Below are 44,633 nucleotides of genomic sequence, written 5' to 3' on the forward strand. Positions count from 1 at the left end.
GCCTTTAGCTTGAAAATCCAGGCTGGGGTTTTCGTCGTGTAGCACGCCCCGGCCGGCCTTCATCCACTGCGCGCCGCCGGCCACTACCACGCCGTGGTGGCCGGCGCTATCGTAGTGCTCCAGGGCGCCGCTCAGCACGTAGGTGAAAGTGGCAATGCCCCGGTGCGGGTGGGCCGTTTCGCCGGTGGGCGCCTTGGGCACCTGGGGCTCGAACCGGGTGGGGTACACGTGGTCAAGGAAAACGAATGGGCCTACGGCTGCCACCATGCGGCTGGGCAGCAGCCGGTTGACGAGTAGCTTGCCCACTTTAGCATTGGTGCCCCCAACCTGCGCAATGATGGATTTGGCCATGGCGTGCGTGCTAGTTTGCAGGGCCTATACTGGAGCGCTGCTGTTGCAAAGGTGGTCAGTTGGGTGAGGGCGTTTCGTTGACTTATATCAAGAAAGCACCTCGGCGAGTGGGGTTTTTACCGCCAGCTGCCGCATGCGAATGCGGCTCAGGGTTTCGGGCAAAATGCCGAGGTACGACGCAATCAGGTGTTGGCAAAAGCGGTGCTCGTAGTTAGGGTGCTGCGCCCGAAACGCGACGTAGCGCTCCTCGGCCGTTCTGGAGATGGTGGCCTCCAAGCGCTTCTGGGTGGCAATGCTTTGGCGCCGGTTTACGCCCCGCATCAGCTCGGCCCAGGCGGGCACGGTTCTGAGCAACTCTTGCATTTGGGCGTGCGTTATCAGCAGCAAGCTGCTATCTTCCACTGCCTCCAAGTAATAGCGCGATGGCGTGAGCAAAACCCAGCTTTCCCGGTCGCCTACCCAGCAGTTTTCGACCCCTAGGCTGAGCACGTGCTCGCTGCCTTTATCGCCCACGCTGTATAGGCGCAGCGCGCCCGTCAGCACAAAGACCAGGTGCTTGCAAATTTCACCCGCTCGCACCAAAAAGGCCTTTTTCTTCAGATTTTTGGGCATAAACGCGGCGCAGATACGCGCAAAATCTGCGTCGGAAACGGGGGTAGTACTACCAGCGTCGAGGTACGTGCGGAAGGAGGTATGCATCGGTATCACTATAAGGGTTAGAAGCAGACCTAGGCGCTTTGCAAGCGGCGTCCAGGTCAGAAATCGTCCCTTTCAGCCGTAGCCGGGGCGAGTGGTAGCTTGGCCCGAATGCGGCTCAGGGTTTCGGGTGAAATGCCGAGGTAAGAGGCAATCATGAGCTGCGAAAACCGTTGCACATAAGTAGGATGCTGGGCAATGAAGGCAGCGTAGCGCTCCTCGGCCGAGCACGAAATGGCATCGTGCAGGCGCTTTTGCGTCGCAATGGCATTGCGCTCGTCTTGGATGCGCACCAGCTCGGCTACCAGCGGCACGGTGCGCACGAGGTGCTGGGCTTGAGGGCAATTGACGAGCAGGAGCTGCGAGTCTTCCAGAGCCTCGATATAGTAGGGCGACGGGGTGAGCTGCGACCAGCTTTCCCGGTCGCCTATCCACATGTTTTCTACCCCCAGTACGTGAATGTGCTTGTTGCCGCGCGCATCTACTGAGTAGAGTCGTAACGCGCCCTGCACCACAAACGCCTGATATTGACACACTTCGCCTGCCCGCAACAGAAATTGCTTCTTCTGAAGTTTATAGGGTAACAGCTCGGCCGTAACCAGGTCAAAATCAGCATTGGAAATAGTGGAGCAGGTTTGCTGGTCGATGTAGTCGCGGAGAACCTGCATAACATGAGCGAAAAAGGCGGAGAATCTATAGTCACTTGGCAGGTTGCCAAATGGGTGCCAATAGCCCAATCTAAATTGGTTGTTATCCTAAAAACCCTTAAAAAACAGCTACTTAACAATGACAAAATGCAAGTTTTAAGTACGTGGAAAATTCTCCATCGTGTTGGATTATCCAATATATTGGAGATTTTTTTGGATAAATGTTCTATGAAATTCAGCTTCGCAGCCTACCTTACATCAGCTAGGTGTCCTAGCCAACAAGTCCGGCTACCACGCCTTCTAAACTTCCCGGTCGCTTAGGCAGCCACTTGCTACCCCTGCCCAATCGCACATGCCCGCACCCGCCGAACCTGCCGCCCTCGCTCTCATTGTAGAAGACGAGTTTCTGATTGCCAATGACCTAGGTGACATCCTGGAAGCGGCGGGCTACCAAGTGCTGGGATTGGCTGAATCGGGTGCGGAGGCGCGGGCGATGGTGGCCGAAACGCGGCCTAGCGTGGTCTTGCTCGATATCTTTTTGAAAGGCGAAGAGACGGGTATTGAGCTGGCGCACTGGCTGAATGAGCAGCACATTCCCTTCGTGTTTCTGTCGGCTAACCTCACCGACGACGTGCTGGCGGCGGCAAAAGTGACCGAGCCGTACGGCTTCCTCAACAAGCCCTTTCGCGAGCGCGACGTGCTCGCGGCTCTTGAAATAGCCCGCTACCGCCACGCCCACAGCCAGGAGGCCAAGCTGCGCCAGCAGCAGCAAACCCAGATAGCTGTGAACGAGGCCATTGCCACGCTGCACGACCGTGAGCAGCTGTGCCGCGCCATCGCCACGCAGGTAAATCAGTCCGTGCCCATCAACGTGCTCAATCTGTGCCTGAGCCAGCCCGAAGAGCAGATTTTTTACTGGATGCTGCTGCGCCGCACGCCCCAGGGTACGTTTGAGCGGGTGCGCTTACCGGAGCTACTGGGTCCCGATACGCCTTCGGAACGGCTAAGTATGCTCGCTCACCCCACGGCCGCCGAGCTAGGCGAGCGGCGGGGCATTTTTAGCGGACCGGATTTTGAGGCTTTGAGCCAAGAGTTCAGCATGGCCCGGGCGGTGGGCGAGACCTTCGGGGTGCAATCCATGGCGTTTTTCCCGGTGGTGTTGCAGCAGCGCACGTTTACCAGCCTGCAATTTGGTACCACGGCCGCCGCTGGGTTTTCGACCGATGACTACGCCGCCATCAGTCTCATCATTCCGCAGATTGCGCTGGCGCTGGATAACTTGCTGGCCTACGAAGAGTTGGAAAGCCGGCGGCTGATTAAGGCCACCGAGCTAACCGTGGCCAGCGCCTTCCGCAACGGCCGCAACATTGCCGAAATAGCGCCTCATGTCGCGGCGGCCATCAGCGAGTTGCTGCCCATCAACCTGCTCAGCTTCTACCGGGTAGGGCGCGTGTTGCGCCACCCCAGCGCGATGGATGCCACCGTCGGCAACCAAGACGGCCATTTTCAACTCCTGCCCTTGGAAGCCATGCCCTTGCCCGACAGTACAGAAGAGGCAGCCCGACTTTTAGACGGTATGGATGCCTGGCTGCGACAGCCGCTGCTCAACGTAGGGGAGGCCGCCGCGCAAGCTCGCGACCTAAACCCCGTGACCCGCTACTACGGCAACCTGCTCCAGCTTAAGTCTTCTATGTCGGTGCCCATCCGGCTCAAAGACCAGCCCGCCATCCTGCTCATCGTGGCCAGTAAGGCGGCCTACGCGTTTACAACGAAAGACCTGCAACTCCTGCAAGAGTTGGCTGAGCAGCTCGCCGTGGCCCTAGACAATCTACTGGCCTACGAGCGCATCCGGCTGCTGAGCGAGCAGCTGGAGCAGGAAAATACCTACCTCAGCGAGGAACTGAAAACCAGCCACAACTTCGAAGAAATCATTGGCACGAGCCCCGCGCTGCTGGCCGTGCTGCGGGGGGTAGGGCAGGTGGCACCCACCGATGCCACCGTGCTGCTGCTGGGCGAAACTGGCACTGGCAAAGAGCTCATTGCCCGCGCCGTGCACGACCGTTCGCCGCGCAGCGCCCGCACGATGGTGAAGGTAAATTGCGCCGCTTTACCCCCGCAACTCATGGAATCGGAGCTATTTGGCCACGAAAAAGGCAGCTACACCGGCGCCACCGAGCGGCGCATCGGCAAGTTTGAGCTAGCGCACGGCAGTACCCTTTTTCTGGACGAAATCGGCGAGCTGCCCTTAGAGCTGCAAGCCAAACTGCTGCGAGCTCTCCAGGAAAAAGAGATTGAGCGCCTAGGTGGTAAAGGACCGCTCCGGGTAGATGTGCGCATTATCGCGGCTACCAACCGCGAGCTGGCCACAGAAGTGGCTACTGGCCGCTTCCGCGCTGACCTCTACTACCGGCTCAACGTGTTTCCGCTGGAGTTGCCGCCGCTCCGCACCCGCCCCGACGACCTGCTGCCCCTCGCCACCTATTTTCTGCGTAAGCTCAGCCAGAAGCTCGGCAAGCCCTTTACGAGCATTGCCAACGCTTCCCTACAGCAAATTCAGCACTACGCCTGGCCGGGCAACATCCGGGAACTGGAAAACGTGTTGGAGCGGGCCGCCATTCTGTCCGCCCCCCCGACGCTTGTACTCGCCGCGCCTCTGGTGTCCAGCGTCCCGCCCCGCCAGCAGGTGAAGCCCATGCAAGACACCATGCGCGAGACTATTATGGCCGCCCTCACCCAAACCAACTACCGTATCCGCGGGTCGCGCGGGGCCGCCGTGCTGCTAGGCGTGAAGGCCACTACACTGGAAGCCCGCATGAAAAAGCTCGGTATTCCCTCGCGCAAGGAAAGCCGCACCGATTAGCAATGACCTAGGCCACAGCTTCGGCATAAACAGGCTTTTTGCTCGTGTCAAATTGCAGGCTGAGGCACACACCGTCGGCCGTGCTCATGGTCAGTTGACCGTCAATCTGGCGGCTCAAACCCTTAATAATGACCATACCCAAGCTGCGGCTACGCTTCAAGTCAAAGCCCGGTGGCAAACCCACCCCATCGTCGGAGATGGTGAGCTGGTAGTGCTGCGGCGCCAGGCAAGCCAGGCCGACTGTGAGCGTGCCGCGTCGCGGCGGTGGAAAGGCATGCTTAAGTGCATTGGTCACGGCCTCGTTGATAATGAGCCCTAGGGGCGTTGCCACCGTGGTTTCCAGCTCAATAGGGGCCAGCTCTAGCTTCGTTTGTACTGACTGCTGGCGGTCAAAAGACTGTACTAGGTATGTCACGATTTCGCGACTGTACTCAGCCATGTTCACGCGGCCAATGTTGTCGGTTTGATAAAGCTTTTGGTGAAGCAGGGCCATCACCTGCACCCGGTTCTGGCTCTCGCGGATGGCGGCCATCGCCTGCGGGTCGAGCAAGTGGCGCGACTGAGTTGCCAGCAAGCTGCTCACCACTTGCAGGTTGTTCTTCACCCGGTGGTGGATTTCCTTGAGCATCCAATCCTTTTCTACCAGCAACTCCTGCCGCTCTCCTAGCAGTTGGTCCTTCTCCCTCAGCACCTGTTCCAGTTCCTCATTCTTGCGACTGGTTTGCGCCTGCTGAGCTTCCAGCGCATGTTGCTTTTGCTCCAGCAAGTGGGCGCTGCGCTGCTTGAGGCGGTAGCGGTTGTAGCCTAGCCCCAACACCAAAACCAGTAGGGCCGCCCCCCCCAGCATGGCGTTGCGCTGCAACTCGCGCTGCCCAATGGTTAGCTGCTGCACTTGGTTTTGCTTGGTCAGCAAGGCAATGCTCTGCTCACGCTTTTCAGTGTCGAATTGCACCTGCAAGGCGGCCATTTGCTTGCTGTTCTTCTCACTGAAAATGCTGTCGTTGATGGCTTTGTAGCGCTTGTAGTACGCAATGGCAGAAGGCAAATTTCCTTGGGCTGAATCGACTTTATACAGGAGTAAGCAAGCGTGCGCCAAGCTGTTGCGGGTAAGCACTACCTGGCCCGCCGCTAATGATTTGGTAAGGTAAGAGCGCGCTTTGGCGTACTGCTTGGTAGCCAAGTAGCAAGCCCCCAAGGTTAGGTAGGCCCCGTGCAGCACCCGGGTGTTATCAACAACATTCTTGCTCTTGAGGTAGGATTCTATTTGCTGGCAATGGGCAGTAGCCAAGTCATACTGTTTGGTACGCAGGTAGCAACTCACCAGCCCTTGGGCTACCGCTAAGCGAGCGTAATCATCCTGGGGTGGATATGCCTTGCTCTTGGCAAGAATCAGCGCCAGCGCCGCTTGAGGCTGGTTTTTGGCCAGCAAGATTCGGGCAATAGTAGAGGTCAGCCCCAGCGCCGTTTGGCTGTAGTGGTTGGCTTCCGCGCTACGCAACGCCAGCCGATAGTACTGAAGTATCTTTTCTCGCTCGTCGAACTGCTGGTATACAGCGCCCACCCGCATATAATAGGTGCACAGCAGCAGGGTGTCTTGGCTGCGCTTGGCACTCGCTACGGCCGCCAGCGCGTATTGGAGCGCGTCTTTGTAATTGCCCAGGGCATCGTTGGTGGCGGCTAGTAGGTCGAGAGAAGAATGCTGCTTACGGTAGCCGGCCGCTTTATAGAGGGCCAGGCTGCGCAGCAGTTCTTCTCGCGCCCGTGCGGGCTTACCCTGCATCAAGTAGGCATCCGCTAGTTCTCGCAGCACCCGGGCCTCCTGCACCTGGTCACGCACAGCCCCAAACAGCCGGATAGCCTGCTCGAAATATCGAATCCGCTGCGGGTGGAGCGCCATCGACTTCTCATAGGTTTCGCTGAGTAGGTACCAGCCAATGGCTTCCCGGCGCTGGTCGTGCTGCTGCTGGCTGCGCGCCAAGGCCCGTAATACAGCTTCCCGTCCTCCCGGGTCCTTGCGTAGCAGATACCCTAGCGCGTAGTCACTATCTATTTGGCCCCCAGCGTAGTGCAAAGTATTGCTCAGGGCCTGCGCCTGGCGAATGCACACCGCGATGGTGTCCGGCTTCTGCATGTAGTAGTAGCGCGACGACAAATCATTGCTAAGCTGTAGCAGTAGCTTTACTCGGTTGGTATCGGGCGCGCTTCGCCCTATCTGGCGGCGCAGGCCATCAACTTCGGTCTTGCTCAGGATAGGGTAGTAAGGCTCCGCCTGGCTGGTAAGGGCAACCAAAAACAAGAGGGCCAACAAGTATTTCACAGCGTGCTAATAAGGATATGCCGACAGGACAACTAAAGCAGGCGCGTTCAGTGGTCCGCGCCAAACGCGAGCTACTGAACGCGCCTACTTGCAGGCTCAAGATAAGCTAATTAGGTGTTCATGCCGCCATCAATGGTGAGGATGGCGCCCGTCATAAACCGGCTTTCTGGGCCCGCTACCCACGCCACCAGCGAGGCGATATCGGCCCCCTGACCGAATTCGGGAATGGCCATTTGGTTGCGTATCCAGTCGCTAAACGGGCCATCAGCGGGGTTCATGTCCGTGTCGATGGGGCCAGGCTGAATCAGGTTCACCGTGATGCGGCGCGGCCCTAGGTCGCGGGCCAAGCCCTTGGTAAAGCCCAGCAAAGCAGCCTTGCTGGTGGCGTAAAGCGTGGTGTTGGCGGCGGGTACGCGCTCGGCAAAGTTGCTGCCAATGGTGATGATGCGCCCGCCGGCGGCCATGTGCGGCAGCACTGCCTGCGTCGCCACGAAAGGAGCCTCCACGTGCACCGCCATTATCTGCCGAAATTCGGCCAGCGTATGGTCTTCCACGGCCTTGTTGTTGGCGATGCCTGCACTATTTACCAATATATCCAGGTGCCCAAAAGCGGCCGCTGCCTGCTCAATGGCGGCTGTGAGGGCGGCGGCATCGGCGCTATCGGCCTGAATGGCGAGCACGCGCCCGCCCTGCTGGGTTAGCTCGTCGACCAGCGCTTCTGCCTTGAGGGCCGAGCTGACGTAAGTGAAGGCCACGGCGGCCCCATCTTGTACTAAGCGTTTGACGATGGCCGCGCCGATGCCCCGGCTGCCGCCGGTAACGAAGGCTGTTTTGGTGGGTGAGGGTGTCATAAAAAGGGTATTAAAAGGCTGTTTAGTTAAGAAGCGGCTAGTTGCAGCGACTGTTTTTAGCTGTCATATAAGCCGTTAGGCCACTTTTAGTAAGTTTAGCGTAGGTAGGGGACCGCCCGGAAACTGCTGGAGCTTGCCGCCTTCGTGCAAGAGCCCTAGGTCGACGCCGGCGAAGCCCATTTGCTGTAGCATGCCGGCAACCTTGGCCTTGGCGGCGTGGTCGTTGCCCGAATAGAAAATGACGCGCTGGCCGCCGTTCTCCCGCGGGTTGGCCGCCAGCACGGCGGGGGTCAAGGTATTGAAAGCTTTCACTACCTGGGCGCCCGGTACCAAGCTGGCCACTACCTCGCTCGATGTCCGCCCACCCAGTTCAGCCAGCCGGAAACCGGGCAGTAGAATGGGATTAGTGGGGTCGATGACCAAGCGACCTTGCCAAGAGGCGACGCTGGCCGTGACGGGAGCTACCTGCTCCCAAGGCAGGGCCAAAAAGACGACCTCAGCCTGGGCAGTTTCGGTTACGGTGCCGGTGCTGGCGCGCCCGCCCAGCTGGGCCAAAAGTGGGGCCAGGGAGGCCGGCCCACGCCGATTGCTCAGGATGACTTCGTAGCCGGCGCGTACGGCTTGCGTGGCGAAGGCGCGGCCAATAGCGCCGGCGCCGATGATTCCAATTTTCATGTGTTTTTCGTTGATAATCAGATACCTTACTGATGATGCAAAGATAGAATTGCCCCTAGCGGGCCTTTCTTGACATTTGCGGGAAAAACACCTTGACATAAGTCAAGCTTATTAGCCAAGCGGAGTCGGCAGCCAAGGCTACCTATTTGGTATTCAGTCCTCTAATGCGGCTAAGAGTTTCGGCCGAGAGCCCTAGGTAAGAAGCAATCATACGCAGCGGTACGCGCAGGGCGAGCTGGGGATAGGTCTGCACAAACTCCCGGTACTTGGTTTCCGCGTCGGCGCTGATGGCCGTTTGCACCCGGCGCTGGCTGGCCAGGTAGGTGCGGCCCAGCAGCCCATCAATAAACGCGTGAAAGGCGGGCACCTCGCGGGCAAATTGGTCGAAGTCGACTTTAGGAAACAGCAGCACGTCGGTGTCCTCCAGCGCGTCGATGTATTGGCGCGAAGGCTGGCCGGTTACCAGGCTTTCCCGGTCACCGGCCCACCAGTTTTCGATAGAGAATTTGAGCATGTGCTCCACGCCTTTGGCATCAATGGTATACTGCCGCAAGCAGCCCCGGCACACAAAGGCGTAGGATTGCCACACCTGGCCCGCGTGCAGCAGAAACTGCCGCTTGCGCAGGTGCTGGGCGCTACTCAGCGCTTGCAGGCGCGTCCACTCTTCGGCGGTCAGCTGCACCTGGGGGCGCAGGTACTCTTCAAATACATTTACCATGTCTCAAGCTACTACAACCCGTAAAATACGAGCCCTACCCCCTGCTGGCCCCAGCAAACCAAGGATTTTTGCCGGGGTCGTTTCTGCTAAAAACCACAAACAACTGGGCCGTTAGCAGCGATTTTAAGCCTAGCGGCTCTCCAGCACCTCTTTGAGCTTGCTCATTTCCTGCTCAATCAACTCGACGGCTTTGTAAAACGGCTCGTCGGGCATCACGGCCGGCTTGGTGAAGGTCATTAGGAAGTGCGCCCCCTCGCTGCCCGCTACCACTCGGCACGGCACCAGCCAGTTGCCTTCCACGGGGTCGTTAAACTCCTGGTCTAGAATGCCCAATTCCTTGTTCGACAACATTTTTACGTGCTGCGTGCCCCTAGGGCCTTCCATGAGCCAGTACCCGTTTTCGCCGGGCGTGGCGCTGAATACATTATGAATAGCCCACTGCGGCCAGTTGGCCAAGTCGTTGAGGAAATCCCACACCCGCTCGGGGCTGGCCTTAATGTTTATGGTTTTGGTGACGGTACTGGCCATACAAAGAGAGAATGCGGCCTGCTTTCAGCAGCAGGCACAGTGGAGAATGGGAGAAAATCTAAGTATTTTGCTAGAAAATCAATTGGCTGTCAGGCTATAGCCACGGTTGCTCGGCGCGTTGTCAACCAGCTTTGCAACGCTACTACCCCCAGCGCAGCCAAGCCAAAAGCCGCCCCGGCCCACGGCAAGTAGCGCAAGCTATAGTGGAGCAAGAGCCAGCCGCCCACTGTAGTACCCACCGTGACGCCCAGATTGGTAAACGAGCCCGCTAGGCCGTTGGCAAACTCTACAGCCTCTGGGGCCGCTGCACTGATGAGCGACGAACTCAGTAAAAAGCAGGGCGCGTACAGCAGCCCCCACACCGCCACGGCCAGCGTAACCGGCACCGGCAGCGTGCCGGCCGCCGCCAGCGCCCCGGCCACCACCAGCGGCCCCAGTACCAGCACCACTGTGGCCCCGCGCCGGTTGCGGCTCAGGAGCTTGCCGGCCAGCCAGTTGCCCACTAGGCCTGCCGCGCCAAAGAGCAGCAGCAGCGAGCTGATAGCCGCCGCACTCATGCCCTTGGCCTTGCCCAGGTAGTCGGCAAAGTAGCTGTAGGTGCAAAACCAGCCCGCCACCAGCAGAAAGGCCACCGCCGCGCCGACCAAAAAAGCGGGCTTGACCAAAATATGCAGCTGCTCGCCATAGCTGGCCCGGCCCTGGGCTGGCAGCGCTGGCACGCCCCAATACACCACCGCCAGCGCCCCGGCACTCACCACCGCCTGCACTACGAAAGCCGCCTGCCAGCCCCAGGCACTGGCCGCATAAGTGGCTAGCGGAATGGTCGTGACCGTCGCGATACCAATACCACTGAGCACGATGGCCATCAGGCGCGGCCCTTCTTCGGGCTCGCTCCCGCCCACCACCAGCCCTAGGGCGGTGGCATAGAGCACTGGCTGCAAGAAGGCTGGCAGCACGCGCACCAGCAACAGCAGCCAAAAAGGCGGCGCCAGGGCCGAAACGACATTAGACAGCAGGAAAGGGGCCAAGCTCAGCAGCAATACGGCTTTGCGATTGAAACCACTGGCCAGCAAGGTTGTAAATGGCCCTGCCACGGCAATAACCAGCGCAAACGCGCTCAGCAGCCACCCCGCCTTTGCCATGCTGAGATGGTAGTAGCTAGCGAGCTGGGGTAAGATACCAATTACGCCAAACTCGGTGGTGAGCAGGCCGATAATGCCCGCACAGCAGCAATATGCTATTTTCTTCATGGCCAATTAGCTAGCTCTCAAGCTCCGGCCGAAGTAGCGGGGCCACCCGCGTGCCCAGCAGCTCTATGGCCTGCAAGAGTTTAGCGTGGGGTAGCGTCGCCACATCCAATTGGAAGGTCACCCGCGAAATGCCGCCCAGGGCCTCGCCGTGGCGCAGGATTTTGGCGGCCACTTCCTCCGGATTGCCCACCAATAGCGACCCTAGGGGACCGACCTGCGCATTGAACTGGCCCCGGGTAATGGGGGAGCCGCCGCGCTCTTTAGCCCGGTTGGTGAAGGTGCGGGCGTAGCCCGGGTAAAAGTTCTCTACGGCCTCTGTGGTAGTATCGGCCACGTAGCCCAGCGAGTGCAAGCCCACTTGCAGCTGTTCGGGTGCGTGTCCGGCCCGCTGGCCAGCTTCCCGGTAGAGGTCTACCAGCGGCCGGAAGCGATGGGTGTCGCCGCCAATTACGGCCACCATGAGTGGCAAACCCAGCGTGCCGGCCCGCACGAACGACTGCGGCGTGCCGCCTACCCCCAGCCAAATGGGTAACTGTGGCTGCATCGGGCGAGGGTAAATGCCCTGCCCGGTCAAGCGAGCCCGGAATTTGCCTTTCCAATGCAGCTGTTCTTCGCTGCGAATGGCCAGTAGCAGGTCAAGCTTTTCCTTGAACAGCGCGTCATAATCATCCAGGTTGAACCCGAACAACGGAAACGCCTCAATAGAGGAGCCGCGCCCCACCACCATTTCGGCCCGGCCCTGCGAAATCAAGTCCAGCGTGGCAAATTCCTGAAATACGCGTACCGGGTCGGCGGCGCTCAGCACCGTCACGGCACTAGTCAGGCGGATGCGCTGGGTGCGCGCCGCCGCGGCCGCCAGAATAACGGCGGGCGCCGAATCTAGAAACTCAGCCTTATGGTGCTCGCCAATTCCAAACACATCCAGCCCTACCTGGTCGGCCAGGGCAATGCGGTCCAGCAGCTGGCCCATGGCCTCGGCCCCACTCGGCGTGCGGCCAGTCCCGTTGTCGAGGAGCGCCGCCGCGAAGCTATCAATTCCAATTTGCATAACACCTTGCGCTAGCATGAAGTGCTCACCGTAGCTACTGATGAGCACAAATTGCCTCCCGTATTGGGGCAGCCACGCAAAGGTGTGCCTAGGCAGCAAGCAGTTTCCTTGACTTTAATCAAGAAATGCTTTGAACTGATGGGTCGGCTGGTCTTGGCCTAAGACCAATAGATAGTCGGTATGCTGAACTAGTGGTTTAGCTGTGGTGATATAGCATAAACAGGACATAGAAGGTGATGCTACTCACTGTTTTCACCAGACTGCCTTGTACTTTTTTATCATATAGTAGGAACGCGCACTAAAACAGGGACAAAACTATTTTTCAACTTAGTACCGATAAGTAAGCGTTATCTGTCCTTATCATTGGTCATAGGTAGCGACGCGGTTTACTTATTGCTACCTATTTGTCCCGAGTGAAACCAGCTACTTCAGCGATAGCTCGATAAAATCTGCCACTCGGAACCTCGCTTAAGATGTCAGGCTCCAGTATAGACTAGCCTTCTTTTAAGAGAAGCTGACAGCTGTCCTACTGCCGCCCTTTTCGACGCGACGAGAGCAGCCAGAGGCCACCCGCCACTAGTGCCAGGGCGGCCCCCACGACGGCCGCTTTGGGCCAAGCGGGCGCGGCCTTGGCTGGTCTCGCCTGGGCAATGGACGAATCGGTAAAGGGCTGGCGACTGGTCACGGCCAGAATCAGGCGGGCGGCTTCGGCGGGCTGGTCCCACTGCGGGAAGTGACCACAGTGCGCAAACCAGTACAGGCGCGCATCGGGAAATTTCGCCAAGGCCAGTTTCGACTGGCTCGGCCAACACACCCGGTCCTGCCGGCCCCAGCCGATGACCAGGGGCCCGGGGATGCTGCCCTGGGGCGCAGGCTGCTGCACGGGGCCGTGCGCCAGCTGGTCGAGCAATTCGTCGAAGGCGGGCGAGTGGGCGAACGTATACATCTCGTCAATGGCCTGCTGCGCGTCCACGGCCCAGGGCCGGGCCGAAAATTGGGGCAGCAGCAGCGTGCGCCCCACCGCCGAGCCGGCCAGGGCGGGCATCACCGGCTGCAGGGCTTTGACGAGCTTGACCGACACATCCACCGAGTGGTAGAAAAAGGGAATCTGCCAGCCCTGCCAGAAGCCGCCCGGGTCCAGGGAGACTACCGCGCCGAGCACCCCGCCGCGCCGGGCCAGCTCCAGCACCAGGCGCGCGCCCATGGAGCTGCCCACGGCATCAATCCCCAGCAGCTCGTGCTGGGTGAGAAAGCCCGTCACCGCGTCGGCTAAGGTAGCAATCGAGTTTTCGCCGGTCAGCTTAGGCGTTTCGCCATGGCCGGGCAAGTCCACGGCAATGACGTCGCGCTCGGCGGCCAGGGCGTCGATAATGGTGTTCCAGGACCGCCAGCTGCCGCCGATGCCGTGAATCAGTAACAGGGGGCGGCCGGTGCCACGGCGAACGAAGTGCAGGTCCATAAAACAGTAGAAGGGGGAAGTAATCAAGGAAGTAGCCGCCGGGCGGTACCTACCGACTCGCCGAAACGGCGGGCCCCGTTTCCCCTCCAACGCAGAACGGCCCCGCAAGGACGAAAGCAGTAGAAATTACTGCCTTTCCAGGACCAGCCGCCGACCCGTCGCGTTCGCGGCCCTTCCCCTACTCAGCAGGTGGTCTGAAAAGGCCGGACAGGGGAAGTGTGCCCATCACATGCAGGTGATTCGCGAGAATGATTGGCGCCGCAGCCAAGCAAGTACCATTTCCAGCAGCCCTCCACGCGCTGGACTAGCCTTCTTTAACGGGAAGCTTAGTTACCCACTTTCCCTTTTGCATACCCGCGCAAAACCGAAAAAGCCCTCCCGACCATAGGGGCTGGGAGGGCTTTGAAATCGGGTTAAAACTAACTGGTAGGCTATTCTTGGCAGCGAGCGCTACTTGCCAGCCACTTTACTTGCTAGCCGTATCCAAGCTTTTCAGATACGCTACCAACTCGCCACGTTGCGTGGGCGTGACCACGTAGAAGGGATGGGGCGACGTCTTGCCGCGCTTAGGGTCGAGCAGCTCGTCGAGGCTATGGACTGAGTCGTCGTGCAAGAACACGGGCTTGCGCGCTAGGTCGAGCAGCAGGGGGAGGGCGTTGCCGCGGATGCCGCCACCGGGGCTGGCATCGACTACTATCATCTTATCGTCGAAGGTGCCGGGGGCGTTCTGGATGGGTGTGAGTGGGGGCTTGCGCTGGGCCAATACTTTGGGCGCATAGCCCGGCCAGATAACGTTCATCGGCACGAGCTTACTCTGCACGGCGATGCCTTGGTTGGTGTTGTGGCAGTCCGTGCACTTCGCCGAAATGAACAGCGCGCGACCCTGGGCGACCAAGGCCGGGCTGGTCACCACTCCCTTAGGCGCTTGCAGGCTGTTGACGTAAGCTTGCAGGTCGCGCAGCTTTTGCTCGTCTACGCGCTTACCCGTGGGGGTCGGCGGGTCGCCAGCTTTGCCCTGCAAATGGGCCGTCACGTAGGGGTAGCCCGTGACACCCGTGGCGGCCAGCACGCGCTGGTAGCCGGCCAGCATCGAGTCGCCGGCCGTGGCCCCGAGGCCGTGGATAAACTGCCGGCCGCCGGGCGAAAGCAGGTTGCTCTGGTCAAACAGCGCGGTGTAAACGGTGTTGTTAAAGTCGTTTAAATCGCTGTTCTGACCCGATGAGCCGTAGGGCGCCGCCAAATCTTGCCGAAAAAAGGGCGTGATGTGTACCGGGTTGCCGTTACCGTCGGGCGAGTCATCGAACATGCCCACCGGGTAGTACTTGGGGTTGCTGAAATAGGCGTCAAACTCGGCTTCCGTCGAGTTGGGCGTTAGGCCCTTGGGCGCGCGGCCGATGGTGCTGCCATCGGGCCCGACCAACTGGGCAGTGGTGAAAAAGGCCCGGGTGTTGCCGCAGGTAGCCAGTAATTTGCCGACATTGAGCGAGTGCTGAGTAGGCCCGTCGATGCGCTTGCCGATAGTGCCTTTGCCCGTGAGTTCATATACCGACTTGTCGGTGACGGCGTGGCACAGGGCGCAGGTCACGCCCACTTTGCCGCCCTTGGGCACCATGCCGATGACGGCGTTGGCCTTCACCAGCTGGTCCAGGATGCCAGGGTCGTTGAGGTGAGGTGCTTTGGCCGGCGAGTGGTCTGTCTTGACCTCGCTGGCGAGGGTAGCTTTTAAGCTGGCCGGAATGGCGTCGGCGTCGAAGTTCACGCCAGCTTGCAGCGCTTGCAGCACGGTCAGCTTGGCCGCCTTCATCCCCTGGGGCATGCGGGCCGCGTCGGTCCAGAAGCCTTCGTCGCCGAAGGTTTCGTAGCGGTACACGTCGCGGCCCGCCTCGATGCTGCCCGCGTGCAGGGCGGTGCTGGTAGCGCCGCTTTGGGTGGTATCACCCACGGCCTCGTGGGCGGTGGGCGCTTCGGTGGTGGTGGCGGTCGAGCCACTGCTGTTGCAGGCCACGGCCGCTACGACGGCTAAGCCCGACGCAAGTAGCGCGGGTACCCGAAAGGGTTGAAGAGTAAACATCAGGTAGTAGTGGGAGTAGGTTAGTGAACACAGCCCCTAAACCTGAGGAAAAATGGAAACTGCTTGGTCTAGCTTACGGGAGGATGGGAGGGCGGGTTTGCGGCTCGGTGTCCTAACACGACTGAAAATCACTGTGTTTTGCCAGCCCAGCTGGTCCTAGGGGGCTGGTGGCCGAGAACGGCGAACAGGCTCTGCGAGACCTGACTAGCCGCCCCGATAGCCTTGATTCGCCCCCGTTCGATGAGCACCGTCTGCCGGCGTAACACGGTGTTTTGGTTCAGGGGAACCACGTTTACCGCGGTGATGACCAAGGGAGCCACCGCCTGGGACCAACCCCGTTCACTACGGCTAAGCAGCCCGCTGGTCAACAGGGCAAGGAATAAAATTCGCCTATAGAAAGCTTCTGTACTTGGGGCATTCCGTCAGCTATTTTGCTACGGGCAGTGCCTGGGTAATGAGTTCGACGGCACGGTCGCGCAACTCGTCGTGGCCCGCCCGGAGGCCCGCGCTAGTTGGGCGCACCCGGATATCTGGGCGCAGGCCGACGCGCTCGGTCGCCCGACCATCGGGATAGTAGACCCCCAGGCCGCTAAAGCCCGTAGCGAGCCCACCGGGCAGGCTAATGCGTGACACCTTGCCATCCGCCCCGGCCGTGGGACTACCAAGTAGGAGGCAGTGAGGGGTAGCCCGCAGCGCCATCGCCGTGTATTCCGCCTGGCTCAGGCTGCCCTCGTTGACCAGCACCACCAGGCGACCGCCATAGGGCGTACCCGCCTGGGGCAACAGGGTGTCAGCGGGTGTGGCTAGAAAGCGACCGGGATACTGGGGGTCGAACTGCGTATAGGTGGCAAATAGCGTTGGCTGCTGCAAGAAGTAGCCCGGCAGTTGGCGCGTGACAAACTCGCCTGGATAGCCCCGCAAGTCGATAACAATGCCTTTTGTCTGTGCAAAGGCTTGCACGATGCGCGGCAGCTTCGCTTTCTGCACGCGGGCCAGGTCCACGTAGCCCACTTGGGGCGTGAGAAACCGATACATACTATCGGCGGCTGGGGGGCGCACTGGGGGGACGGTGCCCAGCTTGAAGCGCGGACAGTCTAACCGTAAGGATTTTCCCGCCCGCTCCACTTGTACGCTGACCTGCGATGTATGCCCGTAAAACAGATTTTGAGCAATGGTGCGCAGCTGCGCCGCCCGGTTGGAGCCTGGTGTTTCTGGCAGGCGCTGCCGCACTAGTTCCGCGACCGATGTACCGTCGATGTGGGTGAGCACGTCGCCCGGCTCTAGGGGGGGCGCAGGGGTGAGGCCATCGCGGCGCACGCGAATGACCACTGCTTGGTCGTCGAGGAACTGTAAGGCCGCCGCTAGGTAGTAGTCGCCGTCTTCTGCTTCCAGCAATGGGTCGCGCAAGGTTGCGTGCCCGTCCTGTAGGCGAGTGCAAAGCGCCAGTACGGCGTGGCGATAGGCTAACGGAGTAGCTGCCGCCGCGAAGCGGGGCAGCAACTGCGGTAGCGTACTGGCCCACGCTGGCGCGATTCCTATCCGGTAAGGGTAGAAATAGTGGACCATATTCCAGTAGCGACAGATGGCCAGTAGCCGTAACCCCGGCGGGGGACAGGCCGGCGCTGCGTAGGCTTCCTCATGGGCAAAGACCGGGTTGCCCGCCTCGGCCGCGCTTACGTAGTAAGGCGTACCCTGGTAGCGGTTGGCCACGATAAAGGCCAGCTGTTGGCGCAACGCCGCGCTAAAACGGTGGTGGTCCTGGCTCCAGCGCAGGTCGGGGGCCAAGCCCACGGGCACGGGCGGAGGAGCAGCGCAAGCCGGGCAGACCGGTACCGGCCCTAAGCTGCTGACCCAAGCACTCAACATGCGGCTGCGCTCAGCGGTGGCGCGGCAGGCCAGCATCGCAGGTAGCTGACCTAGAAACTCGGCATCCCAGTCGTGCTGGCCCGCCGCCACGGCCGGATGAAAGTACTTGAGTAGGCCCCAGACCTGACCTAGGGCGGCCACGTTATCGGCCTGTTGGGGCGTCAAGGCCGCTACCACGGGCATAGACGCAGCCAGCGCGGTTGCTGCGGACGGGGCTGCCGATGGGGTGGGGGCCGATTGGGCAGAGGTAAGAAAGGCGGCCTAGCTAAGTCCGAGGGTCAGCAGGCAAGAAATAAAACAACGCATCATACAAAACAAAGGAGAACCGGTAAGGAAACAAGCCCTTTGCAAGAAAACAGGTTGTCGTGGGCTCACTACCTCATTGGAGTGCTATTTTAGCGACACTATCAGTAGGAGTTTATCGCTGTTACGATTCCAAGAGTGAGTTTATAACAGGCATTATGTTATTGACCAAAAGAGGGAATAACTATTGGCACACACCAAACAAATTTCGTCCTTTTGTTCAATTGTCGAACAGCGGGCAAACGTGGGTTGATGCCTCGCGGCTGCCTAGCTGTTATAGGTGATGGGGTTAGCTCTACAGGAGTCACCCACTACGCCGACGGCCCTGAGCTACCAGCAGTCGCGGGAGGAGGCCGGTCTGGTGACGCAGCTGCTGGGGCGGCAGGTCAACGCCGCCTTAGCGGCGCTTGCGTAGCCTGCGGGCGGCGCTGGCAGCGAGCAGGCTAGCCTAGGCGGCTCGATTGCCGGTACCTCCCGCGTTCCCCGTCCCGGGCGCTAGAGCGGGGCAGTGGCCCAGGCGCGGGCCTCGGCAATCGTGGCGAAAAAGTGGTTGGTTAGCTGGGTGTGCGGAATCACCGTGTCCACCAGCGCCGTCACCCCCATGCGGTTCATGGCGTCCAGCGACTCGACGGCGGCGAAGCGCCGGCCGCCCAGCTCACTCAGGCCCTTTAACACCAAGTCGCCGCTCCACTGCAAGTCGGCCTGGCGCAGGGCGCGCAGCTGCCGGTTATCCGCAATCAGGGCCTTGGCCTGGTGCTGGCGCGCCAGGCGCATGAGTTCAACCAGCGATGCCCGAAAGTCTGCGCTCGGCACGAAGTCCAGCCACTGCAATTCCAGGGTCTGGTGGGTGGTGCGGTGTAGGAGGATGTTGAGGTAGGCGTTACTAAACAGAATTTCCATAAGAACTGGTGGGGCAAGGGCGGCAAGTTACGGCGGCTACTTCCGCTGGTCGAACGGACGAAACGGCCTAGTTTTGCCCGCCCAACTTTCGGGGCGCTGCGGAACGGCTGCTGTCCTGCGGGCAATGGCCGTTCCCCAAGCGCTACCGTATACCGCCCCACATTTTTTTGGCTGGCTGCCATGCGTGAACAGATTATCTTAACTACGGCCTACGGAGTGGCCTTTGCGGATGACACCGTGCCCTGCGTGGTGACCCAGTGGCACGGCTTCGCCAACAAGACCGAGTTTGTCGCCCTGCAAGGCGCGGCCCTGACGTATTTCGAGCAGCATTCTACCCCCGCCAAGCCCTGGGGCTGGGTGGGCGACGTGCGGCAGATGGGCGCCATTCCGGAGGAAGCGCAGCGCTGGCTGCAAGACGAGTTTAACCCGCGTGCGCTGGCAGCAGGCCTGCGCGTGGTGAGCGTCGTGGTAGCCGAGACCATCTTCGGCAAGATTGCCACCCAGCGCTATGTCCAGCAGACGCAAACGCGGGCGGCTACGCTGGGCGTCGCCTACTACGCCTCCCTGGAAGAAGCCAAGGCCGGCGCTCAGCAAGAGCTGCAAGCTCGGTAGCTCGCTACGGCCCGCTTGGGAGCGGCGTTCCCTGTAGCAGCGGCCGGAGTGAACAAATTAAGTCAGCATCCAGACTTAAGGCACGTGTTCCCTCAGCCTCTGCCAACTGCTCGCGTCTACCCCTGCTGCGTGCCCGACGCCGCCCTACCGGGTTGTCTAAACCGTACGAGGAGCGGGGCTAGCTAAGCGGGGACCACTAGTCGAACCCTACCTGCTACCTTCGTAGCTTATCGCTCCCCGGCTTGTATGGCAGATGCTACTTTTTCGCTGCCAGCAGGCTTGCCAGCAGACCCCGCTCTCTTCTCCACGCTGCTGGATTTGCTGCCGATGGGGGTCATCTACTACACCCCCGTAGTCGATGCCATGGGCACGCTCACCGACCTGGCGCTGGCCTACCTCAACCCGGCCGCCCAGCGCCTGGCCCGGCTGCCCGCCCAGCCGGGTACCACCTACCGCCAGCAATTCCCCTCCACCGACGCCAACGGCGTCTGGGAGTTTCACCGCCGCAGCTGGCTGGCCCGGGAGCCGGCGCAGTTTCAATTTTACTACGACGTCGATGGCTTCGACAGCTATTTTCGCGTCACGGCCCAGCGCCTAGGCGAAGGACTCCTGGTGGTCTTTGCCGACACCTGCGACGAGGGCCGCAGCCAGGTAGAGGAAACCTTACTCGCTAGCCAGGCCCGCGAGCAAGCGGCCCGGGCGGCGGCCGAAGCCCAGCAGGCGGAATTGCGCGCCGTGCTGGAGCAAGCGCCCGTGGCCATTTCCCTGCTACAAGGCCCGGCGCACGTCATCGAGTTTGCCAATACCCGCATGGCGCAGCTCTGGGGCCGTCCCCTAGCCCAGGTAGTCGGCCAGCCGCACTTTGCGGCGTTGCCCGAGCTGGGCGGCCAGGGGTTCGAAGCCGTGCTCGACACCGTATTTCGCACGGGCGAGCCGCACTACTTGCTGGAGCAGGTCGTCACGCTTCCCCGCGCCGGGCAGCCCTGCCAGGGGTATTTTAACATTGTCTATCAGCCGAGCTATAACGGCCAGGGGCAGCGCACGGGCGTTATCACCTCGGCCATTGAAGTTACCGAGCAGGTAGTGGCCCGCCGCCAGGTCGAGCAGCTGAACCAGGAGTTGGAAAGGCGGGTGGCAGAGCGAACCCAGGCGTTAGCGGACCAGCAGCTGCTGTTGAGTCAAATCATCGGGCAGGTGCCCGCCGCCATTGCCACGCTCAGCGGCCCGGCGCACCGCTTTTCGTTTTTCAATGACGATTACCAAACCATTGTACACCAACGGGCGCACCTGGGGCAACCGGTGAGCGAGGCCATCCCGGAGGCGGGCGAGCAGGGCTTTATCGACCTGCTCGACCGGGTGTACGCCACGGGGCAGCCGTACGTGAGTCGGGCGGTCCCGGTGCAGCTGCTGGCGGGGCCGTCCGGGGAGATGGTCCAGCATTACGTCGATTTAAGCTACCAGGCCCTGCGCAATGAGCGAAAGCAGGTGACGGGCATTCTCGCCTTCATCGTGGATGTGACGCAGGGAGTGCTCGCCCAGCAGCAGGTGCAGCACCTGAACCAGGCGCTGACAGCCACCAACAAGGAGTTGCTCGGCTTGAACACCCAGCTCACGCGCACCAACGTGGACTTGGATAATTTCATTTACACGGCTTCGCACGACCTCAAAGCCCCGATTACCAACATCGAGGGCCTGCTGCTGGCCCTGGAGCACGAGCTGCCCGAGGCCGGCCGCACCGGCGACGTGCCCCTGATGCTGACCCTGATGCAGGACGCTATCGAGCGCTTCCGCCGCACCATCGCCCACCTCACCGACCTGAGCCGCCTGCAAAAAGAGCACACGCCCGCCAACGAGGCCGTGCCGCTGGCAGGCGTGGTGGAGGACGTGCGCCTCGACCTGACCCCGCTGCTGGTCCAGGGCCAGTTGACGGTGAGCATCCCGGCGGGCTTGACCATCACGTTTGCCGAGAAGAACCTACGCTCGGTGGTGTACAACCTGCTCAGCAACGCCTTCAAGTACCGCCACCCCGACCGCGCGCCCCAGGTGCAGCTGCGCAGCTGGCAGGCCGACGACTACGCCGTGCTGGAAGTGCAGGACAACGGCCTGGGGCTGGATTTGGCGCAGGGCCAGCAGCGGCTGTTTGCCATGTTCCAGCGCTTGCATACGCACGTCGAAGGCACGGGCGTGGGCCTCTACATGGTCAAGCGCATTGTCGAAAACGCGGGGGGCCGCATCGAGGTGACCAGTGAACTGGGGCAAGGCTCCACATTTCGGGTTTATTTTCAACAGTAACCCAGTCAGTCCGCCCCCGCGCCGTATAGGGCTACCGATGAGCAAAATTCCCGCGGTGCTATTGGTGGATGACGACCCTACCACGAACTTCCTTAATAAAAAGCTGCTGTTGCGCCTCGGCGTGACCGACAACGTCCGCGTGGCCCTCAATGGGCAGGAGGCCTTGCATGAAATGCAGGCGCACTGCCAGCAGCAGCCGGCGGATTGCCCGGTACTAATTTTTCTGGACATCAACATGCCCGTGATGAACGGTATTCAGTTTCTGGAGGCCTACCAGCAGTTGCCCGTCGAGCAGCAGCAGGCCGTGGTCGTCGTGATGCTCACCACCTCCGTCAGTTCCCGCGACCAGCAGCTGATCCAGGACATGCCCATCGCCGACTATCTCGACAAGCCCCTGACGCAGCAGCAAGTGGAGCGCGTGCTGGCGCAACACTTTGCCGGGCAGTAGGAGTGGAAGTACAGAGGCAGGCGCAAGATTAAAAAGGCTGGTCCACCCAGGAGTTTAAAGTTGCTCAAGGGGTAGGTTCCGAAAGGTGCGCCATTCTGATACCCCCTCCCCTACCCCAATAAAGTAGACGAAAAGCCGCTTTTCAGCGGGTCAAGAAGTGGGTTCCGAAAGTTTTTGGCTTCTGCGTTTGTGAGCCATACTTTTTGAGTCGCAGTTTTGCATGCGCTCAACTAACCATAAATTGACATGATAAGGGGGTAGCGCGGATAGAAAAACATCTATTATTCACTTTTTATCCCCCTCCCTTACCCGGCAACTCAGCTCTGACACCTACTTGCCAGCTGACTTGCCGAGGAGCGCCTTCAGCTTTTTGGCCGCGACCTTCGGGGGCAGTTCCCGACCGGCCTCGGGCTTATCGACCAGATAGGCCTCCAGCGCCTCCGATAGCAGTTCATTCAAGTCCAGTCCCGCCCAGTACTCGTACTGCCGCACCCGGCGGTACAAGTCCGGGTTAAGCTGGCTGGTAAACACTGCCCGGGCGGCCGGGGCCGGCCCGTGGGGCTCCATCGGTTGCTCCACCTTGGGCACTGCTCCCGTGCTGGCCAGACCTGAAGCCAGCTGGTCGCCCACCATCGGTGCGGGGGCCGGCCGGGGAGCCGATACTGCCTCCGGCCCGTAAATCAATTCGTCCGGACTTGTTTGCGGCCGTGCGAGGCTGGCGGCCATATCTGGTTTACCCATCGTGCTAGTTCTGTAGGCGGGTGAGAATCTCGTCGGTCAGGCTACGGTAGTCGGCGGCCCCGTTAGAAGCGGGTGCCCAGTCATAGACGGGCTGGTGCATACTCTGGGCTTCGTCCAAAGCGACATTTTCGCGGATGGTCTGCTTCATGACGAGGTGCTGGAGCGCTGGGTCATTCTGGATGCCGCGGGCAATCTGGTGGTGTAGCGCCTTGCGGTAGGTCGGCGAGTACTTAGTAAAGAAGATGCCGCCGATGCGCAGACCCGGATTAAAGTTGCGGCGCAGGCGCGCCACCATGTCTACTAGGGCCGTCATGCCTTCGTTCCCGAACAGGTTTGGCAGCAATGGGATGAAGACGGCATCACTAGCTACCAAGGCGGCCACGGTCAGGGGGCCCAGGTTAGGACCCGTATCGAGGATGACGTAGTCGAAGCGCTTGCCCAGGCCTTCTAGCTGCTGGCGGAAAAAAAAGTGGTAGTCGGCGGAGTTGCCAAACGTTTTCTCGTGCTGCGCCATAATTGGGGCAGAGCGGACCATGCTGAACTGCGGCGTTAGCTGATAACAGATGTCGCCGAGTGCCGGGGCCTGGCCACCCTCCTCCACCGGTACCAGGGCCGTACCTAGGTGGGGTTTGTCTTTCGGCAGACCGGAAGCCGTGCTGGCGTTCGCCTGCGGGTCGGCATCAATGAACAGCACGCGATTACCTAACTCGGCGAGGCGATGGGCGACTGCCAGTGCGGAAGTGGTTTTGCCCACGCCGCCCTTGTTATTCGCAAAAGTCAAAGTGCGCATACTGGATAGGGTGATGTAGTGGTGGCTCGAATGGCGGCCACTGAAGTAAAAGGGAATACAGTCGGCAAGTTAGCAAGAAAGCAAGTAAGAAATGATGCAAATTAGCAAAAAAGCAATCTAGCAAACATAAAATTAAGCAATCTAGCAAGTTTGCAAATACGCAATTAAGCAAGTTTGCAAATTAAAAAATGAGCAAGCTAGCAAGTCAGCAAAAAAGTAGTGCTAAATCGGCCTTCTTATAGTAGCAAGGGGATAAAATTACTCTAAGCTTTTTTCGGCGCTTGCGGCCTTGTTTATAAGCGCTGTTCAAAGGTGACATTGGCGGCTTCCAAAAAAACCAACTAATACAAGCAGGTGGAGAACGATTCTCGCAATAAGGGCGGATTTTGAGGCCCTCTAAGGGCATTAGAAAGGGTGGCAATGCATTCTGCTGTCGGCAGCTACACGTCTGTAGGCAACCTTATCATAGCTGTTCGCATCTGACAGGCTGTTGCCTTAACTGACTAGCACTCTATGTCCGACGCTATTCATTGTCTGGCAATGTGTTGCATGGCTAATCACCTTTTTGTGTTTGTATGAAAAGTACCCTGTTAAAACTCAGCTGGGCGGTGAGCAGTGCGCTCCTGGCTTTTGGGGCACACGCGCAGAGCCGCCCCGACAGCATTGATGTCTTTTTGCAAGACCGCATGCAACAACTCCACATTCCAGGCTTGCAAGTAGCCGTTATTCGGCACGGCCAACTCGTCAAGCTGAGTAGCTACGGGTTGGCCAACGTAGAACATGCCGTCCCCACGACCAAGGAGAGCGTTTTTTCCGTCAATTCCATTACTAAAGCCTTTGTGGGTGTCGCTATCATGCAACTGGTCGAGGCCGGCAAACTGCGCGTCGACGACCCCCTTTCCCGCTACCTGCCGGACTTGCCCAGCACCTGGCAAGCGGTTACGCTCCAGCAAGTGCTCACCAACACGTCCGGCCTGCCCAACATCATTGACGAGTCCGAGCACGTGCTGGCTGGCGGTCAGGAAGCGGCGGCGTGGGAAAAAGTCAAAACCCTGCCGCTGGAATTTAAACCCGGCGAGAAATTCAGCTACAACCAGACCGGGTACGTCATGCTGGGCAAAATCATTACCCAGGTGAGCGGCGTGCATTTCACCCAATTCATTGCAGAGGGCCAGTTCAAAGCAGCCAACCTGACGCAAACCCGGTTCGGCGATTCGCAAGACGTCATCCCCCACTCGGCGGGCGCGTACACGACCAAGCGCAACCTTGACGGCCGCTGGGTGGACCGGGGCGAGCTAAGCGAATCCTACGCCGAATTTCCGGTCTTTTTTCGCACGGCCACCGGCATTCTCTCCACCGCCCAAGACATGGCGCAGTGGCTGCTGGCGCTGCAAGATGGGCGCCTCTTGAAAGACAAGGCCAGTTTGCGCACCCTGTGGACGCCGGCCCGGCTCCCCAATGGGCAGGTCGGGGGCTTCAATGACTTGGTGAACGGCTACGCGCTGGGTTGGCCGACCGTTACCCGGGCGGAGCATCCGGCCGTCGGCCCGGTGGGTGGCATGCGGTCCGCCTTTTTCGTGTATCCGCAAGATGAGTTGTCCATCATCGTCTTGAGCAACGTGCAAGGCGCTAATCCGGAGTATTTCATTGATGACATCGCCGGGTACTACCTCCCTGACATGAAGCAATCCCACGGGTTTGGGTTGCCACCCGCCATCAAAAAACTACGGGCGGCATTGCTCCACCAAGGCTTCGACAAAGCGCCGGTCATTGCCGCCCGGTTGAAGAAGAAAGATGCCTCCTTTCAATTAACCGAAAACGACTTGAATGCGTGGGGGTATAAGTTGCTGGAACAGCAGCAGCCCGCGCAGGCCGTGTCCATCTTTCGGCTAAACGTAGCCCTCTACCCGCACAGCGCGAATACGTTCGATAGTCTGGCCGAGGCGTTAGAAGGAACGGGTGACCGGGTTGGCGCTTTAAAAAATTACCGGCGTTCGCTGGCGTTGAATCCAGCGAATACCAACGCGATGACTCATATCAAAGCCCTTGAAGGCAATTGATTGAATCGGACCGCATAACCCATGCAGCATATTGACCAACGTCAGCTGTGCTACTGGGTAAGCGCAGCCTGTAAATATTTGCGGTAGCGCTTGACGCTGGAGAGGCTGATGCCGGTCAGTTCCACAGTCTCGGTCACAGAGAGTCCTTTATCCAGCGCCTTCTTGACTTTGCTCAGGTTCTCAGCGTCGAGCCCCTTGGGGCGGCCGATGTGCTTGCCCTGGGCAGCTGCCAGCTGTTGGCCGGCCCTAGTCTTCTCTAGGATGCTCTCGCGGTCGTACTCGGCCAACGAGGCAAAGATGGAGAGCATGAACTTGCCCGCCGGGGTGGTCGTGTCGATGCCCAGGTCCAGGGCCTTGAAGTGAATGCCCCGCTGGTGAAACGAGTTGACTAGGTGAATCACGTGGTCGCGGCTGCGGCCTAAGCGGAAGAAACGCGCTACTAATACAGTGTCGCCCTCCCGCAGCAGCCCTAGCAACTCATCGAGCGCGGGCCGCTGCAGGCTCATGCCCGTGATTTTGTCCTGGAAGATGCGGTCACAGCCAGCCTTGGTCAGGATGTCGAGCTGCGTATCCAGGTTCTGGTCGACGGTGGAGACACGGGCGTAGCCGAAGGTTTTGTTCATGCGGGGTCAGAAAGTCAGGTTCACAAAGATAAACCATCGTTTATTTTTGGTCCTACTTTCTGACCCTATGTTTTCAAGTACCTCAAGGCCCAGTGGGTCGGCTCCGGATGAGGGCCAAGAAGCTATGGCTTTTTGACCCACGCCCCCACACATGATTTCGCCCTTTCTCACCGCGCCCGAACGCCAGGGCTACCAGCAGGTGCCGGCCACGCTCAGCGAAACCGACCTGCGGCAGCACTTTCACCTGACGGGAGCAGACCGTGAATTCATCCAGCGCCAGCGCCGCGACAGCAATCGACTGGGCTGCGCCGTGCAGCTGGGCCTGGTGCGCCTGATGGGCTATCTGCCCGAAGACTGGTTCGAGCAGGTGCCGGTACAGGTGGCCGCCTTTGTCGGCCAGCAGCTGGGCATCGCGTCGGACGCGCTGGCCAGCTACGGCGAACGAGCGGCGACGCGTAGCGAACACTTGCAGCTGGTGCTGCGGCACCTGGGCTACCGTAAGTGGCAGCCGCTGGACAGTCCCGACCTGGAAGCCTGGCTGCTGGAACGGGCCTTGAAGCACGACCAGCCGCGCCTGCTACTGCAGGCCGCCTGTCAGAAGCTGCATCAGGACCGCCTGCTGCGGCCGGCCATCTCGGTGCTGGAACTGCTGGTGAGCCAAGCGCTGCTGCAAACCGACGCAGCCACCTACCAGCGCCTGGCCCCGCTGCTCACGCCGGCGGTGGAAGCGCAACTCGACGCCCTATTGGTACCCGACCCCGCCCGGCGCGTGACCCTGCACCGCTGGCTCTGCCAGCCGGCGACGGCCAACACGCCCACGGCCATCAACCAGGCCCTGGCCAAGCTCGACTTCCTGCACCAACTGGGGCTAGTCGACTGGGACACGAGCGGGCTGAACGCCAACCGCCGCAAGCGCCTGGCCCACCGGGCGCGCCACCGCACCAGCCAAGCCATCGGCCGCTACGCCCCAGCCAAACGCTACCCACTGCTGGTGGCCTTCGTGCTGGAAAGCTACCGCGACGTGCTCGACGCGGTGCTGACCATGTTCAGCGACTACTGGGCCTTGGCCCAGCGCAAAGCCCAGCGCGAGTACGAGGCCCACCTGCTGGCTATTCGCCAGGCCCGCGAGACGGCTTTGCGCGTCTTCGCCCAGGTCGCCCGCACGGTGGTCGACGAGCACATACCAGCCGGGCAGGTGCGACAAGCTGTTTTCGAGACGGTCCCTCGGGAACAGGTGGAGCAGGCCTTACAGGCTTACTACGCCCTGAGCGATACCCACTTGGATTCGCCTTTGGCCTTTCTGCTGCGGCGCTACGCGCACCTGAAGCAGTTTTCCGCCAGCCTGTTGCGGCAGGTTTCATTTGCCAGCGCCTTTGCCGGGGACCACTTCGCCGAGGCCCTGGCCCTGGTGGTGGAACTGCAGACCGGGGCCCGGCGCAAGCTGCCGGCCGATGCCCCGACCGATTTTATCACGCCCTCCTGGCAGGGCTTCGTGCACCCGCAACAGGCCCCCGAGCGCCTACCCTACGAGCTGTGCGTACTGGCCACCTTGCGCGAGCGGCTGCGCTCGGGAGATGTATTCGTGCCGGGCTCGCGCAAATTCGCCGACCTGGAAAGCTACTTGATTCCGGCTACCCAGTGGCCCGGCCTTCGCAGGGAGGTGCTGCGCCAGTTGGGCCTGCCCGAAGACCCCAGCCAGCGCCTGCAGGCCCGCCTGGCCGAGCTCGAAGCGCTGCTGCCGCAGGTCACGGCGCTGCTGGCCGAAGGCGGCGAGGTGCGCTTGGAGGACGGCGAGCTGGTGCTCACGGCCTTGCAGGCCGAGGAGTTACCAGCTTCGCTCCAGGCGCTGGACGAGCAGATTCGGGCCCGCATGCCGGCCGTGGAGTTAACTGACATTCTGGTCGAGGTAGATGGCTGGACCGGCTTCTCCGGACTGCTGTGCGAGGCGTCGGCCGGGGGTAACGAGACGCCGGCGCCGGTCTATGCGGCCCTGCTGGCCGCCGCTTGCAACATCCCCTTGTCCGACATGGCGCGCAGTACCGGCTTGCCATACCAAACGGTCTGGTGGGCGACCCACCAGTTCTTGCACGAGCAGCCGCTGCGGGCAGCCACCACCCGTGTGGTCAACCAGCAGCACCGCCAGTGGCTGGCCCAGCACTGGGGTGGCGGGGGCCTGTCTTCTTCGGACGGCCAGCGCTTCCCCGTCAGCGGAGCCGTGCGCAACGCCAAGGCCCTGCCGCGCTACTTCGGCTACGGCCGGGGCGTGACCTTCTACACCCACACGGCCGACCATTACGCCCAGTACGGCAGCAAGGTCATCCCCGCCACCGAGCGCGACGCCACCTACGTGCTGGACGAAGTGCTGGGCAACGAAACCGACGTAGTCATCGTCGAGCACGCCACCGACACGCACGGCTACACGGACCTGGTGTTCGGGCTCTTTGACCTGCTGGGCTTGCAGTACTCGCCGCGCCTGCGCGACATCGGCGACCAGAAGCTCTGCCGCATCCGGGGCCGGGAGCTGAGCTATCCGGGCCTGCACTTCACCGGCCACGTGCAGCCGGGCTACATCGCGGCTCGTTTCGACGACTTGCTGCGGGTAGCCGGCTCGTTTAAGCTCGGCTACGTAACGGCCTCCCTCTTCATCAGCAAGCTCCAAGCTTACCCGCGCCAGCACAACCTGACGTATGTACTACAACAGTACGGGCGGCTCATCAAAACCAACTTTATCCTGCGCTACCTACTCAGCCAGCCCTTGCGACGCAAGATTCACACGCAACTCAACAAGGGCGAGCGGCTGCACGCGCTGCGGGTGTTTCTCTGGTTTGGCGGCGACGGCCTCATCCGCCGCAAACAGGAAGAAGCCCAACAGGAGGTCGTCGGCGCCCTCAATCTGGTCACCAACCTGGTCGTGCTCTGGAATACGGTCTACCTGCAGCAAGTGGTGCAAACGCTACGGGCCGAAGGCGTGGAGGTGCGCGACGAGGACCTGGCGCGCCTCTCACCTGCTCGGTACGAGCACATCAACCGCCTAGGCAAGTACACCTTCCCCAGCCAGGTGGACGTACAGCCCAACGGCCTGCGCAGCCTGCAAAAGCCGTTGGAAACGGCTTAGCGTAATTTTATCCCCCCGCTGCTATAAGAAGGCCAAATCGTACGAGAATTCGATTTAGGTGTTCTCGTTACAACGAGACTAAAGCTTACAATAAGCTTTAAATCACTGTACTTTGCTAGTGTCCCACTAACTGTCCTTGGCTGTTGCACAACTCAATCTAGTATCTCGCGCCTAGTCATTAGCAACCGAATCGGGCTCGCAAACTGGCCGAAGGGCAACTATTATTAGGTCTCGGGACTGCCTGCGACTGCCGTTCGAACAAACAGGAGGATTCTGCAACAGCAACGTTCGTTTTAGGAGATAAGCCATAGGCAAGCAAAAAGTAGCCTCAAATACTCGAATACATGACCCTTATTGGCGTCTCACGAATCCATGAGCCGCTTCAGGGTAGCTTAGTGAGATAGTGAGACCCTTACCGCAATTTTCCGTCTCGTTGTTCAGCACTGTCACCAGCACCAGTAGCCCAAACAGCTTCCACACCAAGTGCGCATAGGCGGAGCGTGCGGCTGTAGTGCGGGGACGTAGCTTGGAAAGCAAAGAAGGTGGCCTAGGCAAGCAACATACCCGCGTACATGACCAAGAGGCGCAGGTAGTCGAGGCTGGCTGGGGTGAACATGGCGGGGTTTACGAACGTGTGTGGCGCGGCCACCAAAAACGAACTACTGGTGTAAGAGAGCATCAAAAAGTGTGAGGCGGTCGAGGACACCAAACTCTTGACACAACTGGCAGAACGCCTACCTACACCGTTTAAGCCGACTACTCCACACTTTTTGATGCTCTCCTGATAAGGAGCAAAAGAAGCGCAAGAGCATTGAAAAATCGACAGCCTTTAATTGTCCGTGCAACCTAATATAAACTGGCTTTACAGCTTAAGTGCCTGCTGCACTATTATTTTAGCCTCAGTTGCCTCATTTTTTGCGTCAATCTTCGCCTGCTTGGCATCTTCTAGCGCCTGCTTGCCGGCCCGCACGAAAGCCGCGTTGCAGTAGCGCAGCTTATCGTCAATATGCCGGTTCGAGCGGTTTTTGGCTTCCCAAGCCTTAAGTAACTCCAAAGCCCCTTCCTGCTTGAGAATAGGCGCATACTTAACAATATTGGCATCCGTTACTTTCCATTCTCGCAGTCGCACAATGATACTCCCCGTATCAACATGTTCCAGCCAAGAGGCAGGAATATCTTTCAGCGCCGGCCCTTTTTTCAACTCGAACCGAAACCGGATAATCTTCTTGCGGCCCCGGCCGGGTCGGTCAGTTTCGTAGATGGGAGTGAAGTCGAAGTCGAAATCAGTGCCGGCCAACTCCTTTTGTGGTTCCTTCATGGTGTTTGCAATCAGCAGCATAGTATTAGCATACTTCACTAGTGGTTGCCCGTTCTTGCCTTTCTTAATCTGCCCGCGCTTGTCGACCTCGTGCCAGCAGTCCATATACTGGCGGTAATCATCGACGGACACTTCCCAGTAGCCTTTGTCCTGCCAGGCAGCCAGAATCTCAAAGAACCGCATGCTGTACCAACTTTTCAGGTTCATGTAGCCGTGGAGCGGAAATCGACTGTAGTGGGCCGCTTTTACCAGATAGGGGGCCAGCTGCGGGTTGAGCAAAATAGTAATGACACCCTCCTTGTAGCCCACCCGCTGCTCTTTGGTGGTGTCCAAGAGGTGCCGGAAATACCACTCTTTATGGTCAATGCTCTCAAACTCCCACTTCACGTCGGCCAATTCATAGAGAGCACCTTTGATTTTGGCGTAGGCAGTTTCCGTATCGATATCGGTACCCTCTAGGATGGAGGAGATGTGCAGCTGGTAGAAGTCCCGCAGCTGAAAGTCGTTATCCCGAATCTGGTCAATCACCCGCGCCATAATACGCTTGCCATACACAGAGATACGCTTCTGGTGAGCGAACGTCACATTCCAGTGTTGCTTTACTTCCCCACGAAATTCAGGCTCATATTTGAGGTCAAGTTCCAGCATCGGGGTGATAGGGGCGCGAGTGATACGTTTGTCAGCCATGAGATTACACAACGAACGGTGGCGGGAAGGTTACGCAATATAGACTAAATAAAGTAAAAGAGTAAGGTATTGGAAATCGCATCTTACTTTTTTTATCCTCTGGTTTGTCGGCCATCTTTTATTTGACGCTCTACTACCCTTTACCTGTCTAAACCTTACTTTATTCGGTGCGATTGCTGAGACCTCATTTTTAGATGCGGCTTCTAGTATCGGCGGAACAGCTGTCTAAACCTTACTTTATTAAGGCTTCAAACAGAATTCGCCCATTAAGAGACCTAAATGCAATGTGGATAACTACCTGTCTAAAGCTTAGCTTTTACCTGTCCAAAACTTACCTTTTAAGACGCCCCACCTGTCTAAAGCTTAGCTTTTAAAGCCTACCTACCTGTCTAAAGCTTAGTTTTTACCTGTCCAAAACTTAGTTTATAGCCGTTTACTCCTTATAGTATACTATTAGGTTCTTTTCAACTATTCTTGTAAATTACTACTATCTAGTCCGCCATACAATCGAAGGCATTCAGAGGTGTAGATTATATGCAGCGTAGTACAACGGAACGGAAAAACAACAAACAGCGGAGCATAAAATAGCAAAAAATAGGGATTGTACTTTTCTACTATTTTATGCTATTATTATAAGACAATTAGCTTACCTCCTCACAATTATTACTCCTGAATAAAGTCAGTACAATACCTAGACTCATTATCTCTAAACTATCGCAAGCTGAACTGACGCAATTATCTCGTTTATAAGATTGTCTCGTTTCTCCAATAGAACAGATAGTCGAGTTCATACACCTGGACCTACATGATGCAGAATAAGGGGCGCAAAGCGATAAAAGGTAAAAAGTAAGTTTTAGACAGGTACCAAAACAACACCGAGACCTACCTCCAATCGGACTTTTCTTAGGCTAATAGACACCTTGTCGTGAGACAGGAACTCGACTTTGTCTGTACACCTGAATGCGGCCATGCTCAAGACCATGATAGAGTACCTACGTCGCCAAGGAAATAGTCGGGCTGATTATGTGGAAACCAGTGGGAAAGGCTACATTGGCAAGCGACCTTTCCCCCATTAGTGGTCCATTATCGACGCCCCTGCCTGTATCCAGTGGCTGCAAGCCTATGTGCAGGAGTAGCGGACACCTGCAGCTTCGTCGGCCGCGCTACCTGGCAGCCCTGGCCGTGGCCAGTTGGCTGTTGTGGGGTAGTAGCCAACTGGCAGCTCAGCCGTCCACCATATCGCTGGCGGATACCACGGTCTTTGCCCAAGAAGTAGAAGCGCTCCGTCAGCGCTACCACATTCCGTCGCTTTCCGTGGGCCTTGTTCAGCAGAGCAAACTGGTATGGTACAAAGGTTTGGGCTATGCCGATGTTGAACACCAACTGTGACCTACCCCGCATACGGTGTATCACCTGGCCTCGCTGACCAAAAACCTTGGGATTATCGTGCTGCTGCAATTAGTGGAAGCAGGTAAAATCAAATTGGACCACCCGATGACCAAGTACTACATTCACCTGGGACCCCGCTGGGAAAATGACCCGCGCATCCAACTCAAGCACTTGCTCACCTATATCGCGCAAAGAAATACGTTCAATAGCTTCCGACCGGGTTAAAGATTTGGCTACAACAGCGATAACTCCGCACAACTTCTTCAGCAGATGGAGCATGAATCGACTAAATCTTTTGGCTCCTTGCTGGTGCGTCAGGTGCTGCGGCCACTTAGCCTAGCCCATACCTCCCCTAATCTAGCAGATACCGTCAATTTTGTTTTAACCGGGTATGACCGCGCGGCCTATAGCCGATTAGTGGTCAAGCCCTGCGACTTTCGAAAAGGCCAACTCGTTGCCGTTTCTTATCCGACCTATTTTGGGTCATCCACGCACCTGTACGCCTGCAACAGGTAGCGCAAACGCTACCTGTTGCAGGCGTACAGGTGCGCGCCGAAGACTAGACCTGACTCTCGCCCGCTCGCTACGAGCACAGCAACCGCCTGGGCAAGTACACCTTCCCCAGTCAGGTAGAAGTAAAGCCCAACGGGCTGCGCAGCGTGCGAAAGCCATCGGAAGCAGCCCAGTGAGGGCTTAGTAATTTTATCACCCCGCTGCCATAAGAAGGCCAAACACCAATTTGGTCCACATCTGCATATCTAAGTGCCAGCCCACGACCCGCCGCGAGCAAGCGTCACTCCAACTGACCAGGTACTACCAGCGGCAAGTAAGTGATGTCATCCACCCAGACCTAGTTAGGTTGCGTAGGCACAGGCCGACCCAGCAGCCGGTTTTCAGTCACCGCGGCGACCAGGTCGAGCTACATCATGCGCTGGGGGGGCCATGCCGCCAGCATAGCACGTAAACGCCTGCTGCGCGGCCGGCTGCCAGCCAAGAACTGGTGGCGTACTGGCAGCCCGTCAGTGATGCTATCTGCTGCAACTCACGCCTAGCACCCGGCACAGGTAGCTTATCGTCCACGCATCCACCTGGATGCTGACGAGCAATATGCTCCGGCGGCCACTTAGTACACACACTCGGCTTTGAAGGCAGACGGACCTTCAACTACTTTCTTGTCGAGCATGGGCAAAGGAAATTAAGACTGCTTTCTATCCATTCCAGCTAAACTACCTCAGAAAGCATCAACACATTCATAATTTGGTATGGTTTTTGTTAATAATCGTGCCAAATTTCGTGTTTAAAAATATTTGTAATAAAGTAAGGTTTAGACAAGTGCGTTGGCAGATACATAATTAAGAGTTAAAAAATGTTTTAATACTTGTTTAACAGTGTTTTAAATATAATGCTAACAGCTATAAATTTTCTGGCTTACCATTTGTTGGCCGAGGGTATTCCATAATCAACAACCCCTCTACTATCTCCCGTGGCCGATAATCATCCTAGTCGCTCTGTTCCTCTACTGAAACTTGATTTGCAATACATTCCAGAATACCTGGGAGAAGTTAAGCAGCACTGGCATGTCACGTTCGCTCGCCAGAAGAAAATTTCAGTCTATAGCAAGCGTATTCTTGCCCGGGTTATTGACCAGATACGAGAGGACGACTATCAGCTGCGAAATTTTTATCAATTACACATTGCCGCCATTCTGGAGGGTACCGATGTAGACGCTACCACAGCCTACGCCAAAATCAAGGGCGCTCTCCACGAATTAGCCGACGTGAAGTGGGAGTTTGAGAGCATTGACCATAAAGAGTGGTATTTCCGGCACCTCTTGGACACCACTAAAGAGCAGCGGGTAGGATATAAGAATGGTATTATCACGATTCTGCTCAACCCGCAACTCGCCCCCTATCTGGTAAAAGCTGCTCATGACAGCCGCTTTCCGCTCTACGGCTACCTGAATTTGAAAAGCTGGTACAGTATGCGGTTCTTCGAAATGCTAGCCGCCTGGCAGGACAAAGGCTACTGGGAAGTGTCCGTCGATGATTACCGCCAGTATATGGACTGCTGGCACGAGGTCGACAAGCGCGGACAAGTGGTAAAAGATAAGCTGGGTAAACCAGTAATGAGGTATCCCACTACCCCACTACTGATTGAGAATACTATAGAAGGAGCACTTAAAGAATTGACAGATACCGATTTTGAGTTTGCCTTTATCCCCGTCTATGAGACAGGGCGCCTCACTAAGGGCCGCAAAAAGATTATCCGGTTTCGGTTTGAGTTAAAGAAAAAAAATCCCCTCACAGCAGTACCCGACGCCTGGTTACAAGACTACGCTACCAGCGATATTATTCAGCAGCTACGAGACTGGCAGATCATGGATGGGAATATAACCAGGTACGCACCCGTTCTCCGACGAGAGGGCACATTAGTACTACTCCAGGCCTGGGAGCGCAAGCGCCGCTCCAGACACCCTATCACTGATAAAACCAACTACTGCAATGCAGCCTTTATACGGGCAGGCAAACAAGCGCTGGAGGATGCCAAGCAACGTAACAGCGCCGAAAAGGTGGAAGCGGAAATGTTGATTATGCAGGCGTTTATGCGCAATAAGCTTAAAGCAGATTCTCTATCCTAGTACTTCATCGCACTAATCAGGTAGCAGGGCAATGCGCAAAGACACGACCTGCAGCCGCCTTGAGCCCGGCACCAGCAATATCTATTCAAGGCTTTCGGCCGCTGCCCGAGGCTACCTGCTCAACTACTGCGGAAAAGAAACAGAGAACCTCCCACTGAGCGTTATAGTCGACTACGTCATTTTTCAATCCACTCTAGCTCTTTGTCCACTAACACGTGACCACCTCAGTCGGTGGCAGCGCGGATAAATGGCACCCGGTGTGCGGTAAAAAGCGTATGCGTAGCAGTGGATATCGACCTAAACTATAACTTATAAAAGCTTTAGTTTGATTGTTTCCTTAATGCGGGAAAACGGGCGATTTTGGCATGTAATTTGGCCCTCATGCAAAGGGTACTAGCCATTTCAAATCGTAAGGGTGGGGTCGGCAAGACTACCTCCGCTATCAATATCGCGGCAGGTTTAGCCCGTCTGGGACATCGGGTGGTGCTGATAGACCTAGATCCCCAGGTGAATGCCAGCCGCGGGCTGGGTGTAACCGGGGTTGACGTTACTCTGCACGGCGCGCTGCTGGGAGAGCACCCCCTGAAGGCACATGCCACGCAGATGCCCAACCTGGTGGTAGTAGCCGGCTCGGAGGCCCTTTCGGGGCTGGAGCAATTGACCAGTGGGGTACCCAACCGAGAATATTTGCTGCGTACGCTGCTGACTCCCTGGCGGGAGCGGTGTGCGTTCGTGGTATTGGATTGCCCTCCCTCCCTGGACCTGCTTACCGTTAACGCCTACGCATGCGCCACGGAGCTCTATATCCCGCTGGAAGGACAACTTTACGCTGCCGACGGGGTAAGCAAAGTCCTCGACCTAGTCGCCAGAATCCGGCAGCGGCTGAATCCGCAGCTGCAAGTTAAGGGGATGTTCTTCACGCGGTTCGATAAGCGCAAAATCCTGCGTCGGGAAACGGCCGAAGAACTCCGCAGCCAGTACCCAGACCTGGTGCTCACGACCGTTATCCGGGAAAGCATCTTGCTGGGGGAAGCTCCGCACTTAGGGCAGGATATCTTCAGCTACGCGCCGGAGAGTGCGGGGGCGGTAGATTACGCAGCCTTGGTGCAGGAAATACTAGTACGCTAGCCTCCTTACGAACGATGGCCAAGTCATTCAAGCAACTGCCAACGCTGCCCCAGCGGGTGGTACCAGCGCCGACAACAGGACGGGATTTTCTGGACTTGCTCAACGAGCCAGCCGGGGGACTAACTGCCCCGCAAGTGGGTAGTCCGTCCCCCGTAACAAAACCAAGCGAGGTTGTAGTACCAGGTAACCCTAGATTACCTACGCCGGCTGGTGAGACTGGTAAGTTAGGTAACACGGCCAAACCAGGTAAGCGCGTCCACAAACCCCGGTCAGCCAATACCTCTCGCACGGCCGGTGGCACGACAGACTTCAGCAGCACAAACGATGAGGCCGTGGCCGAAGACAGGTCGGCTTTGCCACCGATAGTTACCCAGCTACCTGAGGCAGGAGATGCGCGCCAGACGTTCGTGGTACGCCGGCACCTGTTAGAGCAGATGCGCGATTACGTGCATGCTCGCCGGGCTAAGGGAGACTACGCGTACTCCCAAAAACAGGCGCTGGAGGAAGCCCTCCTCGAATTCCTGGCCGCCCGGGAGCCAGCTCAGCCGCGCCCGCCGGAAGCCCACGAACGGGAGCAGCAATTTCGGGTACGCGTGCGGGAAGGTCGGCAGCGTAATGCGACGATGGAACCCTCGGCTCAGAACTCTCCGAAGTCAGGCACCAGCTAGGTGACGGAAGATTACTACTTAGTAAGGTCCTGCAAGCTGGACTGGGACATGGTAGAATGGGGGTGGCGCCTATCGTTTCACACGAGAGGGCTGGTTCATGCAGGATAGCGGTAGCCGCGTGAACCAGATGCAGCGATTGGTTTCCATGTGTGCGCAGTAGGCCGAGCAGTTCAAACGACGTTGCTTTCAATCGGCTAATAGGTAACACAGGTAAGCTGACGCTCAGAAGTGCAAGACTAAATCTAGTAACACAGGTAATGTAATCTTCCCTGGCTTACCAATTAGCGTTTATTTGGTAGCTAATGAGTTGGTAACACTGGTAAGCCAATCCAACCTAGCTTATAAAAAGATTTGGGTTGACCACATATGCAGGCTCCTTGGGTACGGTGACTGAGATGAGTCACGAAGTATCCAACAATCAAAACTGACTGGCTGATTAGCGAAAGGCAGCTAGACTAAAGCAAATGAGTGGCTATGTATTCATTAGGACTGTTCTGAGCATCGCAAATACATGTAACGGTAATATTTGTGGGCGCATTATCCTGCGTGTCAAGAAGGCAGCTTTCCGGAGGTTTTAAAGCCGTTGGCCTTGAAGACTAACAAAGGGGCGCACTAGAGTAAGAGCGGAAAACAACGCTGAGGTCGGGCGGTCGAAATTTTAGCAGGTTGGGGTGTCTCAGAATACGGGTGTTTAAACGCAATTGAGGCAATTTTTGAGCAAGGTTAGCTTATGGTCAAGCTGACGTGCAGCTTCTACTAATCTTAGCCTAAACTACTGACATAATGAGACAAGATAGCTCATGTTTAATAGTCGAATGGGCTCATCGTTGTCTTGCGTTTTTGATATAGCGCGGCCTCTTCATACAGCTGAGACATTTTATAGAGAGCCTGCTGACAAGTATTCACTAGTAATATTTGGACCAAAATTTTACCAAATCTGAAGTAATAAAATCATGTGAAATGAGAAGTGTAATGAGGGTGTTTGTATTAAAGTAATTAATTATTAAATATTTTATAAATTATGATTTTGTTAAAGGATTTTTATTGATGGAATAGGAGATATCAACTCTGCTTACTTAACTTGAGAACAACATAGGATTTTGCACTCAGCGAAGAAGTAGAAATTATGAAAACGACGACAGCAATATGTGGCTACTGTAGTAAACAGTACGAGCAGAAAAGGGACACCAGTAAGTTTTGCTCAGATGCTTGTCGTTCGAAATCTCATAAGAGAGAGAAGAAAGCAGCGGTAACCAGTACGCCAGTGGAGGAGGTATCCGCTTCTGAGCAACCCTGGGCACCCACACGAAGAGAGAGCGTACTGAACAAGATTATCAGAGATTCGGATATTTGCTTGTGGAAAATCGAGGACCTGGCGGAGAAGCTGGAAAGGTGCCCAATCGTCGACGAAATAATAGCGCTCACCAAACAAGCCACCAGTAACGCGTTTCATAACGAGGTCAGAATGGAAGTTGAGGGGTTCGATATGACTCAGCGGATGTATAACTGGGACGCTTTCGAGGCAAGGACTGGGCTAGTAGTTCCACATAAGAAGCTACCCCTGTAGTGAGTCGGAAGCAGCGCGAACGGTAAGGGAACGCAACTTGGAGAATATGGAAAGAACGGTAAATAACGTAGCCAGACGATAGGCAGTGGGGGAGGGGCAATGTTGTGTTCTGCCTTGCAGAACTTACGAGTTAGCGTTCTTGCGTTGCGTTCCCGCTCCGGAACGCTAACTCGTGCCACCTCCCATCCTTTCAGAAACCACAGTAGTTACACCCCTTACAGAACGCATGAGCAACGCTACCAGCGAAGACAAAACAGGCGGCCGCAAGCATCCCCGCAAGGCAGTCTATGAGCGTGACCCAAACGCACTGGATAAGCCACCGACGAAGCCGAAGCATCTGGTGCACGGAAAAAACTTCACCCTTCGCTTTACCCAAAGTGAGTGGGACGGCATTGTGTTGAAGGCTACGTTAGCCGGCGATACCCCCACGGCCATTGTGCGGGCCGGCACACTAGGATTAGAGTTACGCGCCGTCCTGAGCCGGGTGTGGACGCAGGAAGAGCGGGTCGACTACCGGGCGCTCGTCAAGGCGGCAAACAACTTTAATGAGCAGTCCAAGCGCGAGGACCTGGACCCGTACGAGCGAAGCCAATTGCAGACGCTGTACGCGGAGATGCTACGATTGCTGGCTGAACTGGTGCCAGCCAGAATAGAATAAAAGAAAGATGCGCTATGATAGGTAAGCTGTATTACAATGACTCATTCGATAGACTCAGTGCCTACGTGCTACAACAGCAAGGAAAGCTAGCCGAGGTGCTTGCCGTGAACGGCGTGCGCGTCAGCAGCCCTGCGGAGATGGCAGCTGACTTCGCGTTTCAGCGCAGTACCCGGCCCGACGTAACGATGGCGGCGGAGCACGTTTCCTTGGCCTGGCCCCCCAGCGAAACAGAGAAGCTGACGAATGAAGTCATGACGCAGGCCGCCATGCGTTACATGCAGTCACGTGGCATCGACCCAGAGCAGACGCAATGGGTAGTGGCTCGGCACTATGACGAAGACCATCCGCACTGCCACCTGCTGCTGAATCGGGTAACCAACGATGGCAGCTTGCTGCCTGATAAGTTCAGCAAGGAGGACAGTCTAGCGGCCTGTCGGCAGGTGGAGGCCGAAATGGGCTTTGTAGATGCCAAGAAACTGGGGGCGGCCCAAGAGCTAGCGAAGGCGGAGCAGCCTGGACAACCGGTGGAGAAACTTCACCGGCTGCAGCTGAAAGCGCTGGTGACGCAGGCGTTGGAGAAACACTTGCCGACAGCTACGACAATGACGGGACTGCAGGAGACCTTACGGACAAAAGGCCTTGACTTAAGGATTATCCAACAGCAAGAGCAGTCGCGGGGAGCGGTCTTTACGGCGGAGGCTTACCCGGGACTGCACATAAAGGGGTCTGAAATAGACCGGCAGTACGGCGCACAAGAGCTATTCAAGACACTGGAAGCGCAGGAAAAGCGGGCGCAAGAAGTACAGCTGCGCGCAATGCTACTGGCAGCACTGGAGAAGCACGTGCCGGGAGCAACGAATCTAACGGAGCTGCAACTGGGCCTGGCGAGAGAAGGGGTTGCGGTCCGGCCCCACTGGCACGCTGATGGGCAGCTAAAAGAAATCAGTTTCGCGTCGGCGGCATTTCCAAAACGGGAGCTACCGGGTGAGGCGTTAAGCCCTCAATTTGAGGCGGGGGCCCTTACTCAGACGCTGGCCAGGCAGGAGGCGGTGCGCCGGGCTGCCGAGCAGCGCGAAGCGGAGGAGTTACGCAAGCTGATTCCCCAGCAGGAGCGGCACCTAGCGCAGTTGCCATGGCAGGCTAAACAGGCGGAAAAACAAGGTGAATACGAGAAGCTATCCACTATTAACTATACTGAACTACCGCTGGCCGTCGCGCAGCTGGCTGCTTATAAGGAACAGGCGCAGGCTACCGAAGCAGGGCGCTTGGTGCTGAAAGAGCTGGCTGATACGCGAGAAACCACGCGCCGGGAGCTACAGCCGGAAGGGCAGCGAGTGCTGGAACATTCTTTAGCGAAGAAGCAAGGTAGCTGCCAAAGCTGGGCTGAATACGAGGCGCGGGTGGAGCAGGCGGGCTTTGCTATCCTGGAACCCACCGGGCAGCCAGCTCAGCTGCTGCATGTGAAAAGCGGCGAAACATTCGACCTGGCACTGCTGCAGCCTGGGGGAGCAACCGCACCGAGGCTGCGGCAGCAGGTGCAGCAGGAAGGAGCAGCACAGCAAGAGGGCCATTGGCGAGCAGAACGGATGCTGGTCGACGTGCTAAAAGCCCGCCAATTTACTTCGTATCCCGAGCTGGACCAGCAATTGCAGAAGCAGGCCTATAAACGGACGATTCAGCCAGATGGGAAAGCTTGGCTGGAGCACGAACCGAGCGGTCGGCAGTTTATCCTGGCCGAGCTGCTACCGAATGGGCAGCGGCTGGAACCACAGGTCGACGCCGCGATGGCGCGCAGGCAAACGGAGTTGGTGCGCGGGCAGGTGGAGGTAGGGCCTGGAGCCGGCGAGCCGGCCGCCGAACGGGCTAAGCAGTTTCAACAGTTGCTGGAGGCTGCCGGAGCACAAGTTATTGCGGGCCTTGGGTTACCGGTGGCGGGCAAGGCGATGCTGGAATACCGCTACGAGTGGAAGGGGGCAAACCTGGAAGCCGTAAATCAGGCCCTGCGGCAAGTACAATCGGCACCGGAAGTCCTCGTTCGGGAGCAGAGCGAGGGCTTTCAGCAGCCCCAGTCGCAGTGGCCAGTACGAGTTGGTGAGGAAGGCCGAGCCACGCTTGTCATAGCGGCTACTAGTGAGCGCACGGCGGCAGAGCGGGTGAAAGGGATTACCAGTTTGCTACATGAGAGAGGCGCTTGGATAAACGCGGAGCGGCCGCAGCAAAACGGCACGGTAGAATTAGAGCTGGGTTACCGGACGAAGCATCCAGACTTTCCAGCGCTAAGTGGAATGCTGGATAAGTGGAAGACAGCTAGTAATAAGGTGGAAGTGCTAGAAACACCCTACGGCCGCCTAGTCCGGGCCGAGGTCCGCCAAGTAGGGGCGGACACACTGCCCACCCCTGCTAAGAGAATTGAGTTGCCAGCGCAGAAGACAGACGAATATGAGCGCGACTAACGTAGATGGGTATAGGCTCGAAGAAGCCAGTTGGTGTCGGTAAAGCGCTAGCAAAAACTAAGGCTCCCGCGGGCGCAGTGCACCGCAGCGATGAGGGCCGAGGCCATTTAAGGCGACGTTATAGGAAGGGGATAGCTGCAAGCTGTTGTATTCGAGGCCACTGTGTATCCAGGGCTGCACGTGATTTGTGCCTTATCAGCAGCATTCGAGCTGTTTAGTTTCCGAGTCGGAGGGTTTTCCCTATTTGTGTAGCTACATCCGTGCTAGCACGGATGTCCCGTGTCAGCAGAGAAACTAGGTTTGCGCGACTGTTTTTTGATTCTGGTTAGCGAGTATATATTTATATATTTGATAACCAGAATTCTTTTGGCAGACACAAGGCATGAACTTTTGCTTGCGCTACCCCAAATCACCACCGACATGAAATTGCCTTCTACATTGCTCTTTATCCTTCTATCACTCATTTGCTCCCCTGCAAGAGCACAAACGGGACAGGCCGGTCAAGGGGAATCCGCAAGACAAAACGGCACGGCCGCTGATTCAAGTCCCGTAGTTCCTAGTATTTACTTGTTTGCCATTAAATCAGCAGCAATCAAAGTTGCCCGCGGGGAAGAGAGTAAAATGTCGCCCGAAGAGAGGGATGATAAAACTAAATTGCCCGTCTATAGTGACAACGTATATAAAGTATCGACCGACCAAGAAATGGGAGAACACACGGGCGTAAAGGGCAATTACATTGTCATTCTATTCGCCAAGTCTGATGGTACTAGAATAAAGATTAAAGACGCCAACGTAACATCCATCCAGTGTGAGGAAACAGATACTAAGAATAAGAGTAGTAAAGTATTAACCGTCTTCAAGCCGTCCGTAGCATATACTGATGACGACCGTGATTATATATTCATTGATGTCGAGGAGATTGTTCGCGACAACCCGCAGCTCTACTCTGTACTTGATATTACTGTAGCTCGCGGTGGTGGTAGCGCAACGCATGCCTATTTTGGCTTCTATGAGAAATGGCAAGGATATATTGGGAAGGGTACGGTCGGTTTTTGGGTGCCTTTTGCCATGTTTGCTTCTCCATTGCGTCGTACTGACGAAGGCATCAAGTTTACAGCATTGCCTGTAAGCCTGGCTGTAGGAACGAAGTACATTACGAGTAGCAACTTTTACGTCGGAGGTTCATTTATTCTGGGCTATGCCTTGTCTTCCGCTAGGGATAATGCTGGGCTTTACGTTTTGCAGTCCGCCACGCCAGGGTTGTTGGTTGATTTGGGCGGCTGGGCTTACGTAGGGGGAATCAAGCCCATCAATCTCACTACTTCCGACGTAGCCTTGCCATTCCAATGGGTCATCGGGGTAGGACCAGAATTGACTAAGTTGTTCAGGGGTAACAAATAGTCTTTTCACATTAGAGGGACTCGATGATGAGCTCTTTAACCGATAGCGGCAGGAGTAAGGTACATGACCGTCGAGTGGAAAACGGATAACACCGTGTGACATTTGTACCAAGCTTTTAAACAAGGCCGTTAGTAGCAATGCCGGGAGAATGAAGGCACAGCTACTGCATGTTCTCGGCCTTGAGCCGGGCCTTCTCCTGAGCGGCCTGCTCGGCTTCGAACGCCTTGCTCAGTACGTCTAGGCGGCCCTCCATGCCAAAGCCGCGCGCCTGCTCCACATACGCGGCCCGCGCTCGGCTGCCCTCCCAGAAGAGCCGGTACTTGCCTTCCGCCTGGCCAGGGCCGAATAGGTAAGTGACTTCCGGCCGCAGCACGGTCGAGTTGCCAATGGCCAGAAAGCGGCAGAACTTGCCATTCAGAAAATAGTAGAGCTGGGTCGAGACCTGGGCCTGGTGCTTACCAAACCAGCCCTCTTTCCCCTCATACGAATACGTGCGCGTCAACTCGCCCGAGGTGGGGGGCAGCAAGCGCATCTTGGGGAAGGCGCTCAACGGCTCGCCGAACGTGTGGCCCGCGATGCCATTGAGCGAATCGACCTGGCTGCCGAAGGGAAACTGCGGGGTGGGGGTAGGGGGAGTACCGACGGTTGCCGGGACTTCGCTGGTGGCCGGGCTAGGGGAGGAGCAGCCGGTTAGCAGCCCCCCTAGCAGGGCCAGGCCCATTGTGGTAACCAGCGAAGCGCGGAAAATGAGTAGCATAAGCGAGAGGAAGAAACGGAAAGAGAAGGGGGTAGGTACGTGAAAATGCCAGGCTGCCCAGCGCAGGCGCCCGCCTATACCGGGCTGTGGCACGGCAGGACACCCCGCTACTGGCCGGGCGTAGCGCCGGGGGCCGAGGCGGCCGGCGGGGAGGGTAGCGGCAGATGACCCAGTGCGCCGCGTGCGGCACGCAGCGCCCGTATCCGCTCCGGAGCCGCGGCGCGAGCCAGGGCCGGGTCGGCACTGCCGGGCCGCCCCTGCGGACCTCGGTGCGTCGCGGCGAATACGTTATCAGCCACCGAATTGCCCAGGGCCAGACTCGTGACCAGTGCGAAGACGCGCGGCCCGTAGGCAAGCGGGTTCTCCGCCATCTCGTCCAGGGCCTCCAGGGCCTCGTCTTGGTAGTTGACCATGCGCTTGGCTAGGTAGCAGGCCCTGTCTGGGTAGATAGGTGGGTCGAGTTCCGGCAAGCTAGGTGAAGTGGCCAGGCGCTGCGTCAGGAGGGTGACATCCGCATAGTCGAGGTACACCTGCTCGCCGGCCACCCAGAGGTCGGGCTGGTAGGCGAGCATGGTATTGCCCCATGTGGCGAAATCCAGCGTCGGAAAGTGGTCGGCCAACTCCTGCATCAGGTAGGCCAGGGCGAGGGCCAGCTGGGCTGGGGTCGCCTGGTCATAGGGGATGCAGGTGGCCGCCGGGGCGGGGGAGGGAGCGGGGGAAGTAGCCATAAGCGTAGATAAAAAGGGGG

The 44,633-nt window shown here is 57.9% G+C and carries 34 protein-coding genes (1 of these 34 running past the window's edge); 13 read left to right on the forward strand and 21 right to left on the reverse strand.

Features of this window, described 5'->3' with window-relative positions:
• The 3 genes from JAO77_RS22365 to JAO77_RS22375 form a co-directional block, all read right to left on the reverse strand.
• A protein-coding gene (locus JAO77_RS22365; protein ID WP_198992767.1) for a pirin family protein crosses the window boundary here: on the reverse strand, positions 1-351 show its start. The gene continues 567 nt to the left of window position 1, outside the view; 351 of the gene's 918 nt are visible here — the first part of the coding sequence; the start codon lies at positions 349-351; its stop codon lies beyond the left edge, outside the window.
• Positions 352-438: 87 nt separating this feature from the next.
• The gene (locus JAO77_RS22370) at positions 439-1,050 is read right to left on the reverse strand and encodes a Crp/Fnr family transcriptional regulator (protein WP_198992768.1); all 612 of its coding nucleotides are present in this window, start codon (positions 1,048-1,050) and stop codon (positions 439-441) included.
• Positions 1,051-1,106: 56 nt separating this feature from the next.
• Positions 1,107-1,715 (reverse strand): Crp/Fnr family transcriptional regulator, encoded by a 609-nt coding sequence (locus JAO77_RS22375; protein WP_198992769.1) that lies wholly within the window; start codon positions 1,713-1,715, stop codon positions 1,107-1,109.
• Positions 1,716-2,046: 331 nt separating this feature from the next.
• Between JAO77_RS22375 and JAO77_RS22380 the strand changes: the two genes are divergently transcribed.
• Complete coding sequence (locus JAO77_RS22380; protein WP_198992770.1) at positions 2,047-4,554, forward strand: sigma 54-interacting transcriptional regulator; 2,508 nt, start codon at positions 2,047-2,049, stop codon at positions 4,552-4,554.
• A gap of 7 nt (positions 4,555-4,561) precedes the next feature.
• On the opposite strand, the gene JAO77_RS22385 is transcribed toward JAO77_RS22380, so the two are convergent.
• The 10 genes from JAO77_RS22385 to JAO77_RS22430 all read right to left on the reverse strand — a co-directional run bounded on the left by JAO77_RS22385 (position 4,562) and on the right by JAO77_RS22430 (position 17,520).
• Positions 4,562-6,871: a tetratricopeptide repeat-containing sensor histidine kinase gene (locus tag JAO77_RS22385; RefSeq protein WP_198992771.1), complete on the reverse strand. Its 2,310-nt coding sequence runs from the start codon at positions 6,869-6,871 to the stop codon at positions 4,562-4,564.
• 110 nt (positions 6,872-6,981) lie between these two features.
• Positions 6,982-7,722, reverse strand: a complete 741-nt coding sequence (locus JAO77_RS22390) for an SDR family oxidoreductase (protein WP_198992772.1) — start codon at positions 7,720-7,722, stop codon at positions 6,982-6,984.
• 75 nt (positions 7,723-7,797) lie between these two features.
• Positions 7,798-8,496 carry an NADPH-dependent F420 reductase gene (locus JAO77_RS22395; RefSeq protein WP_370550330.1) on the reverse strand — a complete coding sequence of 233 codons (699 nt, stop codon included), beginning with the start codon at positions 8,494-8,496 and terminating at the stop codon, positions 7,798-7,800.
• Positions 8,497-8,539: 43 nt separating this feature from the next.
• On the reverse strand, positions 8,540-9,115 hold the full coding sequence (locus tag JAO77_RS22400) for a Crp/Fnr family transcriptional regulator (RefSeq protein ID WP_198992774.1): 576 nt from the start codon (positions 9,113-9,115) through the stop codon (positions 8,540-8,542).
• A 129-nt stretch (positions 9,116-9,244) separates the two neighbouring features.
• Complete coding sequence (locus tag JAO77_RS22405; RefSeq protein WP_198992775.1) at positions 9,245-9,643, reverse strand: SRPBCC family protein; 399 nt, start codon at positions 9,641-9,643, stop codon at positions 9,245-9,247.
• Between the two features lie 89 nt (positions 9,644-9,732).
• Positions 9,733-10,893, reverse strand: coding sequence for an MFS transporter (locus tag JAO77_RS22410; RefSeq protein WP_198992776.1), 1,161 nt, complete (start codon positions 10,891-10,893; stop codon positions 9,733-9,735).
• Positions 10,894-10,903: 10 nt separating this feature from the next.
• Positions 10,904-11,941, reverse strand: a complete 1,038-nt coding sequence (locus JAO77_RS22415; RefSeq protein WP_198992777.1) for an LLM class flavin-dependent oxidoreductase — start codon at positions 11,939-11,941, stop codon at positions 10,904-10,906.
• 526 nt (positions 11,942-12,467) lie between these two features.
• Positions 12,468-13,400, reverse strand: a complete 933-nt coding sequence (locus tag JAO77_RS22420) for an alpha/beta fold hydrolase (protein ID WP_198992778.1) — start codon at positions 13,398-13,400, stop codon at positions 12,468-12,470.
• 466 nt (positions 13,401-13,866) lie between these two features.
• Complete coding sequence (locus JAO77_RS22425) at positions 13,867-15,471, reverse strand: hypothetical protein (protein WP_198992779.1); 1,605 nt, start codon at positions 15,469-15,471, stop codon at positions 13,867-13,869.
• A gap of 426 nt (positions 15,472-15,897) precedes the next feature.
• On the reverse strand, positions 15,898-17,520 hold the full coding sequence (locus JAO77_RS22430) for a S41 family peptidase (RefSeq protein WP_198992780.1): 1,623 nt from the start codon (positions 17,518-17,520) through the stop codon (positions 15,898-15,900).
• 403 nt (positions 17,521-17,923) lie between these two features.
• Between JAO77_RS22430 and JAO77_RS24430 the strand changes: the two genes are divergently transcribed.
• Positions 17,924-18,055, forward strand: a complete 132-nt coding sequence (locus JAO77_RS24430) for a hypothetical protein (protein ID WP_286192490.1) — start codon at positions 17,924-17,926, stop codon at positions 18,053-18,055.
• Between the two features lie 80 nt (positions 18,056-18,135).
• Here JAO77_RS24430 and JAO77_RS22435 read toward each other — a convergent pair whose 3' ends face one another.
• Positions 18,136-18,540, reverse strand: coding sequence for a hypothetical protein (locus JAO77_RS22435; protein WP_198992781.1), 405 nt, complete (start codon positions 18,538-18,540; stop codon positions 18,136-18,138).
• A 180-nt stretch (positions 18,541-18,720) separates the two neighbouring features.
• Between JAO77_RS22435 and JAO77_RS22440 the strand changes: the two genes are divergently transcribed.
• The 3 genes from JAO77_RS22440 to JAO77_RS22450 all read left to right on the forward strand — a co-directional run bounded on the left by JAO77_RS22440 (position 18,721) and on the right by JAO77_RS22450 (position 21,892).
• Positions 18,721-19,152, forward strand: a complete 432-nt coding sequence (locus JAO77_RS22440; RefSeq protein ID WP_198992782.1) for a hypothetical protein — start codon at positions 18,721-18,723, stop codon at positions 19,150-19,152.
• Positions 19,153-19,398: 246 nt separating this feature from the next.
• The gene (locus JAO77_RS22445) at positions 19,399-21,444 is read left to right on the forward strand and encodes a sensor histidine kinase (protein ID WP_198992783.1); all 2,046 of its coding nucleotides are present in this window, start codon (positions 19,399-19,401) and stop codon (positions 21,442-21,444) included.
• A gap of 37 nt (positions 21,445-21,481) precedes the next feature.
• On the forward strand, positions 21,482-21,892 hold the full coding sequence (locus JAO77_RS22450) for a response regulator (RefSeq protein ID WP_198992784.1): 411 nt from the start codon (positions 21,482-21,484) through the stop codon (positions 21,890-21,892).
• Positions 21,893-22,222: 330 nt separating this feature from the next.
• Here JAO77_RS22450 and JAO77_RS22455 read toward each other — a convergent pair whose 3' ends face one another.
• Entirely contained in the window at positions 22,223-22,576 is a 354-nt protein-coding gene (locus JAO77_RS22455) for a hypothetical protein (RefSeq protein ID WP_198992785.1), read from the reverse strand.
• 61 nt (positions 22,577-22,637) lie between these two features.
• A complete protein-coding gene (locus JAO77_RS22460; protein ID WP_198992786.1) occupies positions 22,638-23,423 on the reverse strand; it encodes a ParA family protein in 786 nt (261 codons plus the stop codon).
• Positions 23,424-23,998: 575 nt separating this feature from the next.
• Between JAO77_RS22460 and JAO77_RS22465 the strand changes: the two genes are divergently transcribed.
• A complete protein-coding gene (locus JAO77_RS22465) occupies positions 23,999-25,483 on the forward strand; it encodes a serine hydrolase (RefSeq protein ID WP_198992787.1) in 1,485 nt (494 codons plus the stop codon).
• Between the two features lie 50 nt (positions 25,484-25,533).
• Here the strand turns inward: JAO77_RS22465 and JAO77_RS22470 are convergent, their stop codons facing one another.
• Positions 25,534-26,106: a recombinase family protein gene (locus JAO77_RS22470; RefSeq protein ID WP_198992788.1), complete on the reverse strand. Its 573-nt coding sequence runs from the start codon at positions 26,104-26,106 to the stop codon at positions 25,534-25,536.
• 151 nt (positions 26,107-26,257) lie between these two features.
• Here JAO77_RS22470 and JAO77_RS22475 point away from each other — a divergent pair, with 151 nt between their 5' ends.
• A complete protein-coding gene (locus JAO77_RS22475) occupies positions 26,258-29,221 on the forward strand; it encodes a Tn3 family transposase (protein ID WP_198992789.1) in 2,964 nt (987 codons plus the stop codon).
• A 547-nt stretch (positions 29,222-29,768) separates the two neighbouring features.
• Here JAO77_RS22475 and JAO77_RS24435 read toward each other — a convergent pair.
• Together JAO77_RS24435 and JAO77_RS22480 are read right to left on the reverse strand one after the other, a co-directional pair.
• Positions 29,769-29,903, reverse strand: a complete 135-nt coding sequence (locus JAO77_RS24435; RefSeq protein ID WP_286192491.1) for a hypothetical protein — start codon at positions 29,901-29,903, stop codon at positions 29,769-29,771.
• Between the two features lie 180 nt (positions 29,904-30,083).
• Complete coding sequence (locus JAO77_RS22480) at positions 30,084-31,226, reverse strand: replication initiation protein (protein ID WP_198992790.1); 1,143 nt, start codon at positions 31,224-31,226, stop codon at positions 30,084-30,086.
• A gap of 1,446 nt (positions 31,227-32,672) precedes the next feature.
• Between JAO77_RS22480 and JAO77_RS24635 the strand changes: the two genes are divergently transcribed.
• From JAO77_RS24635 to JAO77_RS22510, 6 genes are all read left to right on the forward strand, one after another.
• The gene (locus JAO77_RS24635; RefSeq protein WP_370550332.1) at positions 32,673-32,840 is read left to right on the forward strand and encodes a hypothetical protein; all 168 of its coding nucleotides are present in this window, start codon (positions 32,673-32,675) and stop codon (positions 32,838-32,840) included.
• A gap of 1,258 nt (positions 32,841-34,098) precedes the next feature.
• Positions 34,099-35,253: a replication initiation protein gene (locus tag JAO77_RS22490; protein WP_198992792.1), complete on the forward strand. Its 1,155-nt coding sequence runs from the start codon at positions 34,099-34,101 to the stop codon at positions 35,251-35,253.
• A gap of 381 nt (positions 35,254-35,634) precedes the next feature.
• Positions 35,635-36,381 carry a ParA family protein gene (locus JAO77_RS22495; protein WP_198992793.1) on the forward strand — a complete coding sequence of 249 codons (747 nt, stop codon included), beginning with the start codon at positions 35,635-35,637 and terminating at the stop codon, positions 36,379-36,381.
• A 2,461-nt stretch (positions 36,382-38,842) separates the two neighbouring features.
• Entirely contained in the window at positions 38,843-39,274 is a 432-nt protein-coding gene (locus tag JAO77_RS22500) for a hypothetical protein (RefSeq protein WP_198992794.1), read from the forward strand.
• Between the two features lie 14 nt (positions 39,275-39,288).
• A complete protein-coding gene (locus JAO77_RS22505) occupies positions 39,289-41,727 on the forward strand; it encodes a relaxase/mobilization nuclease domain-containing protein (protein ID WP_198992795.1) in 2,439 nt (812 codons plus the stop codon).
• Between the two features lie 420 nt (positions 41,728-42,147).
• Positions 42,148-43,128 (forward strand): hypothetical protein, encoded by a 981-nt coding sequence (locus tag JAO77_RS22510; RefSeq protein ID WP_198992796.1) that lies wholly within the window; start codon positions 42,148-42,150, stop codon positions 43,126-43,128.
• Between the two features lie 160 nt (positions 43,129-43,288).
• Here JAO77_RS22510 and JAO77_RS22515 read toward each other — a convergent pair whose 3' ends face one another.
• Positions 43,289-43,885 (reverse strand): hypothetical protein, encoded by a 597-nt coding sequence (locus tag JAO77_RS22515; RefSeq protein WP_198992797.1) that lies wholly within the window; start codon positions 43,883-43,885, stop codon positions 43,289-43,291.
• Positions 43,886-43,992: 107 nt separating this feature from the next.
• Entirely contained in the window at positions 43,993-44,613 is a 621-nt protein-coding gene (locus JAO77_RS22520) for a hypothetical protein (RefSeq protein ID WP_198992798.1), read from the reverse strand.
• Positions 44,614-44,633 lie beyond the last annotated feature (20 nt).

Origin of the sequence: Hymenobacter sp. BT559 (assembly GCF_016427535.1) — a bacterium.
Taxonomy (GTDB): domain Bacteria; phylum Bacteroidota; class Bacteroidia; order Cytophagales; family Hymenobacteraceae; genus Hymenobacter.

What these genes read in the sequence shown, in the direction of transcription:
- JAO77_RS22395 (WP_370550330.1), bottom strand. Translation starts at nt 8,496, where the DNA reads ATGTCAAGGTGTTTTTCCCGCAAATGTCAAGAAAGGCCCGCTAGGGGC.
- JAO77_RS22450 (WP_198992784.1), top strand. Translation starts at nt 21,482, where the DNA reads ATGAGCAAAATTCCCGCGGTGCTATTGGTGGATGACGACCCTACCACG.
- JAO77_RS22400 (WP_198992774.1), bottom strand. Translation starts at nt 9,115, where the DNA reads ATGGTAAATGTATTTGAAGAGTACCTGCGCCCCCAGGTGCAGCTGACC.
- JAO77_RS24430 (WP_286192490.1), top strand. Translation starts at nt 17,924, where the DNA reads ATGGGGTTAGCTCTACAGGAGTCACCCACTACGCCGACGGCCCTGAGC.
- JAO77_RS22515 (WP_198992797.1), bottom strand. Translation starts at nt 43,885, where the DNA reads ATGCTACTCATTTTCCGCGCTTCGCTGGTTACCACAATGGGCCTGGCC.
- JAO77_RS22480 (WP_198992790.1), bottom strand. Translation starts at nt 31,226, where the DNA reads ATGGCTGACAAACGTATCACTCGCGCCCCTATCACCCCGATGCTGGAA.
- JAO77_RS22460 (WP_198992786.1), bottom strand. Translation starts at nt 23,423, where the DNA reads ATGCGCACTTTGACTTTTGCGAATAACAAGGGCGGCGTGGGCAAAACC.
- JAO77_RS22425 (WP_198992779.1), bottom strand. Translation starts at nt 15,471, where the DNA reads ATGTTTACTCTTCAACCCTTTCGGGTACCCGCGCTACTTGCGTCGGGC.
- JAO77_RS22430 (WP_198992780.1), bottom strand. Translation starts at nt 17,520, where the DNA reads ATGCCCGTGGTAGCGGCCTTGACGCCCCAACAGGCCGATAACGTGGCC.
- JAO77_RS22475 (WP_198992789.1), top strand. Translation starts at nt 26,258, where the DNA reads ATGATTTCGCCCTTTCTCACCGCGCCCGAACGCCAGGGCTACCAGCAG.
- JAO77_RS22505 (WP_198992795.1), top strand. Translation starts at nt 39,289, where the DNA reads ATGATAGGTAAGCTGTATTACAATGACTCATTCGATAGACTCAGTGCC.
- JAO77_RS22435 (WP_198992781.1), bottom strand. Translation starts at nt 18,540, where the DNA reads ATGGAAATTCTGTTTAGTAACGCCTACCTCAACATCCTCCTACACCGC.
- JAO77_RS22470 (WP_198992788.1), bottom strand. Translation starts at nt 26,106, where the DNA reads ATGAACAAAACCTTCGGCTACGCCCGTGTCTCCACCGTCGACCAGAAC.
- JAO77_RS22415 (WP_198992777.1), bottom strand. Translation starts at nt 11,941, where the DNA reads ATGCAAATTGGAATTGATAGCTTCGCGGCGGCGCTCCTCGACAACGGG.
- JAO77_RS22420 (WP_198992778.1), bottom strand. Translation starts at nt 13,400, where the DNA reads ATGGACCTGCACTTCGTTCGCCGTGGCACCGGCCGCCCCCTGTTACTG.
- JAO77_RS22410 (WP_198992776.1), bottom strand. Translation starts at nt 10,893, where the DNA reads ATGAAGAAAATAGCATATTGCTGCTGTGCGGGCATTATCGGCCTGCTC.
- JAO77_RS22510 (WP_198992796.1), top strand. Translation starts at nt 42,148, where the DNA reads ATGAAATTGCCTTCTACATTGCTCTTTATCCTTCTATCACTCATTTGC.
- JAO77_RS22465 (WP_198992787.1), top strand. Translation starts at nt 23,999, where the DNA reads ATGAAAAGTACCCTGTTAAAACTCAGCTGGGCGGTGAGCAGTGCGCTC.
- JAO77_RS22375 (WP_198992769.1), bottom strand. Translation starts at nt 1,715, where the DNA reads ATGCAGGTTCTCCGCGACTACATCGACCAGCAAACCTGCTCCACTATT.
- JAO77_RS22500 (WP_198992794.1), top strand. Translation starts at nt 38,843, where the DNA reads ATGAGCAACGCTACCAGCGAAGACAAAACAGGCGGCCGCAAGCATCCC.
- JAO77_RS22445 (WP_198992783.1), top strand. Translation starts at nt 19,399, where the DNA reads ATGGCAGATGCTACTTTTTCGCTGCCAGCAGGCTTGCCAGCAGACCCC.
- JAO77_RS22495 (WP_198992793.1), top strand. Translation starts at nt 35,635, where the DNA reads ATGCAAAGGGTACTAGCCATTTCAAATCGTAAGGGTGGGGTCGGCAAG.
- JAO77_RS22370 (WP_198992768.1), bottom strand. Translation starts at nt 1,050, where the DNA reads ATGCATACCTCCTTCCGCACGTACCTCGACGCTGGTAGTACTACCCCC.
- JAO77_RS22520 (WP_198992798.1), bottom strand. Translation starts at nt 44,613, where the DNA reads ATGGCTACTTCCCCCGCTCCCTCCCCCGCCCCGGCGGCCACCTGCATC.
- JAO77_RS22390 (WP_198992772.1), bottom strand. Translation starts at nt 7,722, where the DNA reads ATGACACCCTCACCCACCAAAACAGCCTTCGTTACCGGCGGCAGCCGG.
- JAO77_RS22380 (WP_198992770.1), top strand. Translation starts at nt 2,047, where the DNA reads ATGCCCGCACCCGCCGAACCTGCCGCCCTCGCTCTCATTGTAGAAGAC.
- JAO77_RS22405 (WP_198992775.1), bottom strand. Translation starts at nt 9,643, where the DNA reads ATGGCCAGTACCGTCACCAAAACCATAAACATTAAGGCCAGCCCCGAG.
- JAO77_RS22440 (WP_198992782.1), top strand. Translation starts at nt 18,721, where the DNA reads ATGCGTGAACAGATTATCTTAACTACGGCCTACGGAGTGGCCTTTGCG.